This window comes from Planococcus sp. MSAK28401 (genome assembly GCF_018283455.1).
Lineage (GTDB): Bacteria > Bacillota > Bacilli > Bacillales_A > Planococcaceae > Planococcus > Planococcus alpniumensis.
In genome coordinates, this window is sequence record NZ_JAAMTH010000002.1 from 1 (window position 1) to 41,523 (window position 41,523).

Genomic DNA, 41,523 nt, shown 5'->3' on the forward strand with positions numbered 1-41,523 from the left:
AAGATATCTGATTCCAGGCTTTGGCTTTAGCCGCTTCGGTTCATCAGCTCTGATGCCAATCCACGTGGTGTAATTCCCTCGCCCGAAATGGTCATCACAGTATTTGGTGAAGGGAACGAGTTTTAATCTGTCAGTGCAGAACGCGCCGCCGACGTATGGAGTGCCATATTTCTTTACCATATCGATAAATGGCTTCAGAACAGGCATTCGCGTCTGAATATCCTTTGGTTCCCATACCGTATAACCATTTGGCTGTCCAAGCTCCGGGTTGATATCAACCTGCAATACGGTGAGCGGTATATCCCAGAACTTCACAACTTCCCTGACAAACCGATATGTCATTGGATGTTCACAACCTGTATCCATGAAAACGTAATGCACGTCTTTACCTGCCCGTCGCTTTTGCTCCATTAGCCAGAGCAAATATGCTGACGTCCTGCCACCGGAGAAACTAACGACATTTATCATGCAGCCCTGTCTCCCCATCTCGCTTTCCACTCCAGAGCCAGTCTCGCTTCGTCTGACCACTTAACGCCACGCTCTGTACCGAATGCCTGTATAAGCTCTAATAGCTCCGCAAATTCGCCTACACGCATCCTGCTGGTTGACTGGCCTATTACCACAAAGCCATTCCCGGCAAGGTTAGGAACAACATCCTGCTGCTTTAATGCTGCGGTAAACACACACTTCCAGCTTTCTGCATCCAGCCAGCGACCATGCCATTCAACCTGACGAGAGACGTCACCTAAGCAGGCCCATAGCTTCCTGTTTTGGTCTAAGCTGCGGTTGCGTTCCTGAATGGTTACTACGATTGGTTTGGTTGGGTCTGGAAGGATTTGCTGTACTGCGTGAATAGCGTTTTGCTGATGTGCTGGAGATCGAATTTCAAAGGTTAGTTTTTTCATGACTTCCCTCTCCCCCAAATAAAAAGGCCTGCGATTACCAGCAGGCCTGTTATTAGCTCAGTAATGTAGATGGTCATCTTTTAACTCCATATACCGCCAATACCCGTTTCATCGCGGCACTCTGGCGACACTCCTTAAAAACCAGGTTCGTGCTCATCTTTCCTTCCCGTTCTTCCCTGGTAGCAAACCGGTAATACACCGTTCGCCAGACCTTACCTTCGATAACCAGAAGACCTGCCCGTGCCATTTTAGCCGCGGCCTGATTTATGCTGGTTACTGTTGCGCCTGTTAGCGCGGCAACGTCCGGCGCACAGAAGCTATTATGCGTCCCCAGGTAATGAATAATTGCCTCTTTGCCCGTCATACACTTGCTCCTTTCAGTCCGAACTTAGCTTTGATTTCTGCGATCTTCGCCAGAGCCTGTGCACGATTTAGAGGTCTACCGCCCATGACAGGAAGTTGTTTTACTGGTTCAGGGATCGCCTCACCACGGTTAATTCTCGCAGTCATATGGACAAGCTCATCTGCGGCCTTACGGCGTAATTCCGCATCAGTAAGCGCATTGGCCCGCATGTTCTGATACAGGTTGGTAACCAGCCAGTAGTGCGCGTTTGATTTCCACGGATAAGACTCCGCATCCGGATACAGGCCTCGCTTCCGGCAATACTCGTAAACCATATCAACCAGCTCGCTGACGTTTGGCAGTCCGGCGGTAACGGATGCTTCTTCCCGGCACCATGCAACAAACTGCCCGGGTGATGGCAGAAATGGTCGATTCTGCCGACGGGCTACGCGCATTCCTGCGTTAACCTGTTCCATCGTGGTGATCCCGTTTTCCCGAAAAGCCAGAACCCACTGGCGACGGATTTCGTTCACTTCGTTCTGGTCACGGTTAGCCAGGCTCGCCGGGAAAGTTGCCAGTAACTGGCTGAACACACCGTTGATGATCTGCGCTACCTGCTGTACCTGCGGCTTTTCGTCGTACTGTTCCGGCATGTTGTTGGCGATCCGACGCATCTGCTCACGGTCAAAGTTAACCATCTGTGCGGCGATGTTTTTCATAGATCCACCCCGTAAATCCAGTCTGTGTTTGTCAGGTCGAGTTTTGGTTTGCTGGCTGTCACGCCTGCCTGTTGCTTGTTACGGTTGATTTCGAGTTGGGTCCACTTATCGCGGAGTTTGGCCGGGCTCAGCACGTTACCGGACCAGAAGTTGTCCTGGCATGCCCAGCGGAACAGCACACACATGTCGCGGTGGTTACGTCCGTCACGTTCACGCATCAGGCGGATATCGTTAGCCCACCCAGCAAAATTCGGTTTTCTGGCTGATGGTGCGATAGTCTTCACCATGTCAAACATCCACTCTGCGGCGGTCAGGTCTTCTGCTGTCCCCCACTTGCTGCCGCTCTGAATTGCAGCATCCGGTTTCACCACAGAAAGGTCGTTTTCTGGCTGGTCAGAGGATTCGCCAGAATTCTCTGACGAATAATCTTTTCTTTTTTCTTTTGTAATAGTGTCTTTTGTGTCCCCCTGTTTTGAGGGATAGCAATCCCCCAATTTGAGGGATGTTTTATCCCTCGTTTTAGGGGATTTTCCCTCGTTTTGAGGGATGCACCATTCTGAGATGTTTTTATTTGGTCCAAACATGCCGCCTTGCTGCTTGATAATATTCATTCTGACGAGTTCTAACTTGGCTTCATTGCACCGTTTGACAGGTAACTTTGTAATCTCGCTAAGTTGAGAATCGGTGATTCTGTCCATTGGTTTATTCCACCCATAGGTTTTACGCAGAATGGCAAGCAGCACTTTAAACTGTCGCTTGGTCAGATCTGCGCCCGAATAAGCCTCAAGCAGCATATTTGATAGTCTGGCGTAACCATCATCGAGATCTGCCACATTACGCTCCTGTCCGGCAAAGTTACCTCTGCCGAAGTTGAGTATTTTTGCTGTATTTGTCATAATGACTCCTGTTGATAGATCCAGTAATGACCTCAGAACTCCATCTGGATTTGTTCAGAACGCTCGGTTGCCGCCGGGCGTTTTTTATTGGTGAGAATCGCAGCAACTTGTCGCGCCAATCGAGCCATGTCGTCGTCAACGACCCCCCATTCAAGAACAGCAAGCAGCATTGAGAACTTTGGAATCCAGTCCCTCTTCCACCTGCTGATCTGCGACTTATCAACGCCCACAGCTTCCGCTGTCTTCTCAGTTCCAAGCATTGCGATTTTGTTAAGCAACGCACTCTCGATTCGTAGAGCCTCGTTGCGTTTGTTTGCACGAACCATATGTAAGTATTTCCTTAGATAACAATTGATTGAATGTATGCAAATAAATGCATACACCATAGGTGTGGTTTAATTTGATGCCCTTTTTCAGGGCTGGAATGTGTAAGAGCGGGGTTATTTATGCTGTTGTTTTTTTGTTACTCGGGAAGGGCTTTACCTCTTCCGCATAAACGCTTCCATCAGCGTTTATAGTTAAAAAAATCTTTCGGCCTGCATGAATGGCCTTGTTGATCGCGCTTTGATATACGCCGAGATCTTTAGCTGTCTTGGTTTGCCCAAAGCGCATTGCATAATCTTTCAGGGTTATGCGTTGTTCCATACAACCTCCTTAGTACATGCAACCATTATCACCGCCAGAGGTAAAATAGTCAACACGCACGGTGTTAGATATTTATCCCTTGCGGTGATAGATTTAACGTATGAGCACAAAAAAGAAACCATTAACACAAGAGCAGCTTGAGGACGCACGTCGCCTTAAAGCAATTTATGAAAAAAAGAAAAATGAACTTGGCTTATCCCAGGAATCTGTCGCAGACAAGATGGGGATGGGGCAGTCAGGCGTTGGTGCTTTATTTAATGGCATCAATGCATTAAATGCTTATAACGCCGCATTGCTTACAAAAATTCTCAAAGTTAGCGTTGAAGAATTTAGCCCTTCAATCGCCAGAGAAATCTACGAGATGTATGAAGCGGTTAGTATGCAGCCGTCACTTAGAAGTGAGTATGAGTACCCTGTTTTTTCTCATGTTCAGGCAGGGATGTTCTCACCTAAGCTTAGAACCTTTACCAAAGGTGATGCGGAGAGATGGGTAAGCACAACCAAAAAAGCCAGTGATTCTGCATTCTGGCTTGAGGTTGAAGGTAATTCCATGACCGCACCAACAGGCTCCAAGCCAAGCTTTCCTGACGGAATGTTAATTCTCGTTGACCCTGAGCAGGCTGTTGAGCCAGGTGATTTCTGCATAGCCAGACTTGGGGGTGATGAGTTTACCTTCAAGAAACTGATCAGGGATAGCGGTCAGGTGTTTTTACAACCACTAAACCCACAGTACCCAATGATCCCATGCAATGAGAGTTGTTCCGTTGTGGGGAAAGTTATCGCTAGTCAGTGGCCTGAAGAGACGTTTGGCTGATCGGCAAGGTGTTCTGGTCGGCGCATAGCTGATAACAATTGAGCAAGAATCTTCATCGAATTAGGGGAATTTTCACTCCCCTCAGAACATAACATAGTAAATGGATTGAATTATGAAGAATGGTTTTTATGCGACTTACCGCAGCAAAAATAAAGGGAAAGATAAGCGCTCAATAAACCTGTCTGTTTTCCTTAATTCTCTGCTGGCTGATAATCATCACCTGCAGGTTGGCTCCAATTATTTGTATATTCATAAAATCGATGGAAAAACTTTTCTCTTTACCAAAACAAATGACAAGAGTCTGGTTCAGAAGATAAATCGCTCTAAAGCTTCAGTTGAAGATATTAAGAACAGCCTCGCAGATGACGAATCATTGGGATTCCCATCTTTTTTGTTTGTTGAAGGCGACACCATTGGTTTTGCCAGAACTGTTTTCGGGCCGACCACATCCGATCTGACAGATTTTTTAATCGGGAAAGGAATGTCATTAAGCAGTGGAGAGCGCGTTCAGATAGAGCCACTGATGAGGGGAACCACCAAAGACGATGTTATGCATATGCATTTCATCGGCCGAACAACGGTGAAGGTAGAAGCCAAGCTACCTGTATTTGGCGATATATTAAAGGTCTTAGGGGCAACAGATATTGAAGGGGAGCTTTTTGACTCATTGGATATAGTCATTAAGCCAAAATTTAAAAGGGATATAAAAAAGGTTGCCAAGGATATTATTTTTAACCCGTCACCTCAATTTTCAGACATTAGCCTGCGGGCAAAAGATGAGGCCGGAGATATTTTAACAGAACATTATCTATCAGAAAAAGGCCATCTCTCAGCGCCTCTGAACAAGGTCACCAATGCTGAGATAGCTGAAGAGATGGCATATTGCTACGCAAGAATGAAAAGTGATATACTGGAATGTTTTAAAAGGCAGGTGGGCAAAGTTAAGGATTAATTATCAGGAGTAATTATGCGGAACAGAATCATGCCTGGTGTTTACATAGTAATAATTCCTTACGTTATCGTAAGCATTTGCTATCTCCTTTTCCGCCACTACATTCCTGGTGTTTCTTTTTCAGCTCATAGAGATGGTCTTGGGGCGACATTGTCATCATATGCAGGAACCATGATTGCAATCCTGATTGCTGCCTTGACGTTTCTAATCGGAAGCAGAACGCGCCGACTGGCCAAGATTAGAGAGTATGGGTATATGACATCGGTAGTTATTGTCTATGCCCTTAGTTTTGTTGAGCTTGGAGCTTTGTTTTTCTGCGGGTTATTGCTTCTTTCCAGCATAAGCGGCTACATGATACCCACTATCGCCATCGGCATTGCCTCTGCATCGTTCATTCATATATGCATCCTTGTTTTCCAACTATATAATTTGACCAGAGAACAAGAATAACCCGGCCTCAGCGCCGGGTTTTCTTTGCCTCACGATCGCCCCCAAAACACATAACCAATTGTATTTATTGAAAAATAAATAGATACAACTCACTAAACATAGCAATTCAGATCTCTCACCTACCAAACAATGCCCCCCTGCAAAAAATAAATTCATATAAAAAACATACAGATAACCATCTGCGGTGATAAATTATCTCTGGCGGTGTTGACATAAATACCACTGGCGGTGATACTGAGCACATCAGCAGGACGCACTGACCACCATGAAGGTGACGCTCTTAAAAATTAAGCCCTGAAGAAGGGCAGCATTCAAAGCAGAAGGCTTTGGGGTGTGTGATACGAAACGAAGCATTGGCCGTAAGTGCGATTCCGGATTAGCTGCCAATGTGCCAATCGCGGGGGGTTTTCGTTCAGGACTACAACTGCCACACACCACCAAAGCTAACTGACAGGAGAATCCAGATGGATGCACAAACACGCCGCCGCGAACGTCGCGCAGAGAAACAGGCTCAATGGAAAGCAGCAAATCCCCTGTTGGTTGGGGTAAGCGCAAAACCAGTTAACCGCCCTATTCTCTCGCTGAATCGCAAACCGAAATCACGAGTAGAAAGCGCACTAAATCCGATAGACCTTACAGTGCTGGCTGAATACCACAAACAGATTGAAAGCAACCTGCAACGTATTGAGCGCAAGAATCAGCGCACATGGTACAGCAAGCCTGGCGAACGCGGCATAACATGCAGTGGACGCCAGAAAATTAAGGGAAAATCGATTCCTCTTATCTAGTTACTTAGATATTGGCCTTGGCTTTATCTCAATATTATATGGATCATAGCTGGCAACTAATTCAGTCCAGTAAATATCCTCAATAGGGAATAATATATGCTTTCCATTCCATCGGGAAAAAGTTTTGTTCAACACACCAAGCTCAATCAACTCACTAATGTATGGGAATTGTTTTGATGTAACCACATACTTCCTGCCTTCATTAAGGGCTGCGCACAAAACCATAGATTGCTCTTCTGTAAGGTTTTGAATTACTGATCGCACTTTATCGTTTTGCATCTTAATGCGTTTTCTTAGCTTAAATCGCTTATATCTGGCGCTGGCAATAGCTGATAATCGATGCACATTAATTGCTAGCGAAAATGCAAGAGCAAAGACGAAAACATGCCACACATGAGGAATACCGATTCTCTCATTAACATATTCAGGCCAGTTATCTGGGCTTAAAAGCAGAAGTCCAACCCAGATAACGATCATATACATGGTTCTCTCCAGAGGTTCATTACTGAACACTCGTCCGAGAATAACGAGTGGATCCATTTCTATACTCATCAAACTGTAGGGGTTGTAATAGTTTATCCGATTTCTCGCTGTAGGGGTACACGAGAACCACCGAGCCTGATGTGGTTAAAAGACAGGCACAATCTTTACTACCGCAATCCACTATTTAAGGTGATATATGGAAGAAGAATTTGAAGAGTTCGAAGAGCATCCTCAGGATGTGATGGAACAATACCAGGACTATCCGTATGACTACGACTATTGATAAAAATCAATGGTGTGGACAATTCAAGCGATGCAATGGATGCAAGCTGCAATCGGAATGCATGGTTAAGCCTGAAGAAATGTTTCCTGTAATGGAAGATGGGAAATATGTCGATAAATGGGCAATACGAACGACGGCAATGATTGCCAGAGAACTTGGTAAACAGAACAACAAAGCTGCCTGATAGTGGCCTTTATTTTTGGCATAAATAACAGAATAAACACTGCACTGTGTATTCATTCCAACGAGTGAATACACGGAGCAATGTCGCTCGTAACTAAACAGGAGCCGACTTGTTCTGATTATTGGAAATCTTCTTTGCCCTCCAGTGTGAGGGCGATTTTTTATCTGTGAGGATATGAACAGATGTCAAACATCAAAAAATACATCATTGATTACGACTGGAAAGCATCAATAGAAATTGAAATCGACCATGACGTAATGACAGAGGAAAAACTTCACCAGATTAATAATTTCTGGTCAGACTCTGAATACCGACTCAATAAACACGGCTCTGTATTAAATGCTGTATTAATCATGCTGGCGCAACATGCTCTGCTTATAGCAATTTCAAGCGACTTAAATGCATATGGTGTTGTGTGTGAGTTCGACTGGAATGATGGAAATGGTCAGGAAGGATGGCCTCCAATGGATGGTAGCGAAGGAATAAGAATTACCGATATCGATACATCAGGAATATTTGATTCAGATGATATGACTATCAAGGCCGCCTGAGTGCGGTTTTACCGCATACCAATAACGCTTCACTCGAGGCGTTTTTCGTTATGTATAAATAAGGAGCACACCATGCAATATGCCATTGCAGGGTGGCCTGTTGCTGGCTGCCCTTCCGAATCTTTACTTGAACGAATCACCCGTAAATTACGTGACGGATGGAAACGCCTTATCGACATACTTAATCAGCCAGGAGTCCCAAAGAATGGATCAAACACTTATGGCTATCCAGACTAAATTCACTATCGCCACTTTTATTGGCGATGAAAAGATGTTTCGTGAAGCCGTCGACGCTTATAAAAAATGGATATTAATACTGAAACTGAGATCAAGCAAAAGCATTCACTAACCCCCTTTCCTGTTTTCCTAATCAGCCCGGCATTTCGCGGGCGATATTTTCACAGCTATTTCAGGAGTTCAGCCATGAACGCTTATTACATTCAGGATCGTCTTGAGGCTCAGAGCTGGGCGCGTCACTACCAGCAGCTCGCCCGTGAAGAGAAAGAGGCAGAACTGGCAGACGACATGGAAAAAGGCCTGCCCCAGCACCTGTTTGAATCGCTATGCATCGATCATTTGCAACGCCACGGGGCCAGCAAAAAATCCATTACCCGTGCGTTTGATGACGATGTTGAGTTTCAGGAGCGCATGGCAGAACACATCCGGTACATGGTTGAAACCATTGCTCACCACCAGGTTGATATTGATTCAGAGGTATAAAACGAATGAGTACTGCACTCGCAACGCTGGCTGGGAAGCTGGCTGAACGTGTCGGCATGGATTCTGTCGACCCACAGGAACTGATCACCACTCTTCGCCAGACGGCATTTAAAGGTGATGCCAGCGATGCGCAGTTCATCGCATTACTGATCGTTGCCAACCAGTACGGCCTTAATCCGTGGACGAAAGAAATTTACGCCTTTCCTGATAAGCAGAATGGCATCGTTCCGGTGGTGGGCGTTGATGGCTGGTCCCGCATCATCAATGAAAACCAGCAGTTTGATGGCATGGACTTTGAGCAGGACAATGAATCCTGTACATGCCGGATTTACCGCAAGGACCGTAATCATCCGATCTGCGTTACCGAATGGATGGATGAATGCCGCCGCGAACCATTCAAAACTCGCGAAGGCAGAGAAATCACGGGGCCGTGGCAGTCGCATCCCAAACGGATGTTACGTCATAAAGCCATGATTCAGTGTGCCCGTCTGGCCTTCGGATTTGCTGGTATCTATGACAAGGATGAAGCCGAGCGCATTGTCGAAAATACTGCATACACTGCAGAACGTCAGCCGGAACGCGACATCACTCCGGTTAACGATGAAACCATGCAGGAGATTAACACTCTGCTGATCGCCCTGGATAAAACATGGGATGACGACTTATTGCCGCTCTGTTCCCAGATATTTCGCCGCGACATTCGTGCATCGTCAGAACTGACACAGGCCGAAGCAGTAAAAGCTCTTGGATTCCTGAAACAGAAAGCCGCAGAGCAGAAGGTGGCAGCATGACACCGGACATTATCCTGCAGCGTACCGGGATCGATGTGAGAGCTGTCGAACAGGGGGATGATGCGTGGCACAAATTACGGCTCGGCGTCATCACCGCTTCAGAAGTTCACAACGTGATAGCAAAACCCCGCTCCGGAAAGAAGTGGCCTGACATGAAAATGTCCTACTTCCACACCCTGCTTGCTGAGGTTTGCACCGGTGTGGCTCCGGAAGTTAACGCTAAAGCACTGGCCTGGGGAAAACAGTACGAGAACGACGCCAGAACCCTGTTTGAATTCACTTCCGGCGTGAATGTTACTGAATCCCCGATCATCTATCGCGACGAAAGTATGCGTACCGCCTGCTCTCCCGATGGTTTATGCAGTGACGGCAACGGCCTTGAACTGAAATGCCCGTTTACCTCCCGGGATTTCATGAAGTTCCGGCTCGGTGGTTTCGAGGCCATAAAGTCAGCTTACATGGCCCAGGTGCAGTACAGCATGTGGGTGACGCGAAAAAATGCCTGGTACTTTGCCAACTATGACCCGCGTATGAAGCGTGAAGGCCTGCATTATGTCGTGATTGAGCGGGATGAAAAGTACATGGCGAGTTTTGACGAGATCGTGCCGGAGTTCATCGAAAAAATGGACGAGGCACTGGCTGAAATTGGTTTTGTATTTGGGGAGCAATGGCGATGACGCATCCTCACGATAATATCCGGGTAGGCGCAATCACTTTCGTCTACTCCGTTACAAAGCGAGGCTGGGTATTTCCCGGCCTTTCTGTTATCCGAAATCCACTGAAAGCACAGCGGCTGGCTGAGGAGATAAATAATAAACGAGGGGCTGTATGCACAAAGCATCTTCTGTTGAGTTAAGAACGAGTATCGAGATGGCACATAGCCTTGCTCAAATTGGAATCAGGTTTGTGCCAATACCAGTAGAAACAGACGAAGAATTTCATACGTTAGCCGCATCCCTTTCACAAAAGCTGGAAATGATGGTGGCGAAAGCAGAAGCAGATGAGAGAAACCAGGTATGACAACCACGGAATGCATTTTTCTGGCAGCGGGCTTCATATTCTGTGTGCTTATGCTTGCCGACATGGGACTTGTTCAATGACACCTCAGCAGGAAAACGCCCTTCGCAGCATTGCCCGTCAGGCTAATTCTGAAATCAAAAAAAGCCAGACAGCAGTTTCCGGATAAAAACGTCGATGACATTTGCCGTAGCGTACTGAAGAAGCACCGCGAAACGGTAACGCTGATGGGATTCACACCGACTCATTTAAGCCTGGCAATCGGCATGTTAAACGGCGTCTTTAAGGAACGATGAACATGAAAAGCAAAATCATCAGGGAGCTACAGGCTCCTTTTTTATTATTCGCATTCACCCTCAAGCGTATTAACCAACAGTTCAGGGATTAATGAAAGATGGCAGACATCATTGATTCAGCATCAGAAATAGAAGAATTACAGCGCAACACAGCAATAAAAATGCGCCGCCTGAACCACCAGGCTATATCTGCCACTCATTGTTGTGAGTGTGGCGATCCGATAGATGAACGAAGACGCCTGGTCGTTCAGGGTTGTCGGACTTGTGCAAGTTGCCAGGAGGATCTGGAACTTATCAGTAAACAGAGAGGTTCGAAGTGAGCGAAATTAACTCTCAGGCACTGCGTGAAGCGGCAGAGCAGGCAATGCATGACGACTGGGGATTTGACGCAGACCTTTTCCATGAATTGGTAACACCATCGATTGTGCTGGAACTGCTGGATGAACGGGAAAGAAACCAGCAATACATCAAACGCCGCGACCAGGAGAACGAGGATATTGCGCTAACAGTAGGGAAACTGCGTGTTGAGCTTGAAACAGCAAAATCAAAACTCAACGAGCAGCGTGAGTATTACGAAGGTGTTATCTCGGATGGGAGTAAGCGTATTGCTAAACTGGAAAGCAACGAAGTCCGTGAAGACGGAAACCAGTTTCTTGTTGTTCGCCATCCTGGGAAGACTCCTGTTATCAAGCACTGCACTGGTGACCTGGAAGAGTTTCTGCGGCAGTTAATCGAACAAGACCCGTTAGTAACTATCGACATCATTACGCATCGCTATTACGGGGTTGGAGGTCAATGGGTTCAGGATGCAGGTGAGTATCTGCATATGATGTCTGACGCTGGCATTCGCATCAAAGGAGAGTGAGATCGGTTTTGTAAAAGATAACGCTTGTGAAAATGCTGAATTTCGCGTCGTCTTCACAGCGATGCCAGAGTCTGTAGTGTCAGATGATGACCGTACTCAAACATCGGGTTGAGTATTATCTTACTGTTTCTTTACATAAACATTGCTGATACCGTTTAGCTGAAACGACATACATTGCAAGGAGTTTATAAATGAGTATCAATGAGTTAGAGTCTGAGCAAAAAGATTGGGCGTTATCAATGTTGTGCAGATCCGGTGTCTTGTCTCCATGCAGACATCACGAAGGTGTTTATGTAGATGAAGGTATAGATATAGAGTCGGCATACAAATATTCCATGAAGGTTTATAAGTCTAATGAAGACAAATCCCCATTCTGCAATGTGCGAGAAATGACTGATACCGTGCAAAATTATTATCACGAGTACGGTGGAAACGATACTTGCCCTCTCTGTACAAAACATATAGATGATTAAACCCAATATTACATAACAATCCTCGCACTCGCGGGGATTTATTTTATCTGAACTCGCTACGGCGGGTTTTGTTTTATGGAGATGATAAATGCACTTCCGAGTCACAGGAGAATGGAATGGAGAGCCATTCAACAGAGTTATCGAAGCGGAGAACATCAACGACTGCTACGACCACTGGATGATATGGGCGCAGATAGCACATGCAGACGTAACCAATATTCGAATTGAAGAACTGAAAGAACACCAAGCCGCCTGATGGCGGTTTTTTCTTGCGTGTAATTGCGGAGACTTTGCGATGTACTTGACACTTCAGGAGTGGAACGCACGCCAGCGACGTCCAAGAAGCCTTGAAACAGTTCGTCGATGGGTTCGGGAATGCAGGATATTCCCACCTCCGGTTAAGGATGGAAGAGAGTATCTGTTCCACGAATCAGCGGTAAAGGTTGACTTAAATCGACCAGTAACAGGTGGCCTTTTGAAGAGGATCAGAAATGGGAAGAAGGCGAAGTCATGAGCGCCGGGATTTACCCCCTAACCTTTATATAAGAAACAATGGATATTACTGCTACAGGGACCCAAGGACGGGTAAAGAGTTTGGATTAGGCAGAGACAGGCGAATCGCAATCACTGAAGCTATACAGGCCAACATTGAGTTATTTTCAGGACACAAACACAAGCCTCTGACAGCGAGAATCAACAGTGATAATTCCGTTACGTTACATTCATGGCTTGATCGCTACGAAAAAATCCTGGCCAGCAGAGGAATCAAGCAGAAGACACTCATAAATTACATGAGCAAAATTAAAGCAATAAGGAGGGGTCTGCCTGATGCTCCACTTGAAGACATCACCACAAAAGAAATTGCGGCAATGCTCAATGGATACATAGACGAGGGCAAGGCGGCGTCAGCCAAGTTAATCAGATCAACACTGAGCGATGCATTCCGAGAGGCAATAGCTGAAGGCCATATAACAACAAACCATGTCGCTGCCACTCGCGCAGCAAAATCAGAGGTAAGGAGATCAAGACTTACGGCTGACGAATACCTGAAAATTTATCAAGCAGCAGAATCATCACCATGTTGGCTCAGACTTGCAATGGAACTGGCTGTTGTTACCGGGCAACGAGTTGGTGATTTATGCGAAATGAAGTGGTCTGATATCGTAGATGGATATCTTTATGTCGAGCAAAGCAAAACAGGCGTAAAAATTGCCATCCCAACAGCATTGCATATTGATGCTCTCGGAATATCAATGAAGGAAACACTTGATAAATGCAAAGAGATTCTTGGCGGAGAAACCATAATTGCATCTACTCGTCGCGAACCGCTTTCATCCGGCACAGTATCAAGGTATTTTATGCGCGCACGAAAAGCATCAGGTCTTTCCTTCGAAGGGGATCCGCCTACCTTTCACGAGTTGCGCAGTTTGTCTGCAAGACTCTATGAGAAGCAGATAAGCGATAAGTTTGCTCAACATCTTCTCGGGCATAAGTCGGACACCATGGCATCACAGTATCGTGATGACAGAGGCAGGGAGTGGGACAAAATTGAAATCAAATAATGATTTTATTTTGACTGATAGTGACCTGTTCGTTGCAACAAATTGATAAGCAATGCTTTTTTATAATGCCAACTTAGTATAAAAAAGCTGAACGAGAAACGTAAAATGATATAAATATCAATATATTAAATTAGATTTTGCATAAAAAACAGACTACATAATACTGTAAAACACAACATATGCAGTCACTATGAATCAACTACTTAGATGGTATTAGTGACCTGTAACAGAGCATTAGCGCAAGGTGATTTTTGTCTTCTTGCGCTAATTTTTTGTCATCAAACCTGTCGCACTCCAGAGAAGCACAAAGCCTCGCAATCCAGTGCAAAGCTTTGTGTGCCACCCACTACGACCTGCATAACCAGTAAGAAGATAGCAGTGATGTCAAACGACGCAGCTGACTTCTTTTCTTTCACGACTTCCCCACACCCAGCATGCATACCTTTCCGCCATAACTGTAGTGAATGTCTGTTATGAGCGAGGAGCGGAAGTTAACACTTATGAAAAATGGCTACGAAGTCCGTGGCTATCTATCGGCTTATTAGTACTTGAAACGCTTCTTCAGAAGCCTGAAGAGCTAATCGTTCGGCGATACTATATATGCATTAATAGACTATATCGTTGGTATAAACAGTGCACCATGCAACATGAATAACAGTGGGTTATCCAAAAGGAAGCAGAAAGCTAAATATGGAAAACTACAATACGATGCCCCGTTAAGTTCAATACTACTAATTTTTAGATGGAAAACGTATGTAATAGAGAGTAACTTAAAAGAGAGATCCTGTGTTGCCGCCAAATAAATTGCGGTTATTTTAATAAAATTAAGGGTTACTATATGTTGGAGTTTAGTGTTATTGAAAGAGGCGGGTATATTCCTGCAGTAGAAAAAAATAAGGCATTCCTACGAGCAGATGGTTGGAATGACTATTCCTTTGTTACAATGTTTTATCTTACTGTCTTTGATGAGCATGGTGAAAAATGCGATATCGGAAATGTTAAAATTGGTTTTGTAGGTCAAAAAGAAGAAGTAAGCACTTATTCATTAATAGATAAAAAATTCAGTCAACTCCCTGAAATGTTTTTTTCCTTAGGTGAAAGCATTGACTACTATGTTAATCTCAGCAAATTAAGCGATGGTTTTAAACATAACCTTCTTAAAGCTATTCAGGATTTAGTAGTATGGCCAAATCGATTAGCCGACATTGAAAATGAAAGCGTCCTTAACACCTCATTACTTAGAGGGGTAACTCTTTCAGAAATTCATGGACAGTTCGCACGTGTGTTAAATGGTTTGCCAGAATTGTCAGATTTCCACTTTTCATTTAATAGAAAAAGTGCTCCCGGATTCAGTGATTTAACTATACCTTTTGAGGTGACGGTTAATTCTATGCCCAGCACGAACATTCATGCTTTTATCGGGCGGAATGGGTGTGGTAAAACAACAATTTTGAATGGAATGATTGGTGCAATCACCAACCCAGAAAACAATGAATATTTTTTCTCTGAAAATAATAGACTTATCGAGTCAAGAATCCCAAAGGGATATTTTCGATCGCTTGTTTCAGTTTCGTTTAGTGCATTTGATCCTTTTACTCCTCCTAAAGAACAACCTGACCCAGCAAAAGGTACACAATACTTTTATATTGGACTCAAGAATGCTGCCAGCAATAGTTTAAAATCACTAGGCGATCTCCGCTTAGAATTCATTTCAGCATTTATTGGTTGTATGAGAGTAGATAGAAAAAGACAACTCTGGCTTGAAGCTATCAAAAAACTAAGTAGTGATGAAAACTTTTCAAATATGGAACTCATCAGCCTCATTTCTAAATATGAAGAGTTAAGACGTAATGAACCACAGATTCAAGTGGACGATGATAAATTCACTAAATTGTTTTATGACAATATCCAGAAATATCTGCTTCGAATGAGCTCTGGACATGCAATTGTTTTATTTACTATCACAAGATTAGTAGATGTCGTTGGCGAAAAGTCATTAGTTTTATTCGATGAACCAGAGGTTCATCTGCATCCACCTTTGCTCTCTGCTTTTTTACGAACATTAAGCGACTTACTCGATGCACGCAATGGTGTAGCAATAATTGCAACTCATTCCCCAGTAGTACTGCAAGAGGTTCCAAAATCCTGCATGTGGAAAGTCCTACGGTCAAGAGAAGCAATAAATATTATCCGTCCGGATATTGAGACATTCGGTGAGAACTTAGGTGTTTTAACTCGTGAGGTGTTTTTACTTGAAGTGACAAATTCTGGATACCACCACTTATTATCGCAGTCCGTTGATTCAGAGCTTTCTTATGAAACCATTCTAAAAAATTATAATGGTCAGATAGGATTAGAAGGTCGAACCGTTTTAAAAGCGATGATAATGAACAGAGATGAAGGTAAAGTACAATGAAAAAACTACCTCTTCCAGCGAGAACTTATAGCGAAATGCTTAATAAATGCTCGGAAGGTATGATGCAGATAAATGTTAGAAATAATTTCATTACTCACTTCCCCACTTTTTTGCAGAAAGAACAACAATATAGAATATTAAGCTCGACAGGTCAGTTATTTACCTACGACAGGACACACCCTCTTGAGCCTACAACCTTAGTAGTTGGTAACCTGACAAAGGTTAAATTAGAAAAGCTTTATGAAAATAATCTCCGAGATAAAAACAAACCCGCTAGAACATATTACGATGACATGCTTGTTTCATCAGGTGAAAAATGTCCATTTTGTGGTGATATAGGACAGACAAAAAATATAGATCATTTTCTTCCTATTGCACATTATCCTGAATTTTCGGTGATGCCTATTAATTTAGTTCCATCGTGCCGCGACTGCAATATGGGAGAGAAAGGTCAAGTTTTCGCAGTAGATGAGGTACACCAAGCGATTCATCCCTATATCGACAAGGACATTTTTTTTCGTGAGCAATGGGTATATGCAAATTTCGTTTCCGGAACTCCGGGTGCTATCAGTTTTTATGTTGAATGCCCGGCGAACTGGAGGCAGGAAGACAAACACAGAGCTCTTCATCATTTCAAGCTATTAAATATTGCTAACAGGTATCGTTTGGAGGCAGGGAAGCACTTGAGTGAAGTGATTACTCAAAGAAACTCTTTCGTAAAAGTTATAAGGAAATATAGTTCAACCGCAACGTTTCAGCAGCTACAGTCAGAATTTATTGAAGCAAATCTGAAACCTATTATAGATTTGAATGACTTCCCCAATTATTGGAAAAGAGTTATGTATCAGTGCCTAGCAAACTCGGAAGATTTTTTCAGAGGGATCTAGAATATGATGAAAGATAGAAAATTACGACGCTTATCGGAAGTGAACGAATACTTTTTATATGAGGAGGGCTGTTTTTACAAAATCCGGTAGTAACTTGCTAACCAATTCCTAGGCAGGTCATTGGCAACAGTGGCATGCACCGAGAAGGACGTTTGTAATGTCCGCTCCGGCACATAGCAGTCCTAGGGACAGTGGCGTACAGTCATAGATGGTCGGTGGGAGGTGGTACAAATTCTCTCATGCAAAAAATATGTAAAATCGGTAGCAACTGGAAATCATTCAACACCCGCACTATCGGAAGTTCACCAGCCAGCCGCAGCACGTTCCTGCATACGACGTGTCTGCGGCTCTACCATATCTCCTATGAGCAACGTGTTAGCAGAGCCAAGCCACAACTCTAATTTTAATACATAATGAATGATAATAATAATATTAAAAATTTCCTGTGTAACTAATTTACTATATGGTTTCTGATAAGAATCATTGCAAAGATCAAACAACTTGTATTACATTGACAGTTAAGCAGTTAATTTTATCACCTCTAAAATATATCAGCATCTAGCATGCAACCTATCAAAATGGAGAGTTTTATGACTAAAAAACCATGGGAAAGAAGACTTAAAGATTTATCGCACTTGCTCAAATGCTGCATTGATACATATTTTGACCCTGAATTATTTCGCTTGAATTTGAATCAATTCCTCCAAACCGCAAGAACAGTAACATTTATTATTCAAAAAAACAAAAACCAGATTATAGGATATGACATTTGGTATAACAATAATGTTATTGAAAAATGGAAAAATGATCCATTAATGGCTTGGGCTAAAAATTCTCGCAATACGATAGAAAAACAAGGCGATTTAGAAATGTATAGCGAGGCAAAGGCTACTCTTATTTCATCTTACATTGAAGAAAATGACATTGAGTTTATTACAAATGAAAGTATGTTAAACATTGGTATAAAAAAGTTAGTCAGACTTGCACAAAAGAAATTACCTTCATATTTAACTGAATCATCTATTATTAAATCAGAAAGACGATGGGTCGCTAATACGCTAAAAGATTACGAATTATTACATGCCTTAGCTATAATCTATGGCAGAATGTATAACTGCTGTAACTCTCTTGGCATACAAATAAACAATCCAATGGGTGACGATGTGATTTCGCCAACATCATTCGACTCTTTATTTGATGAAGCCAGGAGAATAACTTATTTAAAATTAAAAGATTACTCCATAAGCAAATTGTCATTTAGCATGATACAATATGACAATAAAATAATTCCTGAAGATATTAAAGAGCGTCTAAAACTGGTAGATAAGCCTAAAAATATCACTTCGACAGAAGAGTTAGTTGACTATACAGCCAAGCTTGCAGAAACGACTTTTTTAAAGGACGGTTATCACATTCAAACATTAATTTTTTATGATAAACAATTCCATCCAATTGATTTAATCAATACAACATTTGAAGATCAAGCAGATAAATATATTTTTTGGCGTTATGCAGCTGACAGAGCCAAAATAACAAATGCCTATGGCTTCATTTGGATATCAGAGCTATGGCTCAGAAAAGCAAGCATCTACTCCAATAAACCAATACATACAATGCCAATTATAGATGAAAGACTTCAGGTAATTGGAATTGATTCAAATAATAATCAAAAATGTATTTCATGGAAAATAGTTAGAGAAAACGAAGAAAAAAAACCGACTTTAGAAATATCAACAGCAGACTCAAAACATGACGAAAAACCATATTTCATGCGTTCAGTCTTAAAAGCAATTGGCGGTGATGTAAACACTATGAACAATTGAGTCATAGAACTTCCATTATTCTCCTGAAGATAATAATCGCCAAATAAACCAATACTCAGCTTTACAATATACTAACTAACCGCAGAACGTTATTTCATACAACGTTTCTGCGGCATATCACAAAACGATTACTCCATAACAGGGACAGCAGGCCACTCAATATCAGGTGCAGTTGATGTATCAACACGGTTCAGCAACACCCGATACTTCTTCCAGGCTTCCAGCAACGAGGTTTCTTCCTTCGTTGCAATTTCCAGATCTGCAGCATCCTGAAGCGGCGCAATATGCTCACTGGCTACCTGCATCAGGCTTTTTTTTGTTTCTTCCGCCTCCCGGATCCGGAACAGTTTTTCTGCTTCCGTATCCTTCACCCAGGCTGTGCCGTTCCACTTCTGATATTCCCCTCCCGGCGATAACCAGGTAAAATTTTCCGGTAACGGACCGAGTTCAGAAATAAATAACGCGTCGCCGGAAGCCACGTCATAGACGGTTTTACCCCGATGGTCTTCAACGAGATGCCACGATGCCTCATCACTGTTGAAAACAGCCACAAAGCCAGCCGGAATATCTGGCGGTGCAATATCGGTACTGTTTGCAGGCAGACCGGTATGAGGCGGAATATATGCGTCACCTTCACCAATAAATTCATTAGTTCCGGCCAGCAGATTATAAATTTTTATGGTCCGTGGTTGTTCACTCATTCTGAATGCCATTATGCAAGCCTCACAATATAGTTAAATGCAATGTTTTTGACGGTGTTTTCCGCGTTACCCGCAGCGTTAACGGTGATGGTGTGTCCGTGTGAACCAATACTGAAAGAATGGGCATGAGCACCGATAACAACCGGATGCTGGTGCGCACCAATACCAACTGTATGCGCATGTGCACCGGCACTCACGGCTGTACCGGACAATGAGTGACTGTGGCTGCCCTGACTGTCCGTTTTCGATAAATAAGCAATACCCTGTGTGCTGGTTCCTTTAACTGTGGATAAACTTCCTGTAATGGTTGCTGTTCCATACTGACTCCAGCCAGAACTGTTCATCCTTAAACCACTTGTGTGGGCATGAGCACCCGCGGCCCCTGTTGAACCGCTCAGACTGTGAGCATGAGCCCCCGTGTTATTCGTCGATTTGGTGCCGTAATCGAAACTGCCTGTTGTTTTCGTCCCGTAATCAAACGACGATGTGGTTTTCGTCCCCAAATCCGTACCGGATGCACTGGCACTGTGGGTGTGCGACTTAATTCCATCCTGTTCCTGAGACAATACAGCACGACCGCTGGCGGGTTTCCCCTTGATTGTCCAGCCTCGCATATCAGGAAGCACACCCGATGGATACGCGACAGCAAGTTTTGGGTAGGCTGATTTGTCAAACGCCTGCCCCTGCATCAGGACGTAGCCAGACGGAACGATATCTGATGGCCACGGGATCGGCGCACCTGCCGGAAAGGCCGAATTCTCACCGGCCCCAAGGTATTCAAGAACATCTGCAACGGAATTTTTTGCCAGAATATCCCTGCCAACCTGAGTCAGTTCAGTCAGGCTGGCGGCATCATTTTCCGCAAAATACGGTAATTTATTTTTCGCCGTGGAAAGCCCTGCCAGCGCCGTCAGTGTCGCATTCTTCGGTTGTTTACCCGCAAGCGCGTTAGTCATGGTGGTAGCAAAATCTGGATCATTCCCGAGCGCTGCGGCCAGTTCATTCAGCGTATTCAGTGCGTCAGGTGACGCGTCGATAACATCTGCAATCGCGGCCAGTACAAAAGCGGTGTTCGCAATCTGGGTATTGTTTGTTCCCCTGAGCGCGGTTGGTGCTGTTGGCGTTCCGGTCAGTGCCGGACTGTCCAGTGGGCTTTTCTGTTCGTTTCATCCATTACCACCTTAACCGCCTTTGGCGTTGCAGCAAGCGTTTCAGACGTGCTGTTGGTTGCACTGCTGAGCTGCACTATCCCCTTTCTCGTTGTGTCCGCATCCTCAAGCGCGACAGCTGAAGCTATATCTTCTGCACGTTTTGCCGAATTTTTTGCACGTATTGCCGCCGCTTCTGCCGCACTTTTGCTCTGCGATGCTGATACCGCACTTCCCGCAGCCTCTGTCGCCTTCGTGGATGCCGTTGACGCACTCCCCGCCGCCGCTGTTTTTGCGTCTGCCGCGGCAGAGGCGCTCCGTTCCGCTGCTGTTTCAGATGACCTGGCATTCGTCTCGGACGTTTTTGCCGCCCTGGCAGAATTTTCTGCCGCCGTTGCCGAGGAAGCTGCACGACCGGCACTTGATGATGCGTTCGTTTCTGATGATTTTGCTGCCTCTTTTGAGGCCACCGCATCTCGTGCTGAAGTGGCGGCCTCTGACGCTTTCGTGGCCGCGGTGGAGGCAGACGTGGCGGCTGATTGTTGTGACGCTGCAGCATTCGTTTCTGACGTTTTCGCCGCACCGGCACTGGTGGCCGCCGCGTTTTTTGAGGACTCTGCGGCTGCGGCACTTTTTTCCGCTTCAGTGGCCTTTGCTGATGCCGCTTCTGCGCCGGAGGACGCTTCCTGAGCTGACGATGCAGCCTGTCCGGCGGACGTGCTGGCGGCGCGTGCTGAGTCAGTTGCATCAGTCACAAGGGCCGCGACCTGAGCAGCTGATGCACTGGCATCGCCGGCTGATTTCTTCGCGTCTGCCGTACTCTGTGCCACCACGGACGCGTTACGCGCCACCTCTTCCACCATCAGTTCAAGACGACGCAGCACCTCCGGCCGGGCATCATCCTCCGTCATGGCACAGAGAAAATCATTCAGCGTCCCCGGTTGTGAATCTTCATACACGGTGATGGTCCCGGCGTGCGATGGTGGAAAACCGTCAACCTGCAGGATGACACTGTACTGACCGTACTCCACATCCATGCTGTAACGCCCGGCTTCATCCGGATTCTCTGAGCCCACCGTGTTCACCACCACCGTGGTGCTGTTACGTCTGGCTTTCAGCTGAATGGTGCAGTTCTGTACCGGTTTTCCTGTGCCGTCTTTCAGGACTCCTGAAATCTTTACTGCCATATTCACCCCACAAAAAAGCCCACCGGTTCCGGCGGGCTGTCATAACACTGTGTTACCTGGCTAATCAGAATTTATAACCGACCCCAACGATGAATCCGTCAGTACGCCAGTCGCCACTGCCGGAGCCTTCATAAGCAATATCAACAACGACGGACGCTGCCGGATTAATCTGTATACCTGCACTCCACGCCACTGAGGTATGCCGCATTGCACTTTCGTCCCTGGCAGTGGTCGTCTCTTTCATATACCCGGGAGTGATTTCCGTCTTACGGTAATCCATTGTACTGCCGGACCACCGACTGTGAGCCACTCCGGCCATGGCGTACGCACTGACCTGCTTACTGATTTGTAAAACCGGTCCGGCCATCACGCTCACATAACGTCCACGCAGGCTCTCATAGTGAAACGTATCCTCCCCGGTCATCACTGTGCTGCTCTTTTTCGACGCGGCGAACCCCAGGGAAGCCATCACCCCCACACTGTCCGTCAGCTCATAACGGTACTTCACGTTAATCCCTTTCAGATGACTCACACCGGTATCCCCGCCCGACAACGACGGCAATGTACCCGGTTTCACTTGAAAATAGCCCACCGTAAACGTACCATGTCCACCTTCCGCACGGGCCGGAGTGACTGTCACCGCAAGTGCGGCAAAGACAGCAACGGCAATACACACATTACGCATCGTTCACCTCTCACTGTTTTATAATAAAACGCCCGTTCCCGGACGAACCTCTGTAACACACTCAGACCACGCTGATGCCCAGCGCCTGTTTCTTAATCACCATAACCTGCACATCGCTGGCAAACGTATACGGCGGAATATCTGCCGAATGCCGTGTGGACGTAAGCGTGAACGTCAGGATCACGTTTCCCCGACCCGCTGGCATGTCAACAATACGGGAGAACACCTGTACCGCCTCGTTCGCCGCGCCATCATAAATCACCGCACCGTTCATCAGTACTTTCAGATAACACATCGAATACGTTGTCCTGCCGCTGACAGTACGCTTACTTCCGCGAAACGTCAGCGGAAGCACCACTATCTGGCGATCAAAAGGATGGTCATCGGTCACGGTGACAGTACGGGTACCTGACGGCCAGTCCACACTGCTTTCACGCTGGCGCGGAAAAGCCGCGCTCGCCGCCTTTACAATGTCCCCGACGATTTTTTCCGCCCTCAGCGTACCGTTTATCGTACAGTTTTCAGCTATCGTCACATTACTGAGCGTCCCGGAGTTCGCATTCACACTGCCACTGATATCCGCATTTTTAGCGGTCAGCTTTCCGTCCGGTGTCAGGGAAAAGGCCGGAGGATTGCCGCCGCTGGTAATGGTGGGGGCCGTCAGGCGCTTCAGGAACACGTCGTTCATGAATATCTGGTTGCCCTGCGCCACAAACATCGGCGTTTCATTCCCGTTTGCCGGGTCAATAAATGCGATACGATTGGCGGCAACCAGAAACTGGCTCAGTTTGCCTTCCTCCGTGTCCTCCATGCTGAGGCCAATACCCGCGACATAATGTTTGCCGTCTTTGGTCTGCTCAATTTTGACAGCCCACATGGCATTCCACTTATCACTGGCATCCTTCCACTCTTTCGAAAACTCCTCCAGTCTGCTGGCGTTATCCTCCGTCAGCTCGACTTTTTCCAGCAGCTCCTTGCCGAGATGGGATTCGGTTATCTTGCCTTTGAAAAAATCCAGGTAACCTTCCGCATCATCGCTCGCCCGACCGACGGCCTCCACGAATGCCGATTTGCCAACGGTGTTCACACTGCGGATATAAAAGTAATAATCATGGCCCGGTTTGATATTGATACTGGCGGCTATCCAGTACAGCGCCGTACCAAGATAACGCGTGCTGGTTTCAACCTGTCTGATATCCGCAATCTGCTTTTCCGAGAACCAGAACTCAAACTGTACCGTCGGGTCATAAACGGCAAGATGCGGCGTGGCGGTTATCTGAAAATAGCCCGGCGTCAGCTCAATCCTCGACGGTGCTGCCGGTGCGGCAATCCGGAACGATACCGACGCCGGATCGCCCTGCTGCCCCCACGCATTTACCGCCCGGACTGTCAGCCTGTAGTTCCCCAGCGCCAGTTGCGTGAAGCGGTATGTGGTTTCCGTCGTCCGGGCCGTGCTGACCAGCCGCTCACTGCCGTCGTCCGCTGTTACGGTCAGACGGAGCAGGAAACTCACGCCCTTCACCACCTTCGGTGTGTCCCATCGCGCCAGCACCTGATATTCCCCGCTGTCTGCAGTGACTTCTGCGGTCAGGTGCTGCACCGCTGGCGGCGTGACACCATTCACCGTGCCACTCTGTTCGCCGTCAAAGTGCGCCCCGTTATCCACGATGGCCTCTTTTTCCGGCACATGCTGCACGGCGGTGATGGCATACGTGCCGTCGTCGTTCTCACGGATACTCACGCAGCGGAACAGTCGCTGGCGCAGCGTCGGCAGCTTCAGCTCCCATACGCTGTATTCAGCAACACCGTCAGGAACACGGCTCACTTTTACCTTCACGCCGTCGGTGACGGACTGAACCTCCACGCTGACCGGATTGCCACTTCCGTCAACCAGGCTTATCAGCGCGGTACCGGAGGATGGCAGCGTGATTTCACGGTCGAGCGTCAGCGTCCGGGTCTGGCTGTTCACCGCCAGCACACGACCACCGGTGCTGATACCGGCATAGTCATCATCGCAGATTTCAATAACATCGCCCGGTACATGGCGAAGCCCTTCTGCGCCGACGCTGAAATCCACGGTCTGCGTTTCCAGCAGTTCTGTTTTAATCAGCCACAGCCCGGCGCGGTGTGCCTGCCCCCGGCTGGTACAGCCAAAGGCATCCATCTTCGTAACATTACGACCGTAACGGGCAATGGCCTGCGTATCTTCAACAAGCTCTGTCGCCGTCTCCCAGCCGTTGTTCGGGTCAATCCAGTTCACCTCAACGGCATTATGGCGGTCCTTCAGGGCGCTGAAGCTGTAGCGGAACGGCGCGCCATCATCCGGCATCACCACATTACTGCGGTTATAGGTCCACGTCTTATCCGACGGTCGGTCCTGCACGAACGTCAGCGTCTGCCCGTTCCATACCGGCATACAGCGCATCGCCGAGCAGAAATCGCTGAGCACATCCCACGCCTTACGCTGTGTGGTCAGGTACGCATTACAGGTGATGCGCGGCTCCGTGCCGCCAAAGCCGTCCGGCACTGACTGGTCGCAGTACTGGCCGATGACATACAGCGCCCATTTATCCACATCCGCCGCACCAAGACGTTTCCCCATGCCGTAGCGCGGATGGGTCAGCATATCCCACAGACACCAGGCCATGTTGTTGCTGTATGCCGGTTTAAACGTTCCGTCCCAGATACCGCTGTATTGCCGCGTCTGCGGGTTATAGTTCGACGGCACCTGCAGAATACGCCCGCGCAGATGATAATTACGGCTCACCTGCTGGCTGCCGAACTGCTCCGAGTCCACCTGCACGCCGACCAGTGCCGTGTTCGGGTAGCACTGTTTCACATCGATGATTTCAGTGTATGACGACCAGAGCGTTTTGTTCTGCAGCTGGTCTGTGGTGCTGTCCGGCGTCATCCTGCGCATCCGGATATTAAACGGGCGCGGCGGCAGGTTACCCATCACCACCGAGGCCAGATACTGCGAGGTGGTTTTGCCCTTAATGGTGATGTCTTTTTCCGTCACCCAGCCACCGTTACGTTGTATCTGAACCAGCAGGCGGACTTCCGACGGATTCCTGTCACCCTTTGAGGTGGTTTCCACCAGTGCCTGTACACCGAAGGTAAAGCGCAGACGGTCGATGTTTGCAGACGTAATGGTGCGGGTGATCGGCGTGTCATATTTCACTTCCGTACCCAGCACCGTCTCGGAGCCGGAGGATTCAAATCCCTCCGGCGGAGTCTGCTCCTGCTCACCAGCCCGGAACACCACCGTGACACCGGATATGTTGGTATTCCCCTCAGTGTCCAGCACCGGCGTACTGTTCAGCAGCACGCTTTTTAAGCCATCCACCGGACCTTCAATCGGCCCTTCGCTGATGGCATCGATCACACTCAGCAACTGCGTGGACTTCAGGTTGTCCTTCGCTTCGCGCGGGGTATGCCCCTTACTGCTTCCTTTACCCATTCCTCACGCTCCATAAATGACAAAACCGCCCGCAGGCGGTTTCACATAAAACATTTTGCATCAGCGACCAATCACCACAACCTGACCACCGTCCCCTTCGTCTGCCGTGCTGATCTCCTGAGAAACCACGCGTGACCCCACGCGCATTTCCCCGTACAGAACAGGCAGAACATTGCCCTGGGCAACCATGTTATCCAGTGAGGAGAAATAGGTGTTCTGCTTACCGTTATCCGTTGTCTGTATACGGGGAGTTCTGGCTTTCGGTGCCAGCATCTGCGCCACACCACCGAGCACCATACTGGCACCGAGAGAAAACAGGATGCCGGTCATACCACCGGCCCCAATGGCTGCCCCCCATGCTGCAAGGGTGGCTCCGGCGGTAAAGAATGATCCGGCAATGGCGGCAGCCCCCAGGACAATCTGGAATACGCCACCTGACTTGGCCCCGGCGACTCTGGGAACAATATGAATTACAGCGCCATCAGGCAGAGTCTCATGTAACTGCGCCGTTAACCCGGACGTGCTGACGTCCCGCCCGGCAATCCGTACCTGATACCAGCCGTCGCTCAGTTTCTGACGAAACGCCGGGAGCTGTGTGGCCAGTGCCCGGATGGCTTCAGCCCCCGTTTTCACACGAAGGTCGATGCGGCGACCAAATCGTTGTAAATCCCCGTAAAGGCAGATGCGCGCCATGCCCGGTGACGCCAGAGGGAGTGTGTGCGTCGCTGCCATTTGTCGGTGTACCTCTCTCGTTTGCTCAGTTGTTCAGGAATATGGTGCAGCAGCTCGCCGTCGCCGCAGTAAATTGCGGCGTGATTCGGCACTGATGAACCAAAACAGCACAGCAGCACATCGCCCGGCTGTGCCGCTGACAACGGCACCTGATACAGCCCCGTCGCCTCCAGATTATCCAGATAGAGATTCTGGCCGTTACGCCACCAGTCATCCTCACGATGAAAGTCCGGCATCTCAATCCCCGCCAGATGATAAGCATCCCGGAACAGTGTGTAACAGTCCGTCACACCGTGCTCAAAGCGCCGCCCGGTGAGATGCGGCACACAGCGGAACTTATGAATCGTCCCCCGGCAGACCAGCCACCACGGCAAATCACTCTGCACCTGCAGCCGCCGGTCGGCCTCACTCAGCCAGGGCAGACCACCGGGGTGGCTGTGGACCAGCGCCACAATCTCACCCTGCATTTCTGCCTGCAGCCAGTCTTCCGGCGACATACGGAAATACGCCTCCGGCTCACCGGAGATATTCACGCAGGGGAAATATCTTTCCCCCTCCGGCGTGCTTACCACGAAGCCGCACGACTCCGCTGGCGCACATCGCCGGGCGTGCGCCAGAATCGCTGATTCTGTCTGTGTCATGGGATTTACTGCGAAAGTTTGTTAATGGAAAGGAAGCCGCCAAAGTTGCCGACGTTATTGCGGAACTTACAACCGCTCAGGCATTTGCTGCATTTATCCTTCGTGATATCGGACGTTGGCTGGTCATATTCATCCGCGACAGCCGGACCGCTATAACCGCACTCGTCACCGCGATAGGTCCAGGTGCAGGTGTTGGCCAGCATGATACGTCCCGGAAAAACAGCGCCATCCGTTTCCGTCGGCGTGGACAGTACAAAGGAGGCACTCACCGCGCTCAGTTCGCTGCACTGCTCAATGCGCCAGCGGCTGATCACCTCCTGCTCCGGATCGGCGTAACTGTTTCCGTTGACGAAGTTCACCGCATCCAGAAAACGGGCGTAAACCTTACGCCGGACCACCGTTCCGCCGACCAGACTCTGCATATCTTCCGCCATCCCGGTGACCATACCGTACAGGTTAGAAACCGTCAGCGTGGGGCGCGTACTGGTGCCTTTGCCATTCAGTTCAAAACCGCTCCCCTGAATGGGATACGGCTGATACTGTCGCCCCTGCCAGGTGACCGGCTCACCTTTTTCGTTCTGCTCATTACAGAAAAAATAACGTTCTCCACCGACCTCTGTCAGGTCGATTTCCCAGAGCACCACGCTGGCCGACTGCTCCGCACGGGTGCATTCATTCAGTGTTTCCTGCCGGATATCCTGCATCAGTTCACCACCTGTTCAAACTCTGCGCTGAACTCAACACGCAGCATACTGACCCGCGACGACCATTTTGCGCAGGTCACCTTTATCTGCCGCCACTCATAAGGCGGCGTCCACAGAAAGGATTTCCAGCCCCCGTGCTCTTCCAGAAACGACTCCAGTACCGTGGCCTCCTCACGGGGGACAGAAAGCGTCACGCTGTACGTTTTCAGGTTGGCATTCAGCCCGGCAGGCGCTCGCTGAGAATAGCCATCACCAAAGCGCACCTTTCTTACAGAAGGGACCGAAGCCACATCCATACCGGGTTTCACTTTCCAGCGGAAGGTCTTCATCGTCCACCTCCGGAGAACAGGCCACCATCACGCATCTGTGTCTGAATTTCATCACGGGCACCCTTGCGGGCCATGTCATACACCGCCTTCAGAGCAGCCGGACCTATCTGCCCGTTCGTGCCGTCGTTGTTAATCACCACATGGTTATTCTGCTCAAACGTCCCGGACGCCTGCGACCGGCTGTCTGCCATGCTGCCCGGTGTACCGACATAACCGCCGGTGGCATAGCCGCGCATCAGCCGGTAAAGATTCCCCACGCCAATCCGGCTGGTTGCCTCCTTCGTGAAGACAAACTCACCACGGTGAACAATCCCCGCTGGCTCATATTTGCCGCCGGTTCCCGTAAATCCTCCGGTTGCAAAATGGAATTTCGCCGCAGCGGCCTGAATGGCTGTACCGCCTGACGCGGATGCGCCGCCACCAACAGCCCCGCCAATGGCGCTGCCGATACTCCCGACAATCCCCACCATTGCCTGCTTAAGCAGAATTTCTGTCATCATGGACAGCACGGAACGGGTGAAGCTGCGCCAGTTCTGCTCACTGCCGGTCAGCATCGCCGCCATATTCTGTGCAATACCATCAAAGGTCTGCGTGGCTGCACTTTTTACCTGCGACATACTGTCCGTGGCGCTCTCTTCCCACTCACTCCAGCCGGACTTCAGGCCTGCCATCCAGTTCCCGCGAAGCTGGTCTTCAGCCGCCCAGGTCTTTTTCTGCTCTGACATGACGTTATTCAGCGCCAGCGGATTATCGCCATACTGTTCCTTCAGGCGCTGTTCCGTGGCTTCCCGTTCTGCCTGCCGGTCAGTCAGCCCCCGGCTTTTCGCATCAATGGCGGCCCGTTTTGCCCGTTGCTGCTGTGCGAATTTATCCGCCTGCTGCGCCAGCGCGTTCAGGCGCTCCTGATACGTAACCTTGTCGCCAAGTGCAGCCAGCTGGCGTTTGTACTCCAGCGTCTCATCTTTATGCGCCAGCAGGGATTTCTCCTGTGCAGACAGCTGGCGACGTTGCGCCGCCTCCTCCAGTACCGCGAACTGACTCTCCGCCTTCCACAAATCCCGGCGCTGCTGGCTGATTTTCTCATTTGCTCCGGCATGCTTCTCCAGCGTCCGGAGTTCTGCCTGAAGCGTCAGCAGGGCAGCATGAGCACTGTCTTCCTGACGATCGCCCGCAGACACCTTCACGCTGGACTGTTTCGGCTTTTTCAGCGTCGCTTCATAATCCTTTTTCGCCGCCGCCATCAGCGTGTTGTAATCCGCCTGCAGGATTTTCCCGTCTTTCAGTGCCTTGTTCAGTTCTTCCTGACGGGCGGTATATTTCTCCAGCGGCGTCTGCAGCCGTTCGTAAGCCTTCTGCGCCTCTTCGGTATATTTCAGCCGTGACGCTTCGGTATCGCTCTGCTGCTGCGCATTTTTGTCCTGTTGAGTCTGCTGCTCAGCCTTCTTTCGGGCGGCTTCAAGCGCAAGACGGGCCTTTTCACGATCATCCCAGTAACGCGCCCGCGCTTCATCGTTAACAAAATAATCATCCTTGCGCAGATTCCAGATGTCGTCTGCTTTCTTATACGCAGCCTCTGCCTTAATCAGCATCTCCTGCGCGGTATCAGGACGACCAATATCCAGCACCGCATCCCACATGGATTTGAATGCCCGCGCAGTCCTGTCTGCCCAGGTCTCCAGCGTGCCCATGTTCTCTTTCAGGCGGCGGGTCTGGTCATCAAACCCTTTCGTTGCGGCCTCGTTCGCCGCCTGCAATGCCCCGGCTTCATCGCCGGAACGCTGCAACTGAGCAACATACGCAATCTGCTCCGCCGACACGTTATGGAACTGGCGAGCCATCGCCGTCAGCCCCGACGTCGGGTCTGTGGTCAGCTTCCCGAAGGCTTCAGCGACCTTGTCCACCTCCACGCCGGATGCAGAGGAGAAACGCGCCACACTCTGGCTGATGGACGCAATCTGAGCCTCACCGCTTACCCCCGCCTTAACCAGTGCGCTGAGTGACTCGCTGGTCTGGTTAAACGTCAGCCCTGCCGCCTGCCCGGCTCTGGACAGGACCAGCATACGATCTGCCGTCAGTCCCGCCTGATTGCCGGAAAGGACCAGCGTTTTGTTGAAATCGGACAGGGTTGAGTTGCCCTGATACCAGGCATACGCCAGCGCACCGGTCGCCACCGCCAGCGAGGTGGCCCCCACCATCGGCAGGGTGATCGCACCGGCAAGCCCCCTGAACATGGGGATCATCCCGCCGAAGGAGTCCTTCACCTGCCCCCCCTGTTGCAGCAGGATCAGCCACGGACTTTGCCCGCCTGCAAGCTGCGTGGCCACGTCGGTGAACTGTGCAGGCAGCATACGCATGGCGGCTTTATACTGCCCGACGGAAATCCCCGCTTTCTGTGCAGCCAGCGCCTGTCGGCTCAGCGACTGTTCAACGACTGCCGCTGTTTTTTTCGCATCACTTTCCGTACCAGAAAAATGACGCCTGACTCTGGCCATCTGCTCGTCAAATCTGGCCGCATCCAGACTCAAATCAACGACCAGATCGCCTACCGGTTCAGCCATACCGGACTCCTCCTGCGATCCCTTCTGATACTGTCATCAGCATTACGTCATCCTCCGTCATGTCCGCCACATCCGGGGAAGCGGGGATAACTTCATTCCCGTCCGGGCCAAAGCGGACACCTCCGGCAAGCCCTGCCGCTTTCTGCATCAGCACATCATCTTCAGGCTCTTCGTCAGCCTCGCGCCGGTTCAGCAGACTGAAATCCAGCGGATGCATATCCGGATCGCTGAAAAACAGGCTGAGCACGGTGTACGTCAGCCCGGAAAAGTGCATATCCAGCAGAACATCATGAAAATAATGGGTACTGTAAAAGCGGTGCCAGTCGGCATACTCCGTGGATGACATCCCGGCAAGCATGGCACGCCAGTCGGGTCGCCCCATCTCACGCGCCAGTTTCAGGGCAAAACTCAGCTCACCGTCGAACACTTTCCCGCAGAAACAGGCTCTGCGGGCCCGGCGTCCTCTGTCTGTTCAGGGGCATTATTCACCACAAACTCATACATACCAGACAGCCGGTACACCACGTTTTCAGCATGAGAAATTGCCTCCGTGGGCCAGGTGGTAAGCACTTCCTGCTCAATCTGTTTAACGGCTTCATTCATGGACGGCATCTGCGTCTTCTGCGGATGGTTATGCCACAGGGACATCGCCACCAGAAACGCGCCGGTTCTGATGGCGTCTTCCACAGTAAACTTCCGGTTGCTGTCTGACTCCGCCTGTTCTGCCTGCCGTTTCATCAGGGCGAGATGCTCAATGCGCTGCAGGGCTGACAGTTCAGAAAGCGTGACGGTCACACCGTTATGTTCAAATGATTCGGTTTTCAGGAACATCGCTGACTCTCCGGATTAACTGGCGGTGACGGTAATTTCTGCAACCGCAGCAAACTCACCATTACCGGATACAACCGGAATGTTGACCTTGCCTGCAGCAACGCCGTTCACGGTGATGGTCATACCACTGACCGACACGGTGGCTTTTGTTTTATCCGCAGACACCGCACGAAAGCTCTTGTCGGTTACGCCCTCCGGCTGGAAGGCCACGGTCAGCGTGGTGCTCTGCCCTTTCACCACCGAGGTGCTGGCAGGCGTCACGGTCATGCCGGTTGCCGCTGTTACCGTGCTGCGATCTTCTGCCATCGACGGACGTCCCACATTGGTGACTTTCACCGTGCGGGTGATCACTTCCTTCGCCGTCACCGCCTTACCGATACTGCTGACCCAGCCACGGAACACATCGACCGTGCCGTTCGGGAAGCGGATTTTATAGGCACGGGTATCGCCTTCATTAAACCACGCCAGCAGCGCCTGCTGCCCCTGCTCTCCGGGCATCCACGCCAGCGTGAAGCTGGTATCTCCGGCAGATTTCTGCCCCTGCCCGGTCGCAGTCCAGTCTGCATCTTCATCATCGAGATAGCTGTCGTCATAGGACTCAGCGGTCAGTTCGCCGGGCGTCAGGTCTTTAACTTTTGCCAGACGCGACCAGTCAACGTCTGAAAGCGGATTCGCGTAAGGGTCACCGCTCCCCTTATAAACCCACAGGGTGGTCCCGGCACCTTTCACCGGCATTGTAGGATTTGGTACAGGCATAGCGTCCTCACATTTCATAGGTAATGACATAAGTCAGATCGGCTGAACTCCACAAGCCCGCATCATCGTCGCGCCGGTAGTCATAGCCGCTGGCCACCATACTGGTGATCAAATCTGACAGTGCCGGGATATCGCTCATCACCGGATAAATCCGGGACTCCATCCACGCATCCAGCTCTGAATCCGGCACCTGAGCAGGCAGGAAAACTTCGATATGCAGCTCCGCCTGCCAGGTATCGCTGTCCAGCTCTTCGCCCGTGTATTCAGCGCCGGTGAGATAAACGGCAACTGCCGGAAAATCCGCCTCATCAAAAACAGCGGGGCGACCATCAAAAAACGTCGCCCCGGTGTCATGCTTCTCCAGTGCATCCAGTACGGCTGCACGGAGTTCAGTATGTTTCATCGCTTTATTACCATCCTCAGTTGATGCTGCAGCGCATAGCCCAGCTCTTTCGGAAGACGTTCACGCCGTATCCGCTCAATATTTTGTTTAAACGCCGTGGTCAGCGGCACCGCCATCGGGATTTTCACCACATCAATGGGGTAACGGTTTTTCCCAGCCACACGCTGCATGACATGCCACCGGCCATTTTTCAGTTGCTGAATAAACGCGCCGGGAATACGACGGTTACCCACCACAAGCACGCTGCCGCCACCTTTCAGGGATGAACGCTGCCCCTTTTTACGACGCCTGCGGCGCGAAAGGACAACCCGCGCATTACCCAGCTTGATTACGGGCAAATCCCCCCGGTTAACTTTGATTCTGGCCTGCGGATTTTTGACCGTGGCCCTTTTCAGCCTGGCCCTTTCCTTTACCAGTTTCCGGCGTACCTTTGTCTCACGGGCAACCTGTGACGCCGACTGCGATATCGCGGATGAAGCAACGCGGTTAATGGCCATTGCGGCGGCACCAGGCACCGCCGTTTTGCTGATACGGCTGAGGTTTTCAACGGCCTGCTCAAGACCTTTTATGGCCATACATCCCCCTTTCAGCGGCGACGGTTAACGGCAGGCGGTACGCCCCGTCCAAGCCAGAGATGACAACTTCCGCCATCATCCGGCGAAACCCGATCTACCCAGAAATTTTCCTCACCGATGGTCAGCGTGTCTCCACGCCGCAGCTGCCGCACCTCATCAGTCCGGACAAACAGGGACGGGCTGGAGCCTTCAACGCGCACGCCCTGTCCGGCATAGCTGATATTTTCAGGGTCATCAAAAACACCACGTATCACCGCACCTGACTGCTCACCGGATGTAATGGTGGCTGACGTTCCCATGTACCCGCGTATCGTTTCATCGGCGCGGGCAATGGCAGCATCGAACAGGTTATCGAAATCAGCCACAGCGCCTCCCGTTATTGCATTCTGGCCAGGCCGCGCTCTGTCATTTCGGCTGCCACACCGGCAGAGACACGAAACGCCGTTCCCGGCAGCACAAATGCCACAGGTTCATCCCGCGTGGCGTGAAGTGCATCAGTATGCAGCTTCACCAGTGCCACGACCGTGACCAGTTCAGACGTATCCAGAATCACGGTATCCGGCTGCGCTGATCCCACCTCATTTTCATGTCCGGTCAGCACATTTTCCCGGCTGAGAGGGGTGTCCTGACCGGCAGTTTCATCCGTGTCATCAAGCTCCTCTTTCAGCTCTGCCACACGGAGCGCCAGTTCTTCTTTCGTCCCCGTCAGGCTGACATCACGGTTCAGTTGTTCACCCAGCGAGCGGAGACGGGCAATCAGTTCATCTTTCGTCATGGACTCCTCCACAGAGAAACAATGGCCCCGAAGGGCCATGATTACGCCAGTTGTACGGACACGAACTCATCAGGGTCAGCCAGCAGCATCAGCGGTGCTGACTGAATCATGGTGAACTCACGCGCCGGATCGCCGGTGGTCACCCAGTTTTTCGGGTAACGGGCAGAGGCGTTAATGCCTTCGCGCTGTGCGTCCGCATCCTGAATGCAGCCATAGGTGCGCAGACCGCGTGCCTGAGTGTTCCCCAGCACCATCGTGTTGTCCGGCAGGAAGTTCTTTTTGACGCCGTTTTCCACGTACTGTCCGGAATACACGACGATGGCCACATCGCCATACATCCCCTTATAGGACACCGCTTTGCCCAGGTCTTTCACCGCTGTCTCCAGCTCGGAATTAGAGCCACGACGGGTATCCAGCTTCTCCTTGACGGCTTTGAAGGAACGGAACAGCGCCCAGCCTTTCGGATCGAACACGATGATATTCACCACACCGCTGGCGTTCAGCGCGTAGGCTTCGATATCGTCGGTCGGGTCATACGTGGACTTGTCACGCTTGCTCCACTCCGTGCCGCCGGACTGCGTGATGTTATTCTCCTCACTGCGGCCCATATCCACCTCAACCGGATCGAAGGCTTCACCGGTCATGGTGTATTTGCCCTTAAGCACGGCAGAAACTGCCTGCATCTCTTCGACCTGAGCAATGGCCAGCTCTTCGTCACGCATGTTCTGCATGATGATGCGACGGCGGCGGTAAGCCGGGTCCGCCAGATTCTGCGGATCTTCATCCGGCAGGCGACGCAGGGTCATCTGCGGATTCACTTCATGCTTCGGCTTGACATATCCCGGCGTAAATTCAGAGGTGGAGCCGCCACGGGAACGGATAACCTCACCGGAAACAATCGGCGAAACGTACAGCGCCATGTTTACCAGTCCCGGAATTTGTGAGAGATAGACTTTCTCCGTGGTGAAGGGATAGCTCTCACGGAAAAAGAGACGCAGAAACAGCGGATCAAACTTAAATTTCTGCTCATTTGCCGCCAGCAGTTGGGCGGTTGTGTACATCGACATAAAAAAATCCCGTAAAAAAAGCCGCACAGGCGGCCTTTAGTGATGAAGGGTAAAGTTAAACGATGCTGATTGCCGTTCCGGCAAACGCGGTCCGTTTTTTCGTCTCGTCGCTGGCAGCCTCCGGCCAGAGCACATCCTCATAACGGAACGTGCCGGACTTGTAGAACGTCAGCGTGGTGCTGGTCTGGTCAGCAGCAACCGCAAGAATGCCAACGGCAGCACCGTCGGTGGTGCCATCCCACGCAACCAGCTTACGGCTGGAGGTGTCCAGCATCAGCGGGGTCATTGCAGGCGCTTTCGCACTCAATCCGCCGGGCGCGGTTGCGGTATGAGCCGGGTCACTGTTGCCCTGCGGCTGGTAATGGGTAAAGGTTTCTTTGCTCGTCATAAACATCCCTTACACTGGTGTGTTCAGCAAATCGTTAACGGCATCAGATGCCGGGTTACCTGCAGCCAGCGGTGCCGGTGCCCCCTGCATCAGACGATCCAGCGCAGTGTCACTGCGCGCCTGTGCACTCTGTGGTGCTGCGGCCAGAATGCGGCGGGCCGTTTTCACGGTCATACCGGGGGTTTCTGCCAGCACGCGTGCCTGTTCTTCGCGTCCGTGAGCCTCCTCACAGTTGAGGATCCCCATAATGCGGCTGTTTTCTGCCGCAACCGCTGCGGTGATCTGCGCGTTCACGTCCGGCTGCGCCGCGCTGGCGTTCTCGCCCTCCGTCGCTGGCACCACGTCAGTAACGTCAGCCTGCGAAGCAGTGGCTGAAACAGTTGTTGATTGAGTCTCTTTGGTCATTCGCCCTCCTGAGAGACGGGATTTACGTGCATCCAGTGCATCACGCATGACGGTGATCGCATCGGTGCTGTTAACAAGTTCATCAGCCAGTCCGGCATCAATGGCCTCCTGACCGCTGTACACTGCAGCCTCGGTATCCAGCACAACCTGCACGGACAGGCCGGTATATGCCGACACCTTCTGCGCAAACATCTGGCGGGTTGCGTCCATCCGGGACTGCAGTGTCTCCCGGACGTCATCCGGAAGATGGCTGTAGGGGTTGCCATCCACCTTATGGCTGCCGCTGTAAATCAGCGTGATTTCCACACCCTGTTTCTCCAGCGCAGCACCGTAATTACTGTGAGCCATCATGACGCCGATGGAGCCTGTCCGGGCGGTCTGCGTGACCAGACGCCGGGAGGCGGCACTGGCAAGCAACTGACCTGCACTGCAGTTCATGTCGTTGGCAAGCGCCCATACCGGTTTTATGTCACGCACACGGGCGATGATGTCAGCGCAGTCAAATGCCCCCGCCACCATCCCGCCGGGCGTGTCCATATCGAGCAGAATGCCGTCCACCATCGGATCGCTGGCAGCCTGTTGCAGACGGGCGATAATGCCGTTGTAACCGGTCATCCCCGAGTACGGCTGCAGCGCCCGCGTCCGGCTGACCAGCGTGCCGGACACCGGCAGCACGGCGATGCCGTTCATGACCTGATAACTGCGGGCCTGTCGTGGTCCGTCATCATCACCGGATAATGCCAGCGTCGCGAGTGCCTCCTGGGCAGTCAGGCTGTCGCCGGACACCGCATCCGTCAGGCTGCTGATCCCAAGCTGGCCTGCAAGCGCACAAAAGAAAACCCGCGCATAGGCGGGTTCAAGCATCAGCGGCTCATTAAAGGCCATGCTGGCAATATGCGGGAGATTACGCAGCTCTGCTGTCACTCTTCTCCTCCTCTGTTGATTGTCGCAGCCCGGATTCAAATGCTGCAGCCGCCCAGGCGGGCGGTTTAAGACCGGCTGCACGGCGCTCCATCGTTTCACGGACCTGCTGGGCAAAAATTTCCTGATAGTCGTCACCGCGTTTTGCGCACTCTTTCTCGTAGGTACTCAGTCCGGCTTCTATCAGCATCACCGCTTCCTGAACTTCTTTCAGACCATCGATGGCCATACGACCGGAGCCTATCCAGTCGCAGTTCCCCCAGGCACTGCGGGCTTCCTGAAAACTGAAGCGCGCTTTTGAAGGTAACGTCACCACGCGGCGAACGATGGCCTCTTCCAGCCAGCACAGAAACATCTGGCTCGCCTGACGGGATGCGACGAATTTTCGCCGCCCCATAAAGTACGCCCACGACTCGTTCGCACTGGCCCGTGCCGTGGAGTAGCTCATCTGGGCGTAATTCCGGGAAAGCTGCTCATACGAGACACCCAGCCCGGCAGCGATATACCGCAGCAGTGACTGCTCAAACACGGAGTAGCCGTTATCCGTATCCTGAGCCGTCTGCAGGTTCAGTGAGTCACCCGGCATCAGGTGCGGTACTTTTGCGCCTCCCAGCCGGACCGGCGCTGCGGCGTAATACGCGGCAATTTCACCAATCCAGCCGGTCAGCCTTTCCCGCTGCTCCTGACTGTTCGCGCCCAGAATAAAATCCATCGCTGACTGCGTATCCAGCTCACTCTCAATGGTGGCGGCATACATCGCCTTCACAATGGCGCTCTGCAGCTGCGTGTTCTGCAGCGTGTCGAGCATCTTCATCTGCTCCATCACGCTGTAAAACACATTTGCACCGCGAGTCTGCCCGTCCTCCACGGGTTCAAAAACGTGAATGAACGAGGCGCGCCCGCCGGGTAACTCACGGGGTATCCATGTCCATTTCTGCGGCATCCAGCCAGGATACCCGTCCTCGCTGACGTAATATCCCAGCGCCGCACCGCTGTCATTAATCTGCACACCGGCACGGCAGTTCCGGCTGTCGCCGGTATTGTTCGGGTTGCTGATGCGCTTCGGGCTGACCATCCGGAACTGTGTCCGGAAAAGCCGCGACGAACTGGTATCCCAGGTGGCCTGAACGAACAGTTCACCGTTAAAGGCGTGCATGGCCACACCTTCCCGAATCATCATGGTAAACGTGCGTTTTCGCTCAACGTCAATGCAGCAGCAGTCATCCTCGGCAAACTCTTTCCATGCCGCTTCAACCTCGCGGGAAAAGGCACGGGCTTCTTCCTCCCCGATGCCCAGATAGCGCCAGCTTGGGCGATGACTGAGCCGGAAAAAAGACCCGACGATATGATCCTGATGCAGCTGGATGGCGTTGGCGGCATAGCCGTTATTGCGTACCAGATCGTCTGCGCGGGCATTGCCACGGGTAAAGTTGGGCAACAGGGCTGCATCCACACTTTCACTCGGTGGGTTCCACGACCGCAACTGCCCTCCAAATCCGCTGCCACCGCCGTGATAACCGGCATATTCGCGCAGCGATGTCATGCCGTCCGGCCCCAGAAGGGTGGGAATGGTGGGCGTTTTCATACATAAAATCCTGCAGGTCCCCTGCGTCGCTGTGTCATGCCGGTCTGCACTTCCAGCTCTGCAATATATTTTTTCAGGTCAGACACGGAAGTGGCCGTAAACTCCACCCTTCGTCCGTCTTTCTGTACTGTTGCCACCCGTTTACCTGTCATCAGGTCATGCAGTGCCGCACGGGCAGCGGCAAGTTCTTCCTGTCGCGTCATTCATCCTCTCCGGATAAGGCACGGGCGTAATCTGCCAGTGTTTTCTTGTTGGTTGCTGCACCATCCTCTTCCTGCAGGCTCGCCAGCAGCGCACTGAGATCCAGCTGCCAGCGGGAAATACTGATGCGCAGCGCCGCCAGCGCATAAACGAAGCAGTCGAGTGCCTCATTGCGTCGCTTTTTGCTGTCCCACAGTATTTTTTTCCTGCCATCCACCCATTTTTCGACCTGCTCTTCAGCAGTCAGCTGCTGCGCTTCGGTCAGATCAAAAATATCCGGGTTATTCGGGAAGTGAACGGCACCGGGAAGCGGTTCATCCCCTTCCGGCGTCAGTGTGAAGCGGTTATAAATCTGCTCTTTCGCGGTATCCGTACCGATTTCGGTAAGGTAAACCCCGTTTTTGTTTCGCTTACGTGGCATGCTGGCCACCGGCTTTCCGTAGACGGATGCCCCTTTAATGGGGATCACCCGGAACAGCCCATGTTTTTTCGAGCGTTCATACACAATGGTCGGGTCAATCCCGCCAGTATCCCAGCAGATACGGGATATCGACATTTCTGCACCATTCCGGCGGGTATAGGTTTTATTGATGGCCTCATCCACACGCAGCAGCGTCTGTTCATCGTCGTGGCGGCCCATAATAATCTGCCGGTCAATCAGCCAGCTTTCCTCACCCGGCCCCCATCCCCATACGCGCATTTCGTAGCGGTCCAGCTGGGAGTCGATACCGGCGGTCAGGTAAGCCACACGGTCAGGAACGGGCGCTGAATAATGCTCTTTCCGCTCTGCCATCACTTCAGCATCCGGACGTTCGCCAATTTTCGCCTCCCACGTCTCACCGAGCGTGGTGTTTACGAAGGTTTTACGTTTTCCCGTATCCCCTTTCGTTTTCATCCAGTCTTTGACAATCTGCACCCAGGTGGTGAACGGGCTGTACGCTGTCCAGATGTGAAAGGTCACACTGTCAGGTGGCTCAATCTCTTCACCGGATGACGAAAACCAGAGAATGCCATCACGGGTCCAGATCCCGGTCTTTTCGCAGATATAACGGGCATCAGTAAAGTCCAGCTCCTGCTGGCGGATGACGCAGGCATTATGCTCGCAGAGATAAAACACGCTGGAGGGGTCATCCGGCGTCCATTTGAGGCCAAACGGCGTCTCTTTGTCGCCAAATTTAAGATACTGCTCCTCCCCGCAATGCGGGCAGGCAACATGAAAACGCATAAAATGCGGGGATTCACTGGCTGCACGCTCAATCTGACAGGTGCCTCTCACTTTTGGCGTGGAGCCACGGATGGACTTTGGCCAGACCGAGCCTTCAATACGCTTGTCACCCAGGAACGTCGGAGAGCCTTCCTGTTCAATATCATCATCAAAAGCAGCAAGTTCATCATAACCCGCCACATCCACCGACTTTTCACGGTAGTTTTTTGCCGCTTTACCGCCCAGGCACCAGAAGCCACGCCCATTAGTGAAACGCTTCATGGTGAGCGTGTTATCCCGGTGCTTTTTGCCATACCACGGGGCCAGCGCCAGCAGCGACGGAATATCACGAATAGTCGGCTCAACGTGGGTTTTCATAAAGTTCTCGGCATCACCATCCGTCGGCAACCAGATAAGGGTGTTGCGCTGCTTATGCTCTATAAAGTAGGCATAAACACCCAGCAGCATTTTGGAATAACCGACACGGGCAGACTTCACCACATTCACCTCACGGATGTAGTCGCTGCCCATCGCATTCATGATGGCCCGCTGAAAGGGCAGTGTTTCCCAGCGCCCTTCCTGGTATGCGGATTCTTTCGGGAGATAGTAATTAGCATCCGCCCATTCAACGGCGGTCTGTGGCTCCGGCCTGAACAGTGAGCGAAGCCCGGCGCGGACAAAATGCCGCAGCCTGTTAACCTGACTGTTCGATATATTCACTCAGCAACCCCGGTATCAGTTCATCCAGCGCGGCTGCTTTGTTCATGGCTTTGATGATATCCCGTTTCAGGAAATCAACATGTCGGTTTTCCAGTTCCGGAAAACGCCGCTGCACCGACAGGGGGAGCCCGTCGAGAATACTGGCAATTTCACCTGCGATCCGCGACAGCACGAAAGTACAGAATGCGGTTTCCACCACTTCAGCGGAGTCTCTGGCATTCTTCAGTTCCTGTGCGTCGGCCTGCGCACGCGTAAGTCGATGGCGTTCGTACTCAATAGTTCCTGGCTGGAGATCTGCCTCGCTGGCCTGCCGCAGTTCTTCAACCTCCCGGCGCAGCTTTTCGTTCTCAATTTCAGCATCCCTTTCGGCATACCATTTTATGACGGCGGCAGAGTCATAAAGCACCTCATTACCCTTGCCACCGCCTCGCAGAACGGGCATTCCCTGTTCCTGCCAGTTCTGAATGGTACGGATACTCGCACCGAAAATGTCAGCCAGCTGCTTTTTGTTGACTTCCATTGTTCATTCCACGGACAAAAACAGAGAAAGGAAACGACAGAGGCCAAAAAGCTCGCTTTCAGCACCTGTCGTTTCCTTTCTTTTCAGAGGGTATTTTAAATAAAAACATTAAGTTATGACGAAGAAGAACGGAAACGCCTTAAACCGGAAAATTTTCATAAATA

Annotated in this window: 54 protein-coding genes; 22 read left to right on the forward strand and 32 right to left on the reverse strand. The window is 50.5% G+C overall.

Annotated elements, in window-relative coordinates; all coding sequences use genetic code 11:
• The 7 genes from G3255_RS17930 to G3255_RS17960 all read right to left on the reverse strand — a co-directional run.
• On the reverse strand, positions 1–468 hold a 468-nt coding region (locus G3255_RS17930), incomplete at its 3' end, for a phosphoadenosine phosphosulfate reductase domain-containing protein (RefSeq protein WP_210599555.1).
• Complete coding sequence (locus G3255_RS17935; RefSeq protein ID WP_000736903.1) at positions 465–905, reverse strand: recombination protein NinB; 441 nt, start codon at positions 903–905, stop codon at positions 465–467. The genes G3255_RS17935 and G3255_RS17930, both read right to left, overlap by 4 nt.
• Positions 906–978: 73 nt before the next feature.
• Positions 979–1,269, reverse strand: coding sequence for a protein ren (locus G3255_RS17940; RefSeq protein ID WP_000145933.1), 291 nt, complete (start codon positions 1,267–1,269; stop codon positions 979–981).
• Positions 1,266–1,967, reverse strand: coding sequence for a replication protein P (locus G3255_RS17945; protein ID WP_000788910.1), 702 nt, complete (start codon positions 1,965–1,967; stop codon positions 1,266–1,268). Before G3255_RS17945 ends, G3255_RS17940 begins: the two co-directional genes overlap by 4 nt.
• Entirely contained in the window at positions 1,964–2,863 is a 900-nt protein-coding gene (locus G3255_RS17950; protein ID WP_000185505.1) for a replication protein, read from the reverse strand. Before G3255_RS17950 ends, G3255_RS17945 begins: the two co-directional genes overlap by 4 nt.
• Positions 2,864–2,895: 32 nt before the next feature.
• Complete coding sequence (locus G3255_RS17955) at positions 2,896–3,189, reverse strand: CII family transcriptional regulator (protein ID WP_000251069.1); 294 nt, start codon at positions 3,187–3,189, stop codon at positions 2,896–2,898.
• A gap of 118 nt (positions 3,190–3,307) precedes the next feature.
• Positions 3,308–3,508 carry a Cro/CI family transcriptional regulator gene (locus tag G3255_RS17960; protein WP_000437875.1) on the reverse strand — a complete coding sequence of 67 codons (201 nt, stop codon included), beginning with the start codon at positions 3,506–3,508 and terminating at the stop codon, positions 3,308–3,310.
• Between the two features lie 100 nt (positions 3,509–3,608).
• Between G3255_RS17960 and G3255_RS17965 the strand changes: the two genes are divergently transcribed.
• From G3255_RS17965 to G3255_RS17980, 4 genes are all read left to right on the forward strand, one after another.
• Positions 3,609–4,322, forward strand: a complete 714-nt coding sequence (locus tag G3255_RS17965; protein ID WP_000104864.1) for a LexA family protein — start codon at positions 3,609–3,611, stop codon at positions 4,320–4,322.
• A 112-nt stretch (positions 4,323–4,434) separates the two neighbouring features.
• Positions 4,435–5,274 (forward strand): RexA family antiphage protein, encoded by an 840-nt coding sequence (locus G3255_RS17970; protein ID WP_000788349.1) that lies wholly within the window; start codon positions 4,435–4,437, stop codon positions 5,272–5,274.
• Positions 5,275–5,289: 15 nt separating this feature from the next.
• Positions 5,290–5,724, forward strand: coding sequence for a protein rexB (locus G3255_RS17975; protein ID WP_001245922.1), 435 nt, complete (start codon positions 5,290–5,292; stop codon positions 5,722–5,724).
• Positions 5,725–6,188: 464 nt separating this feature from the next.
• Complete coding sequence (locus tag G3255_RS17980) at positions 6,189–6,512, forward strand: antitermination protein N (RefSeq protein ID WP_001564525.1); 324 nt, start codon at positions 6,189–6,191, stop codon at positions 6,510–6,512.
• Here the strand turns inward: G3255_RS17980 and G3255_RS17985 are convergent, their stop codons facing one another.
• A complete protein-coding gene (locus G3255_RS17985; protein ID WP_001359460.1) occupies positions 6,513–7,052 on the reverse strand; it encodes a superinfection exclusion B family protein in 540 nt (179 codons plus the stop codon). It lies immediately after the preceding gene.
• Positions 7,053–7,261: 209 nt separating this feature from the next.
• Here G3255_RS17985 and G3255_RS17990 point away from each other — a divergent pair, with 209 nt between their 5' ends.
• The 18 genes from G3255_RS17990 to G3255_RS18075 all read left to right on the forward strand — a co-directional run bounded on the left by G3255_RS17990 (position 7,262) and on the right by G3255_RS18075 (position 18,863).
• Positions 7,262–7,462, forward strand: a complete 201-nt coding sequence (locus tag G3255_RS17990) for an antirestriction Ral family protein (protein ID WP_000213975.1) — start codon at positions 7,262–7,264, stop codon at positions 7,460–7,462.
• A 182-nt stretch (positions 7,463–7,644) separates the two neighbouring features.
• Positions 7,645–8,013: a DUF2528 family protein gene (locus G3255_RS17995; protein ID WP_000065374.1), complete on the forward strand. Its 369-nt coding sequence runs from the start codon at positions 7,645–7,647 to the stop codon at positions 8,011–8,013.
• Between the two features lie 72 nt (positions 8,014–8,085).
• A complete protein-coding gene (locus G3255_RS20435) occupies positions 8,086–8,250 on the forward strand; it encodes a protease FtsH-inhibitory lysogeny factor CIII (protein ID WP_001198861.1) in 165 nt (54 codons plus the stop codon).
• The gene (gene kil, locus G3255_RS20440) at positions 8,234–8,362 is read left to right on the forward strand and encodes a host cell division inhibitory peptide Kil (protein ID WP_001007579.1); all 129 of its coding nucleotides are present in this window, start codon (positions 8,234–8,236) and stop codon (positions 8,360–8,362) included. The genes G3255_RS20435 and kil overlap by 17 nt, the downstream gene beginning before the upstream one ends.
• A gap of 74 nt (positions 8,363–8,436) precedes the next feature.
• On the forward strand, positions 8,437–8,733 hold the full coding sequence (locus tag G3255_RS18010) for a host-nuclease inhibitor Gam family protein (protein WP_000995451.1): 297 nt from the start codon (positions 8,437–8,439) through the stop codon (positions 8,731–8,733).
• A 5-nt stretch (positions 8,734–8,738) separates the two neighbouring features.
• Entirely contained in the window at positions 8,739–9,524 is a 786-nt protein-coding gene (gene bet / locus G3255_RS18015) for a phage recombination protein Bet (protein WP_000100844.1), read from the forward strand.
• Positions 9,521–10,201 carry a lambda exonuclease family protein gene (locus tag G3255_RS18020; protein WP_000186853.1) on the forward strand — a complete coding sequence of 227 codons (681 nt, stop codon included), beginning with the start codon at positions 9,521–9,523 and terminating at the stop codon, positions 10,199–10,201. Before bet ends, G3255_RS18020 begins: the two co-directional genes overlap by 4 nt.
• Positions 10,198–10,380, forward strand: a complete 183-nt coding sequence (locus tag G3255_RS18025) for a DUF1317 domain-containing protein (RefSeq protein ID WP_000149542.1) — start codon at positions 10,198–10,200, stop codon at positions 10,378–10,380. Before G3255_RS18020 ends, G3255_RS18025 begins: the two co-directional genes overlap by 4 nt.
• A complete protein-coding gene (locus tag G3255_RS18030; RefSeq protein WP_015979260.1) occupies positions 10,353–10,544 on the forward strand; it encodes a DUF1382 family protein in 192 nt (63 codons plus the stop codon). The genes G3255_RS18025 and G3255_RS18030 overlap by 28 nt, the downstream gene beginning before the upstream one ends.
• A gap of 391 nt (positions 10,545–10,935) precedes the next feature.
• A complete protein-coding gene (locus G3255_RS18035) occupies positions 10,936–11,157 on the forward strand; it encodes a TraR/DksA family transcriptional regulator (RefSeq protein WP_000763367.1) in 222 nt (73 codons plus the stop codon).
• Entirely contained in the window at positions 11,154–11,702 is a 549-nt protein-coding gene (locus G3255_RS18040) for an ead/Ea22-like family protein (RefSeq protein ID WP_001289873.1), read from the forward strand. The genes G3255_RS18035 and G3255_RS18040 overlap by 4 nt, the downstream gene beginning before the upstream one ends.
• 191 nt (positions 11,703–11,893) lie before the next feature.
• Positions 11,894–12,175: an Ea8.5 family phage-derived protein gene (locus tag G3255_RS18045; protein ID WP_000026224.1), complete on the forward strand. Its 282-nt coding sequence runs from the start codon at positions 11,894–11,896 to the stop codon at positions 12,173–12,175.
• Between the two features lie 88 nt (positions 12,176–12,263).
• Positions 12,264–12,431 (forward strand): hypothetical protein, encoded by a 168-nt coding sequence (locus G3255_RS18050; RefSeq protein WP_000545733.1) that lies wholly within the window; start codon positions 12,264–12,266, stop codon positions 12,429–12,431.
• 39 nt (positions 12,432–12,470) lie between these two features.
• Positions 12,471–12,689 (forward strand): excisionase, encoded by a 219-nt coding sequence (locus G3255_RS18055; RefSeq protein WP_002414258.1) that lies wholly within the window; start codon positions 12,471–12,473, stop codon positions 12,687–12,689.
• A complete protein-coding gene (locus G3255_RS18060) occupies positions 12,667–13,737 on the forward strand; it encodes a tyrosine-type recombinase/integrase (protein ID WP_000533640.1) in 1,071 nt (356 codons plus the stop codon). The genes G3255_RS18055 and G3255_RS18060 overlap by 23 nt, the downstream gene beginning before the upstream one ends.
• An 838-nt stretch (positions 13,738–14,575) precedes the next feature.
• Positions 14,576–16,153, forward strand: coding sequence for an AAA family ATPase (locus G3255_RS18065; RefSeq protein WP_015979259.1), 1,578 nt, complete (start codon positions 14,576–14,578; stop codon positions 16,151–16,153).
• A complete protein-coding gene (locus tag G3255_RS18070) occupies positions 16,150–17,040 on the forward strand; it encodes an HNH endonuclease signature motif containing protein (protein ID WP_000735931.1) in 891 nt (296 codons plus the stop codon). Before G3255_RS18065 ends, G3255_RS18070 begins: the two co-directional genes overlap by 4 nt.
• A gap of 590 nt (positions 17,041–17,630) precedes the next feature.
• A complete protein-coding gene (locus G3255_RS18075) occupies positions 17,631–18,863 on the forward strand; it encodes an Ea47 family protein (protein WP_000162952.1) in 1,233 nt (410 codons plus the stop codon).
• A 128-nt stretch (positions 18,864–18,991) separates the two neighbouring features.
• Here the strand turns inward: G3255_RS18075 and G3255_RS18080 are convergent, their stop codons facing one another.
• From G3255_RS18080 to G3255_RS18195, 24 genes are all read right to left on the reverse strand, one after another.
• Positions 18,992–19,576 (reverse strand): tail fiber assembly protein, encoded by a 585-nt coding sequence (locus tag G3255_RS18080; protein WP_015979258.1) that lies wholly within the window; start codon positions 19,574–19,576, stop codon positions 18,992–18,994.
• Positions 19,576–20,520 carry a phage tail protein gene (locus G3255_RS18085; protein ID WP_015979257.1) on the reverse strand — a complete coding sequence of 315 codons (945 nt, stop codon included), beginning with the start codon at positions 20,518–20,520 and terminating at the stop codon, positions 19,576–19,578. The genes G3255_RS18080 and G3255_RS18085 overlap by 1 nt, the downstream gene beginning before the upstream one ends.
• A gap of 173 nt (positions 20,521–20,693) precedes the next feature.
• Positions 20,694–21,899, reverse strand: coding sequence for a prophage tail fiber N-terminal domain-containing protein (locus tag G3255_RS20445; RefSeq protein ID WP_015979255.1), 1,206 nt, complete (start codon positions 21,897–21,899; stop codon positions 20,694–20,696).
• A 64-nt stretch (positions 21,900–21,963) separates the two neighbouring features.
• A complete protein-coding gene (gene lom, locus G3255_RS18095; RefSeq protein ID WP_001246632.1) occupies positions 21,964–22,584 on the reverse strand; it encodes an outer membrane beta-barrel protein Lom in 621 nt (206 codons plus the stop codon).
• A gap of 61 nt (positions 22,585–22,645) precedes the next feature.
• Positions 22,646–26,044 (reverse strand): phage attachment tail tip protein J, encoded by a 3,399-nt coding sequence (gene gpJ, locus G3255_RS18100; RefSeq protein WP_000515495.1) that lies wholly within the window; start codon positions 26,042–26,044, stop codon positions 22,646–22,648.
• 60 nt (positions 26,045–26,104) lie between these two features.
• Positions 26,105–26,737, reverse strand: coding sequence for a tail assembly protein (locus tag G3255_RS18105; protein WP_000090889.1), 633 nt, complete (start codon positions 26,735–26,737; stop codon positions 26,105–26,107).
• Positions 26,674–27,417: a C40 family peptidase gene (locus G3255_RS18110; RefSeq protein WP_000194780.1), complete on the reverse strand. Its 744-nt coding sequence runs from the start codon at positions 27,415–27,417 to the stop codon at positions 26,674–26,676. The genes G3255_RS18105 and G3255_RS18110 overlap by 64 nt, the downstream gene beginning before the upstream one ends.
• A 5-nt stretch (positions 27,418–27,422) precedes the next feature.
• Entirely contained in the window at positions 27,423–28,121 is a 699-nt protein-coding gene (locus tag G3255_RS18115) for a phage minor tail protein L (RefSeq protein ID WP_001152639.1), read from the reverse strand.
• The gene (locus G3255_RS18120; protein WP_000847379.1) at positions 28,121–28,450 is read right to left on the reverse strand and encodes a phage tail protein; all 330 of its coding nucleotides are present in this window, start codon (positions 28,448–28,450) and stop codon (positions 28,121–28,123) included. The genes G3255_RS18115 and G3255_RS18120 overlap by 1 nt, the downstream gene beginning before the upstream one ends.
• A complete protein-coding gene (locus G3255_RS18125; RefSeq protein ID WP_000840207.1) occupies positions 28,447–31,008 on the reverse strand; it encodes a phage tail tape measure protein in 2,562 nt (853 codons plus the stop codon). The genes G3255_RS18120 and G3255_RS18125 overlap by 4 nt, the downstream gene beginning before the upstream one ends.
• The gene (locus tag G3255_RS18130) at positions 31,001–31,435 is read right to left on the reverse strand and encodes a phage tail assembly protein T (protein WP_000459457.1); all 435 of its coding nucleotides are present in this window, start codon (positions 31,433–31,435) and stop codon (positions 31,001–31,003) included. The genes G3255_RS18125 and G3255_RS18130 overlap by 8 nt, the downstream gene beginning before the upstream one ends.
• On the reverse strand, positions 31,417–31,839 hold the full coding sequence (gene gpG / locus G3255_RS18135; protein ID WP_000479153.1) for a phage tail assembly chaperone G: 423 nt from the start codon (positions 31,837–31,839) through the stop codon (positions 31,417–31,419). Before gpG ends, G3255_RS18130 begins: the two co-directional genes overlap by 19 nt.
• 15 nt (positions 31,840–31,854) lie before the next feature.
• Positions 31,855–32,595, reverse strand: a complete 741-nt coding sequence (locus G3255_RS18140) for a phage tail protein (protein WP_001349920.1) — start codon at positions 32,593–32,595, stop codon at positions 31,855–31,857.
• A 7-nt stretch (positions 32,596–32,602) separates the two neighbouring features.
• On the reverse strand, positions 32,603–32,998 hold the full coding sequence (locus G3255_RS18145; protein WP_000683105.1) for a phage minor tail U family protein: 396 nt from the start codon (positions 32,996–32,998) through the stop codon (positions 32,603–32,605).
• Positions 32,995–33,573 carry a phage tail protein gene (locus G3255_RS18150; RefSeq protein ID WP_000975070.1) on the reverse strand — a complete coding sequence of 193 codons (579 nt, stop codon included), beginning with the start codon at positions 33,571–33,573 and terminating at the stop codon, positions 32,995–32,997. Before G3255_RS18150 ends, G3255_RS18145 begins: the two co-directional genes overlap by 4 nt.
• A gap of 11 nt (positions 33,574–33,584) precedes the next feature.
• The gene (locus G3255_RS18155) at positions 33,585–33,938 is read right to left on the reverse strand and encodes a head-tail joining protein (RefSeq protein ID WP_000752979.1); all 354 of its coding nucleotides are present in this window, start codon (positions 33,936–33,938) and stop codon (positions 33,585–33,587) included.
• Between the two features lie 11 nt (positions 33,939–33,949).
• Positions 33,950–34,348, reverse strand: coding sequence for a DNA-packaging protein FI (locus G3255_RS18160; RefSeq protein ID WP_000158919.1), 399 nt, complete (start codon positions 34,346–34,348; stop codon positions 33,950–33,952).
• Positions 34,349–34,389: 41 nt separating this feature from the next.
• Positions 34,390–35,415: a major capsid protein gene (locus G3255_RS18165; RefSeq protein ID WP_000063280.1), complete on the reverse strand. Its 1,026-nt coding sequence runs from the start codon at positions 35,413–35,415 to the stop codon at positions 34,390–34,392.
• Between the two features lie 55 nt (positions 35,416–35,470).
• Positions 35,471–35,803, reverse strand: coding sequence for a head decoration protein (locus G3255_RS18170; protein WP_001297109.1), 333 nt, complete (start codon positions 35,801–35,803; stop codon positions 35,471–35,473).
• Between the two features lie 9 nt (positions 35,804–35,812).
• The gene (locus tag G3255_RS18175) at positions 35,813–37,132 is read right to left on the reverse strand and encodes a S49 family peptidase (protein ID WP_000123343.1); all 1,320 of its coding nucleotides are present in this window, start codon (positions 37,130–37,132) and stop codon (positions 35,813–35,815) included.
• Positions 37,113–38,714, reverse strand: coding sequence for a phage portal protein (locus G3255_RS18180; protein WP_001359455.1), 1,602 nt, complete (start codon positions 38,712–38,714; stop codon positions 37,113–37,115). Before G3255_RS18180 ends, G3255_RS18175 begins: the two co-directional genes overlap by 20 nt.
• Positions 38,711–38,917, reverse strand: a complete 207-nt coding sequence (locus G3255_RS18185; RefSeq protein ID WP_000198149.1) for a phage head-tail joining protein — start codon at positions 38,915–38,917, stop codon at positions 38,711–38,713. Before G3255_RS18185 ends, G3255_RS18180 begins: the two co-directional genes overlap by 4 nt.
• Positions 38,914–40,839 (reverse strand): phage terminase large subunit family protein, encoded by a 1,926-nt coding sequence (locus G3255_RS18190; protein ID WP_001027292.1) that lies wholly within the window; start codon positions 40,837–40,839, stop codon positions 38,914–38,916. The genes G3255_RS18185 and G3255_RS18190 overlap by 4 nt, the downstream gene beginning before the upstream one ends.
• A complete protein-coding gene (locus tag G3255_RS18195; RefSeq protein ID WP_000453580.1) occupies positions 40,814–41,359 on the reverse strand; it encodes a DNA-packaging protein in 546 nt (181 codons plus the stop codon). The genes G3255_RS18190 and G3255_RS18195 overlap by 26 nt, the downstream gene beginning before the upstream one ends.
• Positions 41,360–41,523 lie beyond the last annotated feature (164 nt).

Excerpts from the sequence above, each read along its gene's own strand:
- G3255_RS18050 (WP_000545733.1), top strand. The coding sequence starts at position 12,264 with ATGCACTTCCGAGTCACAGGAGAATGGAATGGAGAGCCATTCAACAGA.
- bet (WP_000100844.1), top strand. The coding sequence starts at position 8,739 with ATGAGTACTGCACTCGCAACGCTGGCTGGGAAGCTGGCTGAACGTGTC.
- G3255_RS20445 (WP_015979255.1), bottom strand. The coding sequence starts at position 21,899 with ATGGCAGTAAAGATTTCAGGAGTCCTGAAAGACGGCACAGGAAAACCG.
- G3255_RS18075 (WP_000162952.1), top strand. The coding sequence starts at position 17,631 with ATGACTAAAAAACCATGGGAAAGAAGACTTAAAGATTTATCGCACTTG.
- G3255_RS18170 (WP_001297109.1), bottom strand. The coding sequence starts at position 35,803 with ATGACGAGCAAAGAAACCTTTACCCATTACCAGCCGCAGGGCAACAGT.
- G3255_RS18060 (WP_000533640.1), top strand. The coding sequence starts at position 12,667 with ATGGGAAGAAGGCGAAGTCATGAGCGCCGGGATTTACCCCCTAACCTT.
- G3255_RS18165 (WP_000063280.1), bottom strand. The coding sequence starts at position 35,415 with ATGTCGATGTACACAACCGCCCAACTGCTGGCGGCAAATGAGCAGAAA.
- G3255_RS18055 (WP_002414258.1), top strand. The coding sequence starts at position 12,471 with ATGTACTTGACACTTCAGGAGTGGAACGCACGCCAGCGACGTCCAAGA.
- G3255_RS17940 (WP_000145933.1), bottom strand. The coding sequence starts at position 1,269 with ATGACGGGCAAAGAGGCAATTATTCATTACCTGGGGACGCATAATAGC.
- G3255_RS18140 (WP_001349920.1), bottom strand. The coding sequence starts at position 32,595 with ATGCCTGTACCAAATCCTACAATGCCGGTGAAAGGTGCCGGGACCACC.
- kil (WP_001007579.1), top strand. The coding sequence starts at position 8,234 with ATGGCTATCCAGACTAAATTCACTATCGCCACTTTTATTGGCGATGAA.
- G3255_RS17935 (WP_000736903.1), bottom strand. The coding sequence starts at position 905 with ATGAAAAAACTAACCTTTGAAATTCGATCTCCAGCACATCAGCAAAAC.
- G3255_RS18145 (WP_000683105.1), bottom strand. The coding sequence starts at position 32,998 with ATGAAACATACTGAACTCCGTGCAGCCGTACTGGATGCACTGGAGAAG.
- G3255_RS18110 (WP_000194780.1), bottom strand. The coding sequence starts at position 27,417 with ATGACACAGACAGAATCAGCGATTCTGGCGCACGCCCGGCGATGTGCG.
- G3255_RS17970 (WP_000788349.1), top strand. The coding sequence starts at position 4,435 with ATGAAGAATGGTTTTTATGCGACTTACCGCAGCAAAAATAAAGGGAAA.
- G3255_RS17950 (WP_000185505.1), bottom strand. The coding sequence starts at position 2,863 with ATGACAAATACAGCAAAAATACTCAACTTCGGCAGAGGTAACTTTGCC.
- G3255_RS18180 (WP_001359455.1), bottom strand. The coding sequence starts at position 38,714 with ATGAAAACGCCCACCATTCCCACCCTTCTGGGGCCGGACGGCATGACA.
- G3255_RS18160 (WP_000158919.1), bottom strand. The coding sequence starts at position 34,348 with ATGACGAAAGATGAACTGATTGCCCGTCTCCGCTCGCTGGGTGAACAA.
- G3255_RS17965 (WP_000104864.1), top strand. The coding sequence starts at position 3,609 with ATGAGCACAAAAAAGAAACCATTAACACAAGAGCAGCTTGAGGACGCA.
- G3255_RS18030 (WP_015979260.1), top strand. The coding sequence starts at position 10,353 with ATGCACAAAGCATCTTCTGTTGAGTTAAGAACGAGTATCGAGATGGCA.
- G3255_RS17955 (WP_000251069.1), bottom strand. The coding sequence starts at position 3,189 with ATGGTTCGTGCAAACAAACGCAACGAGGCTCTACGAATCGAGAGTGCG.
- lom (WP_001246632.1), bottom strand. The coding sequence starts at position 22,584 with ATGCGTAATGTGTGTATTGCCGTTGCTGTCTTTGCCGCACTTGCGGTG.
- G3255_RS18035 (WP_000763367.1), top strand. The coding sequence starts at position 10,936 with ATGGCAGACATCATTGATTCAGCATCAGAAATAGAAGAATTACAGCGC.
- G3255_RS18105 (WP_000090889.1), bottom strand. The coding sequence starts at position 26,737 with ATGGCGCGCATCTGCCTTTACGGGGATTTACAACGATTTGGTCGCCGC.
- G3255_RS18115 (WP_001152639.1), bottom strand. The coding sequence starts at position 28,121 with ATGCAGGATATCCGGCAGGAAACACTGAATGAATGCACCCGTGCGGAG.
- G3255_RS18195 (WP_000453580.1), bottom strand. The coding sequence starts at position 41,359 with ATGGAAGTCAACAAAAAGCAGCTGGCTGACATTTTCGGTGCGAGTATC.
- G3255_RS17975 (WP_001245922.1), top strand. The coding sequence starts at position 5,290 with ATGCGGAACAGAATCATGCCTGGTGTTTACATAGTAATAATTCCTTAC.
- G3255_RS20435 (WP_001198861.1), top strand. The coding sequence starts at position 8,086 with ATGCAATATGCCATTGCAGGGTGGCCTGTTGCTGGCTGCCCTTCCGAA.
- G3255_RS17945 (WP_000788910.1), bottom strand. The coding sequence starts at position 1,967 with ATGAAAAACATCGCCGCACAGATGGTTAACTTTGACCGTGAGCAGATG.
- G3255_RS17980 (WP_001564525.1), top strand. The coding sequence starts at position 6,189 with ATGGATGCACAAACACGCCGCCGCGAACGTCGCGCAGAGAAACAGGCT.
- G3255_RS17990 (WP_000213975.1), top strand. The coding sequence starts at position 7,262 with ATGACTACGACTATTGATAAAAATCAATGGTGTGGACAATTCAAGCGA.
- G3255_RS18010 (WP_000995451.1), top strand. The coding sequence starts at position 8,437 with ATGAACGCTTATTACATTCAGGATCGTCTTGAGGCTCAGAGCTGGGCG.
- G3255_RS17995 (WP_000065374.1), top strand. The coding sequence starts at position 7,645 with ATGTCAAACATCAAAAAATACATCATTGATTACGACTGGAAAGCATCA.
- G3255_RS17960 (WP_000437875.1), bottom strand. The coding sequence starts at position 3,508 with ATGGAACAACGCATAACCCTGAAAGATTATGCAATGCGCTTTGGGCAA.
- G3255_RS18065 (WP_015979259.1), top strand. The coding sequence starts at position 14,576 with ATGTTGGAGTTTAGTGTTATTGAAAGAGGCGGGTATATTCCTGCAGTA.
- G3255_RS18085 (WP_015979257.1), bottom strand. The coding sequence starts at position 20,520 with ATGACTAACGCGCTTGCGGGTAAACAACCGAAGAATGCGACACTGACG.
- G3255_RS18125 (WP_000840207.1), bottom strand. The coding sequence starts at position 31,008 with ATGGCTGAACCGGTAGGCGATCTGGTCGTTGATTTGAGTCTGGATGCG.
- G3255_RS18150 (WP_000975070.1), bottom strand. The coding sequence starts at position 33,573 with ATGGCCATAAAAGGTCTTGAGCAGGCCGTTGAAAACCTCAGCCGTATC.
- G3255_RS18045 (WP_000026224.1), top strand. The coding sequence starts at position 11,894 with ATGAGTATCAATGAGTTAGAGTCTGAGCAAAAAGATTGGGCGTTATCA.
- G3255_RS18080 (WP_015979258.1), bottom strand. The coding sequence starts at position 19,576 with ATGGCATTCAGAATGAGTGAACAACCACGGACCATAAAAATTTATAAT.
- G3255_RS18025 (WP_000149542.1), top strand. The coding sequence starts at position 10,198 with ATGACGCATCCTCACGATAATATCCGGGTAGGCGCAATCACTTTCGTC.
- G3255_RS17985 (WP_001359460.1), bottom strand. The coding sequence starts at position 7,052 with ATGGATCCACTCGTTATTCTCGGACGAGTGTTCAGTAATGAACCTCTG.
- G3255_RS18185 (WP_000198149.1), bottom strand. The coding sequence starts at position 38,917 with ATGACGCGACAGGAAGAACTTGCCGCTGCCCGTGCGGCACTGCATGAC.
- G3255_RS18120 (WP_000847379.1), bottom strand. The coding sequence starts at position 28,450 with ATGAAGACCTTCCGCTGGAAAGTGAAACCCGGTATGGATGTGGCTTCG.
- gpG (WP_000479153.1), bottom strand. The coding sequence starts at position 31,839 with ATGTTCCTGAAAACCGAATCATTTGAACATAACGGTGTGACCGTCACG.
- G3255_RS18070 (WP_000735931.1), top strand. The coding sequence starts at position 16,150 with ATGAAAAAACTACCTCTTCCAGCGAGAACTTATAGCGAAATGCTTAAT.
- gpJ (WP_000515495.1), bottom strand. The coding sequence starts at position 26,044 with ATGGGTAAAGGAAGCAGTAAGGGGCATACCCCGCGCGAAGCGAAGGAC.
- G3255_RS18020 (WP_000186853.1), top strand. The coding sequence starts at position 9,521 with ATGACACCGGACATTATCCTGCAGCGTACCGGGATCGATGTGAGAGCT.